This is a genomic window from Ruminococcus sp. AF17-22AC, assembly GCF_003460065.1.
In the GTDB taxonomy this organism is placed as follows: Bacteria; Bacillota; Clostridia; order Lachnospirales; family Lachnospiraceae; genus Blautia_A.
The window spans coordinates 1-55,851 of the sequence record NZ_QRXT01000001.1; the positions used below are offsets into that span (position 1 = coordinate 1).

The 55,851-nt window shown below is 43.8% G+C and carries 67 protein-coding genes, 1 other RNA gene and 2 riboswitches (1 of these 70 only partly in view); of the genes, 54 read left to right on the top strand and 14 right to left on the bottom strand.

The genetic code is table 11. The annotated features are described in order from the left end of the window. The 3 genes from DWW86_RS00005 to DWW86_RS00015 form a co-directional block, all read left to right on the top strand. Positions 1-315 (top strand): response regulator (locus DWW86_RS00005; RefSeq protein WP_147338103.1); only part of this gene is annotated, 315 nt, incomplete at its 5' end. Positions 316-430: 115 nt separating this feature from the next. After that, a complete protein-coding gene (locus tag DWW86_RS00010; protein WP_117941893.1) occupies positions 431-907 on the top strand; it encodes a DNA-deoxyinosine glycosylase in 477 nt (158 codons plus the stop codon). 46 nt (positions 908-953) lie between these two features. Next, a complete protein-coding gene (locus tag DWW86_RS00015; protein WP_117941894.1) occupies positions 954-2,366 on the top strand; it encodes a DNA/RNA helicase domain-containing protein in 1,413 nt (470 codons plus the stop codon). A gap of 111 nt (positions 2,367-2,477) precedes the next feature. On the opposite strand, the gene DWW86_RS00020 is transcribed toward DWW86_RS00015, so the two are convergent. From DWW86_RS00020 to DWW86_RS00030, 3 genes are all read right to left on the bottom strand, one after another. Then, positions 2,478-3,782 (bottom strand): HlyC/CorC family transporter, encoded by a 1,305-nt coding sequence (locus DWW86_RS00020; protein WP_117941895.1) that lies wholly within the window; start codon positions 3,780-3,782, stop codon positions 2,478-2,480. Between the two features lie 27 nt (positions 3,783-3,809). Then, positions 3,810-4,682, bottom strand: coding sequence for a phosphoribosylaminoimidazolesuccinocarboxamide synthase (locus DWW86_RS00025; RefSeq protein WP_117941896.1), 873 nt, complete (start codon positions 4,680-4,682; stop codon positions 3,810-3,812). Positions 4,683-4,749: 67 nt separating this feature from the next. After that, on the bottom strand, positions 4,750-6,468 hold the full coding sequence (locus DWW86_RS00030) for a putative bifunctional diguanylate cyclase/phosphodiesterase (protein WP_117941897.1): 1,719 nt from the start codon (positions 6,466-6,468) through the stop codon (positions 4,750-4,752). Positions 6,469-6,620: 152 nt separating this feature from the next. On the opposite strand from DWW86_RS00030, the gene DWW86_RS00035 reads away from it, so the two are divergent. Continuing rightward, positions 6,621-7,046 (top strand): C-GCAxxG-C-C family protein, encoded by a 426-nt coding sequence (locus DWW86_RS00035; RefSeq protein WP_072521390.1) that lies wholly within the window; start codon positions 6,621-6,623, stop codon positions 7,044-7,046. 102 nt (positions 7,047-7,148) lie between these two features. Here DWW86_RS00035 and DWW86_RS00040 read toward each other — a convergent pair whose 3' ends face one another. Both DWW86_RS00040 and DWW86_RS00045 read right to left on the bottom strand, forming a co-directional pair. Next, entirely contained in the window at positions 7,149-8,912 is a 1,764-nt protein-coding gene (locus DWW86_RS00040; RefSeq protein WP_117941898.1) for an ABC transporter ATP-binding protein, read from the bottom strand. Continuing rightward, positions 8,909-10,690 carry an ABC transporter ATP-binding protein gene (locus DWW86_RS00045; RefSeq protein WP_117941899.1) on the bottom strand — a complete coding sequence of 594 codons (1,782 nt, stop codon included), beginning with the start codon at positions 10,688-10,690 and terminating at the stop codon, positions 8,909-8,911. Before DWW86_RS00045 ends, DWW86_RS00040 begins: the two co-directional genes overlap by 4 nt. Before the next feature lie 106 nt (positions 10,691-10,796). Between DWW86_RS00045 and DWW86_RS00050 the strand changes: the two genes are divergently transcribed. Continuing rightward, on the top strand, positions 10,797-11,468 hold the full coding sequence (locus DWW86_RS00050) for a YkgJ family cysteine cluster protein (RefSeq protein WP_117941900.1): 672 nt from the start codon (positions 10,797-10,799) through the stop codon (positions 11,466-11,468). Between the two features lie 25 nt (positions 11,469-11,493). Here the strand turns inward: DWW86_RS00050 and folK are convergent, their stop codons facing one another. From folK to folE, 4 genes are read right to left on the bottom strand one after another with little or no spacing between them, the layout of a single operon-like run. Beyond that, entirely contained in the window at positions 11,494-12,318 is an 825-nt protein-coding gene (gene folK / locus DWW86_RS00055; RefSeq protein ID WP_117941901.1) for a 2-amino-4-hydroxy-6-hydroxymethyldihydropteridine diphosphokinase, read from the bottom strand. A 27-nt stretch (positions 12,319-12,345) separates the two neighbouring features. Beyond that, positions 12,346-13,161, bottom strand: coding sequence for a dihydropteroate synthase (gene folP / locus DWW86_RS00060; RefSeq protein ID WP_015542432.1), 816 nt, complete (start codon positions 13,159-13,161; stop codon positions 12,346-12,348). A 16-nt stretch (positions 13,162-13,177) separates the two neighbouring features. Beyond that, positions 13,178-13,657: an HD domain-containing protein gene (locus tag DWW86_RS00065; RefSeq protein ID WP_286187624.1), complete on the bottom strand. Its 480-nt coding sequence runs from the start codon at positions 13,655-13,657 to the stop codon at positions 13,178-13,180. An 11-nt stretch (positions 13,658-13,668) separates the two neighbouring features. Next, positions 13,669-14,226, bottom strand: coding sequence for a GTP cyclohydrolase I FolE (folE, locus tag DWW86_RS00070; RefSeq protein WP_117941903.1), 558 nt, complete (start codon positions 14,224-14,226; stop codon positions 13,669-13,671). Positions 14,227-14,388: 162 nt separating this feature from the next. Then, a riboswitch (THF riboswitch) is annotated at positions 14,389-14,485 on the bottom strand. A gap of 265 nt (positions 14,486-14,750) precedes the next feature. Here folE and DWW86_RS00075 point away from each other — a divergent pair. The 7 genes from DWW86_RS00075 to pap all read left to right on the top strand — a co-directional run bounded on the left by DWW86_RS00075 (position 14,751) and on the right by pap (position 23,415). After that, positions 14,751-15,329 (top strand): anthranilate synthase component II, encoded by a 579-nt coding sequence (locus tag DWW86_RS00075; RefSeq protein ID WP_117941904.1) that lies wholly within the window; start codon positions 14,751-14,753, stop codon positions 15,327-15,329. Between the two features lie 77 nt (positions 15,330-15,406). Further along, complete coding sequence (pabB, locus tag DWW86_RS00080) at positions 15,407-16,771, top strand: aminodeoxychorismate synthase component I (protein WP_117942244.1); 1,365 nt, start codon at positions 15,407-15,409, stop codon at positions 16,769-16,771. A gap of 18 nt (positions 16,772-16,789) precedes the next feature. Next, positions 16,790-17,536 carry an aminotransferase class IV gene (locus DWW86_RS00085; RefSeq protein WP_117941905.1) on the top strand — a complete coding sequence of 249 codons (747 nt, stop codon included), beginning with the start codon at positions 16,790-16,792 and terminating at the stop codon, positions 17,534-17,536. A gap of 140 nt (positions 17,537-17,676) precedes the next feature. Continuing rightward, positions 17,677-18,189, top strand: coding sequence for a MarR family winged helix-turn-helix transcriptional regulator (locus DWW86_RS00090; protein WP_072521383.1), 513 nt, complete (start codon positions 17,677-17,679; stop codon positions 18,187-18,189). Next, entirely contained in the window at positions 18,170-19,903 is a 1,734-nt protein-coding gene (locus DWW86_RS00095; protein ID WP_117941906.1) for an ABC transporter ATP-binding protein, read from the top strand. Before DWW86_RS00090 ends, DWW86_RS00095 begins: the two co-directional genes overlap by 20 nt. Beyond that, the gene (locus tag DWW86_RS00100; protein ID WP_117941907.1) at positions 19,896-21,785 is read left to right on the top strand and encodes an ABC transporter ATP-binding protein; all 1,890 of its coding nucleotides are present in this window, start codon (positions 19,896-19,898) and stop codon (positions 21,783-21,785) included. Before DWW86_RS00095 ends, DWW86_RS00100 begins: the two co-directional genes overlap by 8 nt. Positions 21,786-21,942: 157 nt before the next feature. Next, positions 21,943-23,415, top strand: coding sequence for a polyphosphate:AMP phosphotransferase (pap, locus tag DWW86_RS00105; RefSeq protein WP_117941908.1), 1,473 nt, complete (start codon positions 21,943-21,945; stop codon positions 23,413-23,415). Between the two features lie 84 nt (positions 23,416-23,499). Here pap and sigG read toward each other — a convergent pair whose 3' ends face one another. Both sigG and DWW86_RS00115 read right to left on the bottom strand, forming a co-directional pair. Further along, a complete protein-coding gene (gene sigG / locus DWW86_RS00110) occupies positions 23,500-24,279 on the bottom strand; it encodes an RNA polymerase sporulation sigma factor SigG (RefSeq protein WP_072521379.1) in 780 nt (259 codons plus the stop codon). A gap of 104 nt (positions 24,280-24,383) precedes the next feature. Further along, positions 24,384-24,695 carry a YlmC/YmxH family sporulation protein gene (locus DWW86_RS00115; protein ID WP_353652659.1) on the bottom strand — a complete coding sequence of 104 codons (312 nt, stop codon included), beginning with the start codon at positions 24,693-24,695 and terminating at the stop codon, positions 24,384-24,386. Positions 24,696-24,766: 71 nt separating this feature from the next. Between DWW86_RS00115 and nrdR the strand changes: the two genes are divergently transcribed. Next, on the top strand, positions 24,767-25,219 hold the full coding sequence (nrdR, locus tag DWW86_RS00120; protein ID WP_117941909.1) for a transcriptional regulator NrdR: 453 nt from the start codon (positions 24,767-24,769) through the stop codon (positions 25,217-25,219). Between the two features lie 108 nt (positions 25,220-25,327). Here nrdR and gdhA read toward each other — a convergent pair whose 3' ends face one another. Beyond that, positions 25,328-26,662, bottom strand: coding sequence for an NADP-specific glutamate dehydrogenase (gene gdhA, locus DWW86_RS00125; protein ID WP_117941910.1), 1,335 nt, complete (start codon positions 26,660-26,662; stop codon positions 25,328-25,330). A gap of 233 nt (positions 26,663-26,895) precedes the next feature. Between gdhA and DWW86_RS00130 the strand changes: the two genes are divergently transcribed. The 9 genes from DWW86_RS00130 to DWW86_RS00170 all read left to right on the top strand — a co-directional run bounded on the left by DWW86_RS00130 (position 26,896) and on the right by DWW86_RS00170 (position 34,309). After that, positions 26,896-28,116 (top strand): aminotransferase class I/II-fold pyridoxal phosphate-dependent enzyme, encoded by a 1,221-nt coding sequence (locus DWW86_RS00130; RefSeq protein WP_117941911.1) that lies wholly within the window; start codon positions 26,896-26,898, stop codon positions 28,114-28,116. Between the two features lie 96 nt (positions 28,117-28,212). Next, positions 28,213-29,574, top strand: a complete 1,362-nt coding sequence (locus DWW86_RS00135) for a citrate/2-methylcitrate synthase (protein ID WP_117941912.1) — start codon at positions 28,213-28,215, stop codon at positions 29,572-29,574. A gap of 22 nt (positions 29,575-29,596) precedes the next feature. Next, complete coding sequence (locus DWW86_RS00140; protein WP_117941913.1) at positions 29,597-30,100, top strand: YqeG family HAD IIIA-type phosphatase; 504 nt, start codon at positions 29,597-29,599, stop codon at positions 30,098-30,100. Next, positions 30,097-30,621, top strand: a complete 525-nt coding sequence (locus DWW86_RS00145; RefSeq protein ID WP_072521373.1) for a shikimate kinase — start codon at positions 30,097-30,099, stop codon at positions 30,619-30,621. The genes DWW86_RS00140 and DWW86_RS00145 overlap by 4 nt, the downstream gene beginning before the upstream one ends. A 63-nt stretch (positions 30,622-30,684) precedes the next feature. Further along, complete coding sequence (gene efp, locus DWW86_RS00150; protein WP_005427567.1) at positions 30,685-31,242, top strand: elongation factor P; 558 nt, start codon at positions 30,685-30,687, stop codon at positions 31,240-31,242. A 90-nt stretch (positions 31,243-31,332) separates the two neighbouring features. Beyond that, complete coding sequence (locus DWW86_RS00155; RefSeq protein WP_117941914.1) at positions 31,333-32,340, top strand: aldo/keto reductase; 1,008 nt, start codon at positions 31,333-31,335, stop codon at positions 32,338-32,340. A 1-nt stretch (position 32,341) separates the two neighbouring features. Further along, positions 32,342-32,923, top strand: coding sequence for a nitroreductase family protein (locus DWW86_RS00160; protein ID WP_072521371.1), 582 nt, complete (start codon positions 32,342-32,344; stop codon positions 32,921-32,923). Positions 32,924-33,258: 335 nt separating this feature from the next. After that, on the top strand, positions 33,259-33,615 hold the full coding sequence (locus DWW86_RS00165) for a CidA/LrgA family protein (RefSeq protein ID WP_117941915.1): 357 nt from the start codon (positions 33,259-33,261) through the stop codon (positions 33,613-33,615). A 1-nt stretch (position 33,616) separates the two neighbouring features. Then, entirely contained in the window at positions 33,617-34,309 is a 693-nt protein-coding gene (locus DWW86_RS00170; protein ID WP_072521369.1) for an LrgB family protein, read from the top strand. A 95-nt stretch (positions 34,310-34,404) separates the two neighbouring features. On the opposite strand, the gene putP is transcribed toward DWW86_RS00170, so the two are convergent. Continuing rightward, complete coding sequence (gene putP / locus DWW86_RS00175) at positions 34,405-35,946, bottom strand: sodium/proline symporter PutP (RefSeq protein WP_117941916.1); 1,542 nt, start codon at positions 35,944-35,946, stop codon at positions 34,405-34,407. 308 nt (positions 35,947-36,254) lie between these two features. Here putP and DWW86_RS00185 point away from each other — a divergent pair, with 308 nt between their 5' ends. Continuing rightward, the gene (locus DWW86_RS00185) at positions 36,255-36,572 is read left to right on the top strand and encodes a hypothetical protein (protein ID WP_083585467.1); all 318 of its coding nucleotides are present in this window, start codon (positions 36,255-36,257) and stop codon (positions 36,570-36,572) included. A 69-nt stretch (positions 36,573-36,641) separates the two neighbouring features. Continuing rightward, a riboswitch (cyclic di-GMP riboswitch) is annotated at positions 36,642-36,722 on the top strand. A 151-nt stretch (positions 36,723-36,873) separates the two neighbouring features. On the opposite strand, the gene ssrA is transcribed toward DWW86_RS00185, so the two are convergent. After that, positions 36,874-37,222, bottom strand: a transfer-messenger RNA (tmRNA) gene (ssrA, locus tag DWW86_RS00190). 293 nt (positions 37,223-37,515) lie between these two features. Here ssrA and DWW86_RS00195 point away from each other — a divergent pair. From DWW86_RS00195 to DWW86_RS00340, 31 genes are all read left to right on the top strand, one after another. Then, positions 37,516-37,710 carry a helix-turn-helix domain-containing protein gene (locus DWW86_RS00195; protein WP_117684733.1) on the top strand — a complete coding sequence of 65 codons (195 nt, stop codon included), beginning with the start codon at positions 37,516-37,518 and terminating at the stop codon, positions 37,708-37,710. A gap of 26 nt (positions 37,711-37,736) precedes the next feature. Continuing rightward, positions 37,737-38,015, top strand: a complete 279-nt coding sequence (locus tag DWW86_RS00200; RefSeq protein ID WP_117941918.1) for a hypothetical protein — start codon at positions 37,737-37,739, stop codon at positions 38,013-38,015. 398 nt (positions 38,016-38,413) lie between these two features. After that, a complete protein-coding gene (locus tag DWW86_RS16990) occupies positions 38,414-38,563 on the top strand; it encodes a hypothetical protein (RefSeq protein WP_173692373.1) in 150 nt (49 codons plus the stop codon). A 162-nt stretch (positions 38,564-38,725) separates the two neighbouring features. Continuing rightward, the gene (locus DWW86_RS00205; RefSeq protein WP_117941919.1) at positions 38,726-39,487 is read left to right on the top strand and encodes a rolling circle replication-associated protein; all 762 of its coding nucleotides are present in this window, start codon (positions 38,726-38,728) and stop codon (positions 39,485-39,487) included. Between the two features lies 1 nt (position 39,488). Beyond that, entirely contained in the window at positions 39,489-39,974 is a 486-nt protein-coding gene (locus tag DWW86_RS00210; protein WP_117941920.1) for an RNase H family protein, read from the top strand. Next, the gene (locus tag DWW86_RS00215; RefSeq protein ID WP_181985271.1) at positions 39,919-40,209 is read left to right on the top strand and encodes a hypothetical protein; all 291 of its coding nucleotides are present in this window, start codon (positions 39,919-39,921) and stop codon (positions 40,207-40,209) included. Before DWW86_RS00210 ends, DWW86_RS00215 begins: the two co-directional genes overlap by 56 nt. Positions 40,210-40,211: 2 nt before the next feature. After that, a complete protein-coding gene (locus tag DWW86_RS00220; protein WP_117941922.1) occupies positions 40,212-40,697 on the top strand; it encodes a hypothetical protein in 486 nt (161 codons plus the stop codon). A gap of 9 nt (positions 40,698-40,706) precedes the next feature. Further along, positions 40,707-42,836, top strand: coding sequence for a PcfJ domain-containing protein (locus tag DWW86_RS00225; protein WP_117941923.1), 2,130 nt, complete (start codon positions 40,707-40,709; stop codon positions 42,834-42,836). Between the two features lie 10 nt (positions 42,837-42,846). Continuing rightward, positions 42,847-44,199, top strand: coding sequence for an ICP22 family protein (locus DWW86_RS00230; protein WP_117941924.1), 1,353 nt, complete (start codon positions 42,847-42,849; stop codon positions 44,197-44,199). Continuing rightward, the gene (locus DWW86_RS00235; protein ID WP_117941925.1) at positions 44,196-44,579 is read left to right on the top strand and encodes a hypothetical protein; all 384 of its coding nucleotides are present in this window, start codon (positions 44,196-44,198) and stop codon (positions 44,577-44,579) included. The genes DWW86_RS00230 and DWW86_RS00235 overlap by 4 nt, the downstream gene beginning before the upstream one ends. Then, complete coding sequence (locus DWW86_RS00240) at positions 44,548-44,895, top strand: hypothetical protein (protein WP_117941926.1); 348 nt, start codon at positions 44,548-44,550, stop codon at positions 44,893-44,895. Before DWW86_RS00235 ends, DWW86_RS00240 begins: the two co-directional genes overlap by 32 nt. Next, the gene (locus tag DWW86_RS00245; protein WP_117941927.1) at positions 44,874-45,119 is read left to right on the top strand and encodes a hypothetical protein; all 246 of its coding nucleotides are present in this window, start codon (positions 44,874-44,876) and stop codon (positions 45,117-45,119) included. Before DWW86_RS00240 ends, DWW86_RS00245 begins: the two co-directional genes overlap by 22 nt. 12 nt (positions 45,120-45,131) lie before the next feature. Then, the gene (locus tag DWW86_RS00250; protein WP_117684575.1) at positions 45,132-45,389 is read left to right on the top strand and encodes a LexA family protein; all 258 of its coding nucleotides are present in this window, start codon (positions 45,132-45,134) and stop codon (positions 45,387-45,389) included. Next, entirely contained in the window at positions 45,382-45,795 is a 414-nt protein-coding gene (locus tag DWW86_RS00255) for a single-stranded DNA-binding protein (RefSeq protein WP_117941928.1), read from the top strand. Before DWW86_RS00250 ends, DWW86_RS00255 begins: the two co-directional genes overlap by 8 nt. 9 nt (positions 45,796-45,804) lie before the next feature. Next, the gene (locus tag DWW86_RS00260; protein ID WP_117941929.1) at positions 45,805-46,143 is read left to right on the top strand and encodes an ASCH domain-containing protein; all 339 of its coding nucleotides are present in this window, start codon (positions 45,805-45,807) and stop codon (positions 46,141-46,143) included. Next, on the top strand, positions 46,140-46,508 hold the full coding sequence (locus tag DWW86_RS00265; RefSeq protein ID WP_117941930.1) for a hypothetical protein: 369 nt from the start codon (positions 46,140-46,142) through the stop codon (positions 46,506-46,508). The genes DWW86_RS00260 and DWW86_RS00265 overlap by 4 nt, the downstream gene beginning before the upstream one ends. 2 nt (positions 46,509-46,510) lie before the next feature. Then, a complete protein-coding gene (locus DWW86_RS00270; RefSeq protein ID WP_117941931.1) occupies positions 46,511-47,110 on the top strand; it encodes a hypothetical protein in 600 nt (199 codons plus the stop codon). Continuing rightward, the gene (locus DWW86_RS00275; RefSeq protein ID WP_173692384.1) at positions 47,107-47,604 is read left to right on the top strand and encodes a hypothetical protein; all 498 of its coding nucleotides are present in this window, start codon (positions 47,107-47,109) and stop codon (positions 47,602-47,604) included. Before DWW86_RS00270 ends, DWW86_RS00275 begins: the two co-directional genes overlap by 4 nt. 72 nt (positions 47,605-47,676) lie before the next feature. Further along, the gene (locus DWW86_RS00280; protein ID WP_117941932.1) at positions 47,677-48,069 is read left to right on the top strand and encodes a hypothetical protein; all 393 of its coding nucleotides are present in this window, start codon (positions 47,677-47,679) and stop codon (positions 48,067-48,069) included. Continuing rightward, entirely contained in the window at positions 48,027-48,371 is a 345-nt protein-coding gene (locus DWW86_RS00285) for a hypothetical protein (RefSeq protein WP_117941933.1), read from the top strand. The genes DWW86_RS00280 and DWW86_RS00285 overlap by 43 nt, the downstream gene beginning before the upstream one ends. A gap of 12 nt (positions 48,372-48,383) precedes the next feature. Continuing rightward, positions 48,384-48,797, top strand: a complete 414-nt coding sequence (locus tag DWW86_RS00290) for a hypothetical protein (protein ID WP_117941934.1) — start codon at positions 48,384-48,386, stop codon at positions 48,795-48,797. A gap of 128 nt (positions 48,798-48,925) precedes the next feature. Beyond that, positions 48,926-49,267: an HNH endonuclease gene (locus tag DWW86_RS00295; RefSeq protein WP_117941935.1), complete on the top strand. Its 342-nt coding sequence runs from the start codon at positions 48,926-48,928 to the stop codon at positions 49,265-49,267. A gap of 1 nt (position 49,268) precedes the next feature. Beyond that, positions 49,269-49,559 (top strand): hypothetical protein, encoded by a 291-nt coding sequence (locus DWW86_RS00300; protein ID WP_117941936.1) that lies wholly within the window; start codon positions 49,269-49,271, stop codon positions 49,557-49,559. Position 49,560: 1 nt separating this feature from the next. Then, entirely contained in the window at positions 49,561-49,773 is a 213-nt protein-coding gene (locus DWW86_RS00305) for a hypothetical protein (RefSeq protein WP_117684563.1), read from the top strand. Between the two features lie 95 nt (positions 49,774-49,868). Continuing rightward, a complete protein-coding gene (locus DWW86_RS00310) occupies positions 49,869-50,186 on the top strand; it encodes a P27 family phage terminase small subunit (RefSeq protein WP_059085968.1) in 318 nt (105 codons plus the stop codon). After that, complete coding sequence (locus DWW86_RS00315; RefSeq protein WP_243116286.1) at positions 50,164-51,861, top strand: terminase TerL endonuclease subunit; 1,698 nt, start codon at positions 50,164-50,166, stop codon at positions 51,859-51,861. The genes DWW86_RS00310 and DWW86_RS00315 overlap by 23 nt, the downstream gene beginning before the upstream one ends. Before the next feature lie 21 nt (positions 51,862-51,882). Continuing rightward, the gene (locus DWW86_RS00320) at positions 51,883-53,082 is read left to right on the top strand and encodes a phage portal protein (protein ID WP_117684558.1); all 1,200 of its coding nucleotides are present in this window, start codon (positions 51,883-51,885) and stop codon (positions 53,080-53,082) included. Continuing rightward, complete coding sequence (locus DWW86_RS00325; protein ID WP_059085966.1) at positions 53,066-53,854, top strand: head maturation protease, ClpP-related; 789 nt, start codon at positions 53,066-53,068, stop codon at positions 53,852-53,854. The genes DWW86_RS00320 and DWW86_RS00325 overlap by 17 nt, the downstream gene beginning before the upstream one ends. A 12-nt stretch (positions 53,855-53,866) precedes the next feature. Further along, entirely contained in the window at positions 53,867-55,327 is a 1,461-nt protein-coding gene (locus tag DWW86_RS00330; RefSeq protein ID WP_117941937.1) for a phage major capsid protein, read from the top strand. Positions 55,328-55,334: 7 nt separating this feature from the next. Continuing rightward, on the top strand, positions 55,335-55,637 hold the full coding sequence (locus tag DWW86_RS00335) for a hypothetical protein (protein WP_117684553.1): 303 nt from the start codon (positions 55,335-55,337) through the stop codon (positions 55,635-55,637). After that, positions 55,618-55,851: the 5' portion of a hypothetical protein gene (locus DWW86_RS00340; RefSeq protein ID WP_117684551.1), read on the top strand. The gene runs 195 nt beyond the window's last position; the window shows 234 of its 429 coding nt (coding positions 1-234); it begins with the start codon at positions 55,618-55,620; its stop codon lies off the right edge, out of view. The genes DWW86_RS00335 and DWW86_RS00340 overlap by 20 nt, the downstream gene beginning before the upstream one ends.

Sequence of the window (55,851 nt, forward strand, 5' to 3'; positions counted from 1 at the left end):
ATTTTGCAGATGACAGGTGCAAAAGTGGAAACGGCAGAAAATGGGAAAATGGCAGTTGAAAAAGTGGAAGGTTCTCCGAAAGGCTTGTATGATCTTGTTTTTATGGATATCCAAATGCCTGTCATGAATGGTTATGAGGCAACCGCAGCAATTAGAAGCCTTCCGGGTGAACAGGGAAAACTGCCGATTGTTGCCATGACTGCCAATGCTTTTGCAGAAGATGTACAGCTGGCCAAAAATACGGGCATGAATGGACACATTGCGAAACCGCTGGATATGAATAAGCTGAATGATGTTCTGGAAAACTGGCTGTAATCGCTTCACAGGTGAATGGGAAAATCGTTTAATTACTAAATTTTTAGGAATTTTATAAAATAAAATGTTATTATATTAGTGACATAGGTTAGTTGAAGAAAATAGGAGCAAAGACATGATAAAACACACAATTCCACCGGTCTATGATGCAAACTCCCGTATTCTGGTCCTGGGAAGCTTTCCATCTGTAAAATCCAGAGAACAACAGTTTTTTTACGGACATAAACAGAACCGTTTCTGGAAGGTACTTGCCGGGATTCTGGAATGTGAAGTCCCACAGACGATAGAAGAAAAGAAAGCAATGCTGCTTGCAAATCACATTGCAGTCTGGGATGTGATCAGAAGCTGTGAAATCGAAGGATCGTCTGATGCAAGCATCCGAGATGTTGTACCGAATGATCTGTCGGAAATTCTTAAGATCGCAGATATTCAGACTATTTATACTAACGGTGGCAAGGCATATGAGCTATACTGTAAATACATTTATCCGGCAAACGGAATCAAAGCACATAAACTGCCGTCTACAAGCCCTGCCAATGCGGGCTATTCACTGGATCGTCTGAAAGAAGCATGGGCAGAGATTAAAGAGTAAGCATAGATTAAGAGAGAAAATGAGATATCGGAGCAGGTGAAAGGACATGAAATCCATTTCAATTTATACGATCACAAGAAATCAGAATATTGAGTGCCTGCAGAAGCTGGAGCGGCAGTTATCGGGAAGAACATATTTCCTGAAAATACGGGAATGGGAACTGGATAGTATGAAAGCACTTGTGCGGCAGTTGGAGATGCGTCTTCCGGATGTGTATGCTCTGCGCTTTTTCTATTCGTTTCAGATTCCCAGACTTGGTAAGGAATTTGATCTTCTTCAGATAAAAGATGATCAGATTGTAAACGTTGAATTAAAGAGCGGAATAGTATCAGATGAGGCAGTACGTAAACAGCTATTACAGAATCGATATTATCTGTCTGTACAGGGAAAAACAATTCAGTCTTATACATACATCAGCAGCCAGAACCGCCTCGTACGTCTGAGTAATCACGATCATATTGTGGAAGCGGACTGGGAACAGCTGTGTACTGTCCTGCAGAGACAGAGCAAAGATTATGAAGGTGATATTGAAGATCTTTTTCAGGCAGAAATGTATCTGTTTTCACCATTGACAGAGCCGGAAAGGTTTTTGAATAAAGAATATTTTCTGACTTCGCAACAGAAAGATATTAAGAGGAGAATACTGGATAAAATACGAAAAGTCGGGTCCGGTTACTTCTGGTTCAGTGGTCTGCCGGGGACAGGTAAGACGTTGCTGCTTTATGACATTGCCATGAGGCTCTCTGCACATCAGAAAGTGTGTATAATCCACTGTGGAGAAGCGGGAAAAGAATGGAAAGTCTTGCATGACCGATTATTACGGATTGCATTTTTTACAGACAGTCAGCTTGAAGAGCAATCGGATCTGAATGAATACAGTGCAATTCTGGTAGATGAGGCGCATTTGCTTACGGAGGAGAAGCTACACGTGATACTGGAATTGAGCGAGAAGCATCCGGTAATCTTTTCCAGCGACGATGAAGATATGATTTCGGATGAAGAAATGGACAGGACTATGATCCATGAGATCGAACATCTGCCGGATATTCAGAGCTTCCATCTGACAAATCGCATCCGTACAAATGCAGAACTTTCATCTTTCATTCAAAATATGATGCATTTACCTGAAAAGAGAGCGGTACGCTATTACCCTCATATTCAGGTGGTGTATGCAAATGATGAGGAAGAAGCAGAGCTTCTTTTGAAAGGCTACCAGAATCAACTTGTTTTTATAATAGATGAACGTTACTATTACGATGAAAAAGGCTATCTGCGTGAACAGAGGCAGAAGCAGCAGAAACCGACTGCGGTGCGTGCGCTTTTTCACCGTCTGAATGAGGCAAGAGAGGAATTTGCAATCATTGTAAAAGGGAATGAAGCAGTCTATGAAGTCCTGTTGGATCTGTTACAGTTCAGCAAAAAGGAAACCGTGAAGCAATGGAAGATTTCATTCATGTAAATACTTGTATCAGATTCGGTATGATCGAAGGTGGAAGACATAAGTTATGAAGTAATAAAAAGTGCTGTTTCTGAAAGAAAAATCTGACAGAAACAGCACTTTTTGGATTGTTTAAGATTCTGTAGATACATCAGAATCGTTTGCTTCGGGTTTATCGGGTTCCTTTTCGGGAAGAAATACACGTACATTTTCGATACGGTTTTTATCAAGTTTGTCAACGACAAGGCGGATACCGTCAGAGGTGATTACCTGATCTCCTGCGACGGGCAGACGATCCAGATGTTCAATCACAAGACCGCCAAGTGAATCATAGTCTTCTGATTCAAGATGTGTTCCAAGATGGTCATTAACATCATCAAGACTCATAGATCCTTCAATGACATATTCATGATCAGAAAGTTTTTTAATCAGTTCATTTTCATTTTCATCGTATTCATCATGTATCTCACCGACAATCTCCTCCAGAATATCTTCCAGAGTAATGAGTCCTGTCATTTCACCGTACTCGTCAAGAACAATGGCAATATTGAAAGTGGATTCACGCATCTCTACAAGAAGTTCGGAAATGTCTTTGTACTCATATGTGAAATGAGGTTTGCGGAGAAAACTGCGGATATCAAATCGTTCATCGGGATCATAGAGAAGGAGATCCTTCATATTAATGATTCCGACGATATTGTCCTGTGTGTCTTCGTATACAGGCAGACGGGTAAAACGGTCTTCGCGGAAAATATCAATCAGTTCTTCATAAGTCGAATTTACATCGGCAAATGTGACGTTGACACGTGGAACCATGATGTCTTTTGCATCGGCATCCCCGAGATCAAACACATTGTAGATCATTTTTTTCTCATCAGATTCGATGACACCGTCCTCATGACTGACATCAACAATCGTACGAAGCTCTTCTTCGGTCATGGCTTTATTGGCTGCATCCGAATCCACTCGCAGAAGCTTCATAAAGATTCTTGAAAACAAATCGATGATGAAGATGAACGGAGTCATAATCGTCATGAAAAAGCTGAGAACCGGAATATAACGTAATGTAATTTTTTCTGCGTTTAATGTAGCGTAATTCTTTGGTGTAATTTCACCGAAAATAAGGATTGCCACCGTTAATGCAGCTGTGGCGATACTTATCATGTAGCCGCCAAAGCTGTATGCCAGTGAGGTGGCAAGAGAGGAAGCGGTGATATTAACAAGGTTATTTCCGATCAGTATGGCACTGAGCATTTTGGAAGTATGGTTCTCGACAATGTCCAGAACTTTGGCTGCCCGTTTATTGCCTTCATCGGCGAGCGTACGAAGACGGATTTTATTGACTGCCATAAGTGCAGTCTCGTTTGATGAAAAAAATGCAGATAATGCCAGTAGTATGATCAGAATAATCAACTGGTAAGTGTCACTTGCGTCCACTCGTATAATTCACTCCTTTAATGTATATTAGTCAAGATCTTTGCCGGTAAGCATTTTGTATGCCTGCAGGTATTTTTCGATGGTTTTGTCCACGATTTCCTGTGGAAGTGTCCAGTCATTTCCCGGATTAGAGGTCAGCCAGTCACGTGCAAACTGTTTGTCGAAGGACGGCTGTCCATGTCCTGGTTCGTAACCGTCTGCAGGCCAGAAACGGGAGCTGTCCGGTGTCAGCATTTCATCACCGATTACCATATTTCCGTCTTCATCCAGACCGAACTCGAATTTGGTGTCGGCAATGATGATACCTTTGCTCAGTGCGTATTCTGCACATTTTTTATAAAGAGCAATTGTATTGTCACGAAGTTTTTCTGCGAGTTCCTGACCTCTGCCCGGAAAATATTTCTCAAGATGATCTATACTCTGCTCGAAAGAGATGTTTTCATCGTGGTCACCGATCTCGGCTTTTGTTGACGGGGTGTAAATTGGCTCCGGAAGCTTGTCGGATTCTTTTAAACCTTCAGGAAGTGTGATGCCGCATACGGTACCGTTTTCCTGATAGCTTTTCCAGCCGCTGCCTGTGATATAGCCACGAACGATGCACTCGATCGGAAGCATGTTCAGCTTGCGGCACATCATGGATTTTCCATCATATTTTTCCTGCTGGAAAAATTCCGGCATGTCTTTTACATCAACAGAAATCATGTGATTAGGCAGAATGTCTTCGGTCAGGTCGAACCAGAACTTGGACATCTGTGTCAGTACTGTTCCTTTCTTGGTCACTTCATTGTTCAGGATAACATCGAAACAACTGATACGATCAGTAGCTACCATGATCAGACTGTCTCCGTTATCATAGATCTCACGTACTTTACCTTCTTTAATTGGTTTTAATTCCTGCATGTCTTTGCACCTCGTCATATGATTTTTAAAATTTTACAGTAAAAATAGCACTTTTCACTGCGCACTGTCAAGATATTTCTCGAATAAGTACAACAATCCATGGATTTTGTACATCACACCGGTTGCCTGCAAAAAATTCCATAACAGTGGGAATATATTTATTATTCAACTGACGGCAAAATTGATAGCTGAGTTGTTTTTTGCCGTCAAAAAAGAAATTATGCAATGAGGACAATGTGATTCTGGCGCGATACCGCTCTTCATCATCCGGATGTATCAGCTTTTCATCTAATATACGACGGTTGTATGATTCAAAATCATGTTCCAATTCAAGTCCACGTCCATGGAGCCGGTAATCTCTTTTTAAAATTTCGTATTCACCGTTATTCAGATTTAATCTGGCGAGAACAAGTGAATTTTCGGCAAGAATCTTGAAAATAGAATGCGTAACTGATGTTTCATGAAACGCATCCGCGGTATTTCGAGAATCAGCCGGATCCTGTTTGCATACGTGATGGTACTTCTCGTGAGGAACTGTGGTCAGAAGATCCTCTGCATCGCTGATCGGCATTGGTTTGTAGAAATAATATCCCTGCGCATAGATACAATTCATAGAACGCAGCATTTTAATCTGTTCAGGGCTTTCTACACCTTCTGCAATAATCGGCAGGTTGAGTTTATGTGCCATATTGACAATAGAATCGATGATTTGAATTCCTTTTTGGCAGTTTTCCGGATTCATTTCGATGAACTTCATATCAAGTTTCAAAATATCAACATTTGTGTCTTTTAACATGTTAAGAGAAGAGTAGCCACTTCCGAAATCATCCATCAGAACGCAGAAACCGTGTTGATGAAGCTGATCGATGGTTTCTCTTACAATGATATTGTTTTCTGAAAAGGCCGTCTCTGTGATTTCAACAAGCAGCATCTCAGGAGAAAGGTCGTATTTTGTGATGAGATCCTGCAGGTATTCAGGAACATTGATCGTTTCGATATCAGTAACAGATACATTGATCGAAATAGGAACAACATAAAGGTGATCATGTTTCCAGTAGGAAAGCGTCTGGCACACGGCATCCCAGATATATGTATCAAGTGAAGTGATCATGCCGTTATTTTCAAGAAACGGGATGAACTCACCGGGGGCAACAAAACCACGAACCGGACTGATCCAGCGAGAGAGTGCCTCCATACTGACGATAGCACCTGTTTCGCTGTTGCATTTTGGTTGGAGATAAAAGGTGAATTCTTTATTTTCCAGACCGACTGTTACATCGTGGATCATCTGCTGTTCCTTTTCGAGCTGATTTATGATTTCATCAGTGAAATAAGAAATACGCTTGTTAAAATTGCCTTTTATATCAGAACCTGCGAGCTGTGCATTGTTGCACATCGTTGCAACATCCGGATGATCATCAGGGATAGAATAGATGCCAATGATAGGCAGAAATCCCTCGTTCTGGCTGTGGATGCCGATATAGCTCCGGATCGTTTTATAAATCAGGTTGATAAGCTGGTCATCGTCCGGAATACACATGAAGAAATGATCTCCCCCAAAATAACCGGCGAGATAGCCTTTCATCTGCTGAATACGAAGCAGATACTGACTGATATTGGTAAGCAGGATATCTCCGGCTTCCTGACCGTACCAGTTATTAAATAATTTGAATCGTTCAATATCAATAGATATGATACACCAGTCAGACAGTGCATGACTTTCAAGGAAATCGTTTACGTTCTCGAGAAACTTTGAGCGGCTGTACAGCACATTTGTTATACTCATAAAAATACGCCCTTTTACTCTAATATTGAGAATAATTATACCATTATATGAGAGTATATTCAACAGAATGGTGGATAAATTGTAATAATTCTGATATAGTAATATCGAATAAATCAGAAAGAAAACGAAAACGATAGAAAGAAGGAATCAAAATGAGTACAAAAGCAGAACAGGCAATCACATTTCATGACAAAGGATACAATTGTGCACAGGCAGTTGCATGTTCATTCTGTAAAGAATTCGGAGTGGACGAGGAAGAGATGTTCCGTATTGCAGAAGGATTCGGACTCGGCATGGGAATGATGGAGGTGTGCGGCGCACTTTCCGGAATGATGATGATCATTGGTCTGCAGAACAGTGTGGGCAATCCGGAAAAAGGAAAAATGACGAAAGGCGATACCTACAAAAAAGTCAGAGAGTATGCTGCAAAATTTAAAGAGCAGAACGGCTCATATCTCTGTAAAGAATTAAAAGGCGTAGAGACAGGTAAAGTCCTCAGAAGTTGTCCGGACTGTATCCGTGATGCAGTAGCACTCACAGAAGAATATCTGGCTGCACAGAAAAATAAAGAAGAATGACGACAGTAGTCCTTCAGTCAAATAAAGAAAACCCAAAAAGAAAACCCGTCGGGGCGGATGGCATAAAGCCAACTGCTCTAACGGGTTTTGCAATATATAAAATTATTCAGATACTTTTACGAACTGACTGTTGTACAGATTCTGGTAGAATCCGCCTTTTGCCATAAGGTTGTCATGAGAACCCTGTTCGATGATACTTCCGTCTTTCATAACAAGAATTTCATCGGCATTGCGGATTGTGGAGAGACGATGTGCAACGATAAAACTGGTACGTCCTTCCATAAGACGGTCAAATGCCTCCTGGACCATAAGCTCTGTTCTGGTATCGATGCTTGAGGTCGCTTCGTCCAGGATCAGCATAGGCGGCAGACACAGCATGACACGTGTGATACAGAGAAGCTGTTTTTCGCCCTGGCTTAAGCTGTCCTCTTTTAACTGAGAATCCAGCCCATTTGGAAGTCGGCGGATAAATTCCCAACTATGGGAACGTTTTGCTGCTTCAATGATCTCTCCATCGGTAGCATCAGGTTTTCCAATATTAATATTGTCACGGACAGTTCCGTTCTTGATCCATGTATCCTGAAGTACCATACCGAAACTGCTCCTCAGGGAGTGGCGGGAAATTTCATTGATCGGGTGTCCGTCAATGGAAATGGTGCCACCGGTCACATCGTAGAAACGCATCAGCAGGTTGATAAAGGTGGTCTTTCCACAGCCGGTCGGACCGACGATTGCGATACGTTTGCCCGGTTCTGCATGGAGATTGAAGTTTTCTATCAGCTTTTTATCAGTAACATAGCGGAAGCTGACATGATCAATCTTGACCTCGCCTTTTGCATCAGTAAGGGCTTCTGTCGGATCTGCACTTTCCGGAGATTCTTCAAGAAGTGCAAAGATTCTGGTCGCACATGCAAGTGCGTTCTGAAGTTCTGTGATAACAGAACTGATGTCGTTGAATGGTTTCATGTACTGGTTTGCGTAGGAAAGCAATACAGAGAGACCGCCGACGGTAAGTGCACCGCCCGGAATCATAAATGCACCGACAAGTGCAACACCTGCGTAAATAACATTGTTTACGAAACGGGTGGACGGATTGGTCAGACTGCTGTAGAAGACGGCTTTTTGGCTGCATTCTTTCAACTCATTGTTAATTTCTGCAAAACGTGCTGAAGATTTATCTTCATATCCAAAAGCCTGTACGATCTTCTGGTTACCGATCATTTCTTCAATAAGGGCTGTCTGACGGCCACGTGCATCGCTCTGTTTCCGGAACATATGGAAAGAGCGGGAAGAAATGAATCTTGCTACAAAAAAACTGACCGGGGTGAGGATAATGACCATCAGGGTGATCCGGATGTTTTTGGAAAACATAAAGATCAGAGTTCCGATGATGGTTACAATTCCGGAAAACAACTGTGTAAATCCGAGAAGAAGACCATCGGAAAGGATATCGGTATCGGCGATGATACGGCTGATGATGTCACCGGTGCTGTGGCTGTCCAGATAGGAGAGCGGCAGTACCTGAATCTGACGGATCGCTTTTGCGCGGATATCCTGTACCGTACGGAAAGTCATGCGGTTGTTGATGATGTTCATGATCCAGGTAGCGACACTGGAGATGATGACCATGACAAGAATTCTTGTCAGATAGTACCACATCATACTGAAGTTTACGTCGTGTTCGGCAACGACCTGATCGATCGCATTACCAAAAAGTACCGGCACGTATAATTGAAGAATAACGGATACAGCTGCCAGAATAATGCTTAAGATCAGGAGAAAACGGTATTTTCCGATGAAACGGAGTATTTTCCAGAGAGTCTCCATACTGCTTGCATTTGCTGTATCATTTGTTGTTTTGTTCATGATACCACCTCCATAGTTCCACCGGATACGGCAGTATTTGATGAAGTATATTTCACCCGTTCTTCCGGAAACTGGGAGAAATAGATCTCACGGTAAATGTCACAGGTACAGATCAGGTCATCATGGATGCCCTTGCCGACAAGCTCACCGTCATTCAGAACAAGGATCAGATCGGCCTGACGGATACTTGCTGCACGCTGTGAGACGAGGAAAGTGGTAATATTTCCGCTTAACTGATGAAGAGATTTACGAAGTGCGGCATCTGTGGCAAAGTCAAGTGCGCTTGCACTGTCATCAAGAATCAGAAATTCAGGTTTCTTAACGACAGCACGGGCAATTGTCAGTCGCTGACGCTGACCGCCGGAAAGATTTCGTCCATTCTGTTCCAGTTTGAAACTAAGCTGACCGTCTTTTCCCTCAACGATTTCACGTGCCTGGGCAGTGGTCAGTGCATCCCAGATTTCTTCATCGGTTGCATCTTCGCGTCCCCATTTCATATTTTCGCGGATCGTCCCCTTAAAAAGTGCTGCACGCTGCGGTACAACACCGATTTTTTCACGAAGATCATGCTGGCTGTAGGTTCGGATATCTTGCCCATTTATCATAATCGTTCCCTTTGTGGCATCGTAAAAACGTGCGATCAGGTTGACGAGAGTGGATTTACCACTGCCGGTACCACCGATGATTCCGACAGTCTGGCCTTTCTTTACAGAAAAGCAGATATCAGAAAGACTTGGTGCGCCTGTGCCTGCATAGGCAAAGGTAACATCCTGAAATTCTACGGCATTTTCAGCGGCTGCGGAAACAGAAGCGGTGTCATCCGGATAATCCATGGAAGTTTTTACTTTAAGGATGTCGGCAACACGGTTTGCACATGCGGCAGATTTGTTCAGAGTAATGATCAGAGATGCAAGTTTGATGAGTTCAATGATCATTTGTGCCATGTAATTGTAAAGCGCAACAACTTCACCCTGCTGCATGTTACCTAAGTTCACCTGAAGTCCTGCATTATTGATCAGAATAACGGTAGCAATGTTGATGAGCACATAGGTGACTGGATTGAGGAGAGCGGAAAGCTTTCCGACAAATTCATTTAATTTTGTAAGTGCGGCATTGCTCTCGTCAAATTCACGGACTGCTTCTTCTTCACGGCAGAAAGCACGAATGACACGTACACCGGTCAGGTTTTCTCTGGTGAGACCGGTAACTGTATCAAGGCGTCCCTGTACCTTACCAAAAAGTGGGATGCTGAGATACATGATAACAAATACTACAAGGAAAAGTACCGGAATGGCAACAGCAAAAATCAGGGCACAGCGAGTATTGATCGTGAATGCCATGACCATGGAACCAAGCACAATAAAAGGACTTCGAAGAAGAAGGCGAAGTCCCATGTTTACGCCATTCTGTACCTGGTTGATATCGTCGGTGAGACGGGTGATCAGTGTATCGGTTCCCAGAGTATCAAGTTCTGTATAGGAAAGCTTCTGAATATGGTCATAAACAGCCTGCCTCAGTTCTGTGGCAAATCCTACACTGGCTTTCGCTGCAAAAAACTGGGCAGTGATACTGACTGTAAGTCCGGCGGCAGCCATAAGCACAAGGATGAAAAATCGTTCAATGATGTATAAACGGTCATTTCCTGTGATACCCACATCAATGATCTGGGCAATTACTACCGGAACAAGCAGATCGAACACAACTTCCAGAAATTTGAAGAAAGGTGCAAGAATGCCTTCTTTCTTATAGTTTTTTAGATAGATTGCGAGAGATCGCATTTTCTGTTCCTCCGTTTTTCTTGATGATTGACAAGCACTATTATAGTCCTGTATCATAAGTCATGCAAGTAATATAGGAACAGTATAGGAAGAAAGAGGAAAATCTATGCGACGTGAAGTAACGCTGGAAGAAATTTCAGATGGAAAATTATATGATGCAAATGATATGGTAAAAGCGGACTGTCAGGACTGTAAAGGCTGCTGCGACTGCTGTAAGGGGATGGGGGATTCTGTGCTTCTGGACCCCTATGATGTCTGTCGATTAAGCCGGGGACTTCAGAGAACTCCCGAAGATCTGATTGGTAATGTGCTGGAACTTGGAATTTCGGATGGAAATATTCTTCCGCATCTTGCAATGAAAGGAGCAGAAGAACGCTGCGTATTTCTAAACGGAGAAGGAAGATGCGTGGTCCATGCAATTCGTCCGGGATTCTGCCGTTTGTTCCCACTCGGAAGATATTATTCGGAAGATGGGTTTAAATATATTTTGCAGATCCATGAATGTACGAAGAAAAACCGTTCAAAGATCAAAGTAAAAAAATGGCTAGATACACCGAATTTGAAACAATATGAAAAATTTATATGGGAGTGGCATCAGTTTCTTCTTGATGTGCAGGAGGTTTTTTATCAGACAGAAGATGCAGATCTTATTAAGAATCTGAATATGTATGTACTCAGTCGCTTCTATTATAAAGAGTACGATGAGAAAAAAGATTTCTACGAACAGTTTTATGAACGTCTTGAAGAAGCAAAAAAACTTCTGAGTCTTGGTGTATGACCGGGACCCAGAAGTTTTGACATTTTTAATTGCTTTTTGAAAGAAGCTCATTAAGAAGCTGATGGATGGTTTTGTTCAGAACCGGATGGCGGTAATACGGAGCAATCTCATCCAGCGGTTTCAGCACAAAATCGCGGTTTTCCATATCAATATGAGGAATATGGAGATTCGGGGTATCAATGATTTCATTGTCATAAAACAGAATGTCCAGATCAAGGGTACGAGGCCCCCAGTGGATGATGCGTTCTCTGTTTGCGGCAGCCTCCAGTTCGTGAAGACGGTCAAGCAGTTCTTCTGGAGTCAGAAGCGTGCGGAGACGGAGCGCACCATTGAGAAATTCATCCTGTTCTACACCTCCATAGGGTTCTGTGACAAGATATTCTGATACGGCCTCGACTTCACAGTCGGGAGTGTTCCTAAGGCCCTGAATGCCATCATCGATATATTTCTTTTTATCTCCGAGGTTAGAACCAAAAGCAACATAAGCGGTGTGCCATCCACGCGTGATTTCTACTGCAACTGTATCCAGTGGAAGTCCGACCGGCGCCCACGGTTTTTCGATACGCAGAGTAATTGTATTCATAAGTGGAAATTCATGCAAAAGCATCTGACAGAGGCTTTCGGCAAGTGTTTCCAAAAGCTTGTAGGTATGCTCTTTGGTAAACTTTGTGATCATCTGGCTGACTTCTCCATAGTGAATCGAAGCAGTCAGCTCATCTGTCAGACCGGCTTTACGCGTGCTTGTATAAAGCTTTGCAGATACGACGAATTTCTGTCCGAGGACATTTTCTTCTGGAAAAACTCCGTGGTTGGCAAATATTTCAAGGTTTTTGATCTCAATAATATCCATTTATTTTTATTCCTTTTAATTATCCCTTTATTTGATGTTTCTGCCGAGAATTGCTTCGGTCATCAGTACGGCACGCCTGTTTTCTTTTACGTCATGAACACGTACAAAAGCACAGCCCTTCATAACACCGATTACGGATGTGGCAATCGTTCCTTCGACACGCTGGTCAACCGGAAGGTCGAGTGTAAGACCGATCATCGATTTACGGGAAGTGCCGAGAAGTACCGGGAATCCGAGATGCTGAAAAAGCTCCAGATGGTTCATGGTTTCAAGGTTCATTTCATATGTTTTTCCAAATCCGACACCCGGGTCAAGAATAATACGTTCATCTTTGATGCCTGCCTTGCGCGCGATGTTTACGCATTCCTGCGTTTCGGTAAGCATGTCGGTGAGAAAATTGTTGTATTCTGTGTTGGCCTTGTTGTGCATCAGACAGCAGGCTACATCGTGTTTGGCTATTACACCTGCCATTTTCGGATCATATTTCAGTCCCCATACATCATTGACAAGATCAGCGCCTGCCTGTACGGCAACGTCAGCAACACTTCCTTTATATGTATCTACAGAAATCGGAACATCAAAATGTTTGCGAAGCGCCTCAATGATCGGAACGACACGGGCCGCCTCTTCTTCGGCGCTTACCGGAGTATGTCCCGGTCGGGTGGATTCTCCGCCGACATCCAGAATATCAGCACCCTCGGCAATCATTGTCTCAGCATGCTTCAGAGCATGATCCATAGAGTCCCATTTACCGCCATCAGAGAAAGAATCCGGTGTGACATTCAGGATTCCCATAATATAGGTTCTGTTTTTTACGTCAAATTCACGATTTCCAATTTTCATTTTAAAGATTCTCCTTTTAATATTGAATCGTCATATTTTTTTTCTCAGGAGCCCAGTAACATTCTTTTTCGGCAGAACATAAAAAACAATTGCGGGATTTTTTGTCTGCTTCATAAATAATCTGGCTGAGTATCGGAAGATTTTCGTTAGAGGAACGATGTTCTCCAATGGCATTCAGGATCTGGCTTTTTTCCTCTTCTGTAAAGTTCAGATCAGATAAAATCTGTCCTGCTATAGAGACACCTGCCTCATCGTGCGGAATACCATTTGTGTACTGCTCGGCACGGCCAATGTCATGGAGAAGGGCAGTGCAGTAGATCAGCTCACGGGAACAGTCAAGATTTCGCTCCAGCGCAAAAATGTAAGTCAGTCTTGCCACATCAAGAAAATGCTCCGGGGTGTGGCGACAGAAAATGCGGTCAGCCTCCAGCCGGGTAAGCGCAGTCAGGTGTTTTTGATAAAGCGGATGCTGCCAGATGGCCTGAACTCTTGTCATATCAGCAGACATCAGTCTTTTACCATAGAGAGAAACTGTTTCTGAAGTTCACGGTCTGTCTTAAAGTCCCCTCGTGTTACTGTGGTGATGGTCTTGCTGCCCGGTTTTTTGATGCCACGCATCGTCATACAGGTATGTTCTGCTTCAAGCATGACCATAACGCCCCTGGGATTCAGCGCACGCTCGAGTGCATCGGCAATCTGTACAGTCAGACGCTCCTGAATCTGCGGCCTTCTTGCATAAACATCTACGGTACGGGCAAGTTTGCTGAGCCCGGTAACTCTGCCGTTGGGTATGTAAGCAATGTGGGCCTTGCCGTAAAATGGCATCAGATGATGCTCGCACATGGAATAGAATGTGATGTCTTTTTCCAGGACCATTTCGTTATTTTCTACTTTAAATTGTTTGGCGAGATGGTGATCAGCTTCTTCATCCAGACCGCCATAGATTTCCATACACATACGTGCAATACGGTCAGGAGTGTCTTTGAGCCCCTCCCGCTCTGTATCTTCGCCGATTCCTTCAAGGAGAAGGCGGATTGCCTGTTCTACTTTTTGTTTGTCTACCATAAAAAAACAACCTCCTATTATAATGATATTGTGTATCGTGGAGATTGTCTGCTTTTTGTCAATGTATTTGTAAAATAAAACAAAAAAAGATATCTCCAATTGTGATAGAACGTATGTCGAAAAACGTATCCCTACACAATATGAGATAGCCTCTTATATTGTCGCAACGGGTGCGGATCCTATACCGTAAGACGGACTTTTCGTTTCGGCGACAACTCCCCATTCGCTGAACACTTGACGCATAAGATCCTATTTTGCATATCATTCATTTCCCGTACAGTATAGCATAGATGTATTTGATAGAAAAGGGGTAATTTGTTGAAAAAAATATTCAGGTTGAATAATTATTGACGTGAAATGAGAGATATGATAGCATAAAGCTATCTATAGAAGAAAAGCAAAGAAACAGATAAAAATTTCACAGATTACGGACCAATCAGGGATAACGACTGTGTGCATGAAAATACGCACACTCGTTGTCTCTTTTTTTATTTTATCCGCGATTTGATGACAGGGAGGACGCTATGTATTTAATGATCGACAACTATGATTCATTTGTCTATAACCTGAAGGCTTACTTTGAGGAGCTTGGAAGGGAGATTGTTGTAAAAAGAAGTGATCAGATCACCGTGGATGAAATAGAAAAAATGCAGCCACAGGGAATCATTCTGTCCCCCGGACCGAAACGTCCGTGGGATGCAGAAGTCTGTGTACAGACTGTGGAACGTTTGCGGGGAAAAATCCCGATTCTTGGCGTCTGTCTCGGACATCAGGTACTTGGATACTGTTGTGGCGCAACGGTAAAAAAAGGTGAGCGGCCGATGCATGGAAAGGTGACGGATATCACAAATATGGGAACCGGTGTTTTTGAAGGACTTCCGAAAAAGTTCAAAGTAACGCGTTATCATTCGCTGATTGTAAAAGAGAACAGCATTCCGGCGGATTACCATATCGACGCTGTGTCAGAGGATGGTGCGGTGATGGGGCTTTCACATAAGAACTTTCCGTTGTATGGAGTTCAGTTTCATCCAGAGGCAGTGCTGACAGAGTATGGTCATGAATTGCTTGAAAATTTCTGCCGAATTGCGGAATGTACACATTAACTAAAACGATATAGTACAAACCGTACGAAAAAAAGATAAAGGAAATGTCCGTCATAATGGACAGAGGAAAGAAAACGATGTATAATAAAACCCGTATTATAAAAGAAATGAAGCCTGCCAGAAATGCAGCAGAGCTTTATAGATATTTTGCAGGAGAGGAAGACAGTGCATTCCTGGATTCTTCTCTGGTTAACCGGCTTGGACGTTATTCAATCATAGGTGCTGTGCCATATCTGAAACTGGTGAAGGATGAGAATAGCTTCTATATTAATGGAGAGAAAGAAACAACATATTCTTTTGAAGAATACCTGAAAAAGTATCTGGCAGAACACAAAGACAAAAATAATACAGAGCTTCCGATAATTTCCGGTGCAATAGGATATTTTTCCTATGAATATGGAAGAAAATTGATGGAAGTGGATTCTGCGAAAGAGAATCTTGTCTCGATTCCGGATGCGGTACTTGTCTTTTATGATTTCTTTATTATAGAGGACAGGCAGGAACAGCGTACATATTTGATTGCGAATGGCAACACGAGGGAAGCTGCGAAACTGCTGGATGAGATGGAGACCCGGATAAACGGGAAACCGGTGTATATGCAGAAAGAGTCAGATACAGAATATCCGATCGAAGTGCGGCCGAATTTTGCGAAGGACGAATACAAGCAGGCAGTAGATCGTATGATCCGTTATATTATAGAGGGAGATATCTACATTGCCAATATGACACAGCAGCTCACTGTGAAAAGTGATAAAGCACCGTTGGATGTGTTTTATGATCTTCGGAAAAATAATCCGTCTACGTTTGGCGGCTATTTTGATTATGGGGATTTTCAGATCGTGTGTGCGTCACCGGAACGTTTTCTTAAAATGCAGAAGGGGCATGTAAATACACGACCGATCAAAGGCACACGTAAGCGCGGGGAGACACCGGAAGAAGATCTGCTCATGCGGACAGAACTTGAAAATTCCGAGAAGGACAAAAGTGAACTGCTGATGATCGTGGATCTCGAACGTAATGATCTGAACAGAGTATGCCGTCCGGGAAGCGTTAAGGTGACTGAGCTTTTTACAGTAGAAGAATATGCAACGGTATTCCATCTGGTTTCGGATATTGAGGGAAATCTGGAAGAAGGAAAAACGGTCATGGATCTTCTTGAGGCAGCTTTTCCTGGAGGGTCGATTACGGGAGCACCGAAGTATCGTGCAATGGAAATCATTGATGAACTGGAGAATAATAAGCGGAATCTATATACCGGTTCGATTGGATATCTGACGTTGGACGGGGACTGCGATTTTAATATCGTGATCAGGACTGCGTTACACAAAAATGGAATGTATTATCTGGGTGTGGGCGGCGGTATTACCGCAGAGTCCGATCTGGAATTTGAATATGAAGAAACACTTCAGAAAGCGAAGGCGGTTCTTCAGGCTATGAAATAAGTAATTGGAGAGCAAAGTATGGATATCAGGTTAGATGAAGGTTTTCTGTTCGGGATGGGTGCGTTTGAAACGATTGCTGTCGAAAAGGGAAAGCCAATACTGCTTGAAAAACATCTGGAAAGACTGGAACAGGCAGCAGATTTTTTTAAACTTGGCTCGTGCAGTGAACGTGGACTTTCAAGGGAAAGGGTGTTGTCGTATCTTGCAGGTCAGGGTTCTAAGTTCACAGATCATGGTGTATTAAAAATTGTCTGTTCAGCCGAAAATTTATTTTTCCAGATGAGAACAAATACATATTCTGAAGAGGATTATGCAAAAGGATTTGTGGCAGACATCAGTAAAGTGCGCAGAAATGAGACTTCACCGCTGGTCTATCACAAGACTTTGAATTATGGTGACTGTATCCTTGAAAAAAGAGCTGCAGCGGCAGCCGGTATCAACGAGAAGGTTTTTATCAATACAAAGGGCCAGATCAGCGAGGGAACAGTCAGCAATATTTTCTTTGTGCGTAAAAATATGATCTATACACCGCAACTGTCCTGTGGATTATTGCCGGGAATCCTGCGGGAATACGTAATGTCAAAATTCAGCGTGGTAGAGACGATTATTTATCCGGATGAACTGATGTATTATGAAGAATGCTTTGTTACGAATTCTCTGATGGGAGTCATGCCGGTAAGACAGCTTGGAAATATCTGCTTTCCGCATCGAACCAGAGCGGAGGAAGTCAGAACAATATACGAAAGCGAAAAAATGTCCTTATAATGGGACATTTTTTTTACTTTATAGGAAAGATGGTTGTAAATTGTGTCCAAAAAGACACAAAAAAGCTGTTGACTTTCCGCATGATGATTTGTATAATGTCAAAAGTTAGGACGCGAACTAAAATTGAGAAAGGAGAGAAAATGTGCGAATTTGATGAAAAACTGGAAAATGCTCACATGGGAAGACTGATTCATATGTTGTCGCATCAGATGAAGCGGAATTCAAATGGTATGGAGTCTGTAATTGAAAATGATGAACTGACGGTCATGCAAAAACATGTGTTGAAATTTGTTCTTCTGGAATCTCTCCACAGGGATCTTTATCAAAAAGATATTGAAGAAGAATTTCAGATTCGTAAATCTACTGTAACCGGAATCCTGAAGCTGATGGAGAAGCATGGGTATATATACCGAGAAAGTGTAGAAAAAGATGCCCGTCTGAAAAAAATAGTGCCAACTCCAAAAGCGGAAGAACTGAGACCGATTCTTCTGAAGCATATTGCGTTTACGGAGAATTATCTTACAAAAGGAATTTCGGAGGAAGATGTTATAACCTGTAAAAAAGTATTGTGTCAGATGTATCACAATCTTTCGGAAATGAATAAAAAGACAGATAAGGAGGCTGACAGAAAAAATGAACAAGAAACTGTTTAAATCAATCAGGGAATACAAAAAAGAGTCTATACTGGCTCCGATACTGGTAATTCTGGAGGTATTGATGGAAGTGCTCATTCCGCTGGAAATGGCAAAGATCATTGATGTGGGTATTGCAAATGGTGATCTGGGATATATTGTACAGCGTGGAGTGATTCTTGTGATTATGGCGATGCTTGCTCTGTTTTTTGGTGTGCAGGCAGGAAATATGGCGGCTGTGGCAGCTGCCGGATATGCAAAAAATCTTCGTCATGATATTTTCTACAAGGTACAGGATTTTTCCTTCAAAAATATTGACCATTTCTCCACATCGGGACTGGTCACACGAATGACAACAGATATTACAAATGTCCAGATGGCATATATGATGAGTATCCGCCTTCTGGCAAGGGCACCGATCATGATACTTCTTTCCTGGATCATGACCCTGATGATCAATGTAAAGGTTGCCCTGCTTTTCCTGGTTGTTATCCCGCTTCTTGGCGGAACACTGCTGTTTATTGCAAAAAAGGCACATCCGCATTTTATAAAGGTATTTGATGAGTATGATGAACTGAATAATTCTGTTCAGGAAAATGTCAATGCAGCTCGTGTTGTCAAGGCCTTTGTAAGAGAGGACTATGAAGTAAATAAATTCCATGGTGTATCTGATTATGTATATACGCTGTTCACAAAAGCAGAAAAAATCGTGGCATGGAACTCTCCGGTTCTGCAGTTTATGATGTACGCGGTTGTGATTCTGATCGCACTGATCGGCGGACGCAGTATTGTGTTCGGAACTATGGAGACAGGTGAACTGACAAGCGTGATCGTATATGCACTGCAGATTCTGATGTCACTGAATATGGTAACATTTGTATTTGTTATGATCATGATCGCAGAGGCATCTACAGACCGTATCACAGAAGTACTTGATGAAGTCCCGGAGATGCAGGATAAGACTGATGCGGTAAAAGAAGTCAAAAACGGTGAAATTGTTTTCGACCATGTAGATTTCAGCTATGCAGGTGAGGGTGGAAATCTTTCCCTGAAGGATGTAAATCTTCATGTCAAATCAGGCCAGACAGTCGGAATCATTGGTGGTACAGGAAGTGCAAAATCCACTCTTGTGCAGATGATCCCGCGTCTTTATGATGTTACTTCCGGAGCTGTTAAGGTAGCCGGAGTTGACGTACGTGACTACAATCTGGAAGTTCTGAGAGATCAGGTATCCATGGTTTTGCAGAAAAACGTATTATTTTCCGGTACGATCTATGAGAATATTCGCTGGGGCGACGAACATGCCAGTGACGAAGAGGTCAAAAGAGTATGTCGTTTGGCACAGGCGGACGGATTTGTCAGTGAATTTCCAAACGGCTATGACACGATGATCGTGCAGGGTGGAAATAACGTATCTGGTGGACAGAAACAGCGTCTCTGTATTGCACGTGCGCTGCTCAAGAAACCGAAGATCCTGATCCTGGATGATTCCACCAGTGCGGTTGATACCAAAACAGATGCGCTGATCCGTAAAGCATTCCGTGAAGAGATTCCGGATACGACAAAGATCATTATCGCGCAGAGAGTTTCTTCTATTGAAGATGCGGACCAGATCATTGTACTGGATGATGGTAAGATTGCAGGTGTGGGAACCTCTGAGGAGCTTTTGAAGACAAATGCTATTTACAGAGAAGTGTACGAATCTCAGGTGAAAGGAGGAGAAGAGGATGAATAAAAATAAGAAACCGAGAATGACCAAAAAAGACATGGAAACTGCGAAACGTCTTTTGAAATATGTGACAGAAAAATATAAGCTTCAGTTTATCCTTGTATTTTTCTGTATTCTTATCAGTGCAGTTGCGACAACTGCGGTATCCCTTTCTCTTCGTTACCTTCTGGATGATTTTATCCTTCCGTTGATCGGGCAGAAAACCCCGGATTTTGAAGGCCTTTATAAAGCACTGGCAGTTCTTGGATGCATTTTCTTTGCAGGTGTTGTTGCCACATTTATCTATACAAGAATGATGGTTTATATCGGACAGGGTGTGCTCAAAAGAGTACGTGACGATATGTTTGAACATATGCAGACACTTCCGATCCGTTATTTTGATCAGAACACAAATGGATCTGTCATGAGTCTTTATACCAATGATACGGACACTTTGCGTCAGATGATCAGCCAGGCAATTCCACAGGCATTGATGGCATTGTTCACGATTGTTGTAACATTTATTTCGATGCTGGTGTTAAGCCCGCTTCTGACAATTCTTGCAGTGCTGATCATTTTTGTGATGATGACTGTCACAGGAAAGATTGGCGGAAAGAGTGGAAAATATTTTGTACGCCAGCAGATGTCACTTGCTGATGTAACAGGATTCGTAGAAGAACGAATGAACGGTCAGCGTGTTGTAAAGGTGTTCAACCATGAGAAAAAATCGGAAGAAGAGTTTGACAGACTGAATGAAGCACTTTTTGAGAGCGCAGCGCAGGCAAACAAGTACGGGAATATGATGGGACCGGTGATCGGAAATATCGGTAACCTACAGTTTGTACTGACAGCGGTTCTCGGAGGTGTGCTTTCCGTTGCCGGAGTCGGCGGAATCACGCTCGGTGTCATGGCTTCTTATCTTCAGTTTACGAAGAGCTTTACACAGCCGTTTATGCAGGTGGCACAGCAGTTCAATTCCATCGTTATGGCACTTGCCGGAGCGGAGCGTATCTTCAATCTGATCGATGAAAAGCCGGAAGAGGATGAGGGCTATGTCACTCTTGTCAATGCAAGAAAAGATGCAGACGGCAACATCGTGGAATGCAAAGAGAGAACCGGTATGTGGGCATGGAAGCATCCACATTCTGCAGACGGTTCCGTATCTTATACAGAGTTAAAGGGTGATGTACGATTTGAAGATGTAACCTTTGGATATAATGAGGACAAGACAATCCTTCATGATATCAGCCTGTATGCAAAACCGGGACAGAAGCTTGCATTTGTAGGTTCTACCGGTGCAGGAAAGACAACGATCACCAACCTGATCAATCGTTTCTACGATATTCAGAAAGGTAAGATCCGCTACGATGGAATCAACATTACAAAGATCAAAAAAGATGATCTGCGCCATTCACTGGGAATCGTTCTGCAGGATACACACCTCTTTACCGGAACGATCCGTGACAATATCCGATATGGTAAACTGGATGCAACGGATGAAGAAATTTATGCAGCTGCAAAACTTGCACATGCAGACCAGTTTATCCAGATGCTCCCGAAGGGATATGATACTATGCTGAGCGGAGACGGTGAGGAACTGTCACAGGGACAGAGACAGCTTCTTTCTATCGCGCGTGCAGCAGTTGCAGATCCTCCGGTACTGATTCTGGATGAGGCAACTTCCAGTATTGATACCCGTACAGAGAGCATTGTACAAAAAGGTATGGATAACCTGATGAAGGGACGTACTGTATTTGTTATTGCCCATCGTCTTTCCACAATCCGAAACAGTGATGCGATCATTGTACTTGAATATGGAAAGATCATCGAGAGAGGTGATCATAAAGATCTGATCAGACAGAAGGGTACCTATTACCAGTTATATACCGGAAAACTGGAACTTTCCTGATCTTGTTTATAAAATAAAAGACAGAATCGTCCGAAAACAGATGGTTCTGTTTTTTTATGTGCTTTTTCACATAAATAGTAAAAAATGCACAAAAATAATTTATATTCTATGATTAAGTATGATATACTATGTACAAAAAAAGAAATGGGGAATCTATATGTTAAAATCATGGACGCCGGGCGAAATGCCGGACAGGGAAGAAATGAAAATACAGCTTGAAAAAACGAAAAGCAGTCTGTATGATCTCCAGATGAAGATCAAGGAGCATAAGCTGCCGGTGCTGGTTCTTTTTGAAGGATGGAGCGCGGCAGGTAAAGGCAGTATGATCGGCAAAGTGATCAAAAATATTGATCCTCGTTTTTTCAAAGTTGCAACGATGTCTTCACCGACAGAAGAAGAACTGCGCAGACCGTTTTTGTATCGTTATATGAAACAGATCCCGGAAGAAGGCAAATTTACATTCCTCGATTCTGGCTGGATGGAGCAGAGTGTCATGGATGTTCTCACCGGTGATCTGGAAGGTGATTTGTATGAAAAAAGAATTGAAAGTATCCGCCGATTTGAACGCCAGCTGACCGATAATGGATATCTTGTACTGAAATTTTTCATGCAGATCGATAAAGATGAGCAAGGAAAGCGCATGGAGAAGCTTCTGGGCAAAGAAGATACGAAGTGGCGTGTGACCGGTGCTGATAAATGGCAGCACAAGCATTACAAAAAATGCGAAAATGTGATCGACCGTTATATGAAAGATACCAACATGTCAACTTCCCCATGGTATATCATAGATGCGGCGGATAAAAAGTGGGCAGAACTGCAGGTTATGGATATACTGGTAAGCAGTATAGAGGTTGCATTGCAGAATCAGAGTCATTCCGTACCGATTCTCCAGAATGTATTTCCACTTGTGAAAATGCCGAAACTGAAAGATGTTGAGCTGGAAGGCAAGACAATAGATGAAGAGGAATATCAGAAAGAATTAAAGAAATTACAGAGCAGGCTCGGAGAATTGCATAACCGCCTGTATCGTAAACGTGTGCCGGTAATTATTACCTATGAAGGATGGGATGCTGCCGGAAAGGGCGGAAACATCAAGAGAGTCACCGGTGCGCTGGATCCGCGCGGATATGAGGTGCAGCCGATCGCAAGTCCGGAGCCGCATGAAAAAGCACGACATTATCTCTGGAGATTTTGGACAAGGCTTCCGAAGGACGGACATATCGCGATTTTTGACCGCACATGGTATGGACGTGTCATGGTAGAACGTCTTGAGGGATTTTGCAGTGAAAATGACTGGAAGCGTGCCTATAATGAGATGAATGAATTCGAAAAAGAACTGCACGACTGGGGGGCTGTGATCATCAAATTCTGGGTACAGATTGATAAGGATACACAGCTTGAACGTTTTACCGAGCGTCAGAATAATCCGGAAAAACAGTGGAAGATCACAGATGAAGACTGGCGCAACCGTGAAAAATGGGATCAGTATGAAGAAGCTGTTAATGAAATGCTCAAAAAGACAAGTACTACATTTGCACCATGGCATATCCTTGAATCTGTAGATAAAAAATATGCACGTATCAAAGCATTAAAGATCATTATTAATGAACTGGAAAAAGCCCTGAAATGATATATGAGTCCCCTTAAGCAGATATGGTAAATAACCCCAATCTTCTTAAGGGGACGTTTTATTTGGAAAGCTTATAATATCGGATCAGGGACGGAGATAATTCCGCATGGTTTTGAGAGCATTTTTTTCGAGGCGGCTGACCTGCGCCTGTGAGATTCCAATTTCATCTGCGACTTCCATCTGTGTTTTTCCTTCATAAAAACGCATTTCAATGATGTGGCGTTCGCGATTGCCGAGCCGTTTCATGGCTTCTTTGAGAGACAGCCTTTCCAGCCAGTGTTCTTCTTTGTTTTTGCGGTCACTGATCTGATCCATAACGTAGAGGGTATCACCGCCTTCGGAATAGACAGGCTCGTAGAGACTGACAGGATTCTGTATAGCATCAAGTGCATAGACAATCATTTCTTTTTCAATGCCGATTTCTTCTGCAATTTCTTCCATGGCAGGTTCTTTCAGATTCTGGCGGATGTAATTTTCTTTTGCATAAATAGCTTTGTAGGCAATGTCACGCAGGGAGCGGCTGACACGGATGCTGTTATAATCTCGCAGATAACGGCGGATCTCACCGATGATCATCGGAACTGCATAAGTAGAAAATTTGACCATCAGGGTATCGTCAAAATTATCAACCGCCTTCATAAGGCCGATGCAGCCAATCTGAAACAGGTCATCAGGATTTTCGTTGCTGTTCTGGAAACGTCGGATAACACTTAACACAAGACGCAGATTTCCTTTAATATACTGTTCCCTGGCTTCGGTGTCGCCCTGTTTGATACGTCGGAACAGTTCATCTTTTTCTTCCTGCTTTAAGACCGGAAGACTGGAAGTGTTGACCCCGCAGATTTCTACTTTATTAAGTGCCATCGAAATATCCTCCTTATTTCATTTGGTATTACAAATGATTCACAGGGAGGATGAGAAATATTCTTTTTTGAAAAAAATATAAAAAATAATAGACCTTGACAGGATCAGAGAAGGTGTTCTTTATGAAAACATTTTTCCTCCTGGATTTCTACGAGGATAATGTCATCACCAATCTGGCGAATACAGTTCCATGGAATGACATATTCATTGTCGTGACCGAAGAAACAGCAAAATTTAGCGGGACCCGGGACGATCAGCGCATTTATGCGTCCTGTGGTACAGTCAAATTCCAGATCGACGGGACAGCCGAGGCTTTTGCAGGTGCAGGTATTAATGATTTCTTTCTGTCGAAGCTCACAAAGTCTCATAAAAACACCGTTTTTTTTAATATATGAATATTTTTTACAGATATACATGACCTTTTGTTGACACTGTCAGAAAAAATAAATATAATTATTTTATTAAAGGGGAAAGAGGGGTAAATACTGTGAGATGCCCATTTTGTAATCAGGATAACAGTAAAGTTGTAGACTCAAGACCGGTAGAAGACACCAATTCCATCCGCAGAAGAAGAATGTGCGAATCCTGCGGCAAACGTTTTACTACATACGAAAAGGTAGAGACGATTCCACTGAGTGTGATCAAGAAAGACCAGACACGTGAACAGTATGACCGTGCAAAGATTCAGGATGGAATCTTACGCGCTTGCTACAAGCGTCCGATACCGATAGAAAAGATTGAAATGACGATGGATTCCATAGAAGGGGACATCTTTGACAGTGCGGACAGGGAGATTGCAAGTACCCGTATTGGCGAGATCGTGATGGAACATCTGAAAGACCTGGATGCAGTTGCTTATGTTCGTTTTGCATCTGTATATCGTGAATTCAAAGATGTCAGCACATTTATGGATGAACTGAAGAAATTTATGGAGCCATAAGAAGAATAAAGTATTAAGAGAGAAGTATTAAGCTGGATTATACAATAAAAAGGCGCTCCGGTCAGAACCGGAACGCCTTAAAAATTATGCTTTTATACAGTCAGAGAATTAAACAATACCCTGAGCGATCATAGCATCTACAACTTTTTCGAAACCTGCAATGTTTGCGCCGGCAACATAGTTGTCTGTCAGGTCATAACGTTTTGCGGCATCGCTGATCTTAGCGTAGATGTCAACCATGATCTGATGAAGTTTTGCATCAACTTCGTCGGATGTCCAGGAAAGTCTCTGGGAGTTCTGGCTCATTTCCAGTGCGGAGGTAGCAACACCACCAGCGTTTGCAGCTTTTCCCGGAAGGAAGAGAATACCGTTATCCATAGCGTACTCTGTTGCTTCTCTTGTAGTAGGCATATTAGCACCTTCTACAATATATTTGCATCCGTTTGCAACGAGGGCCTTTACGCCGTCAACATCAAGTTCATTCTGAGTTGCACATGGAAGATATACATCACATTTGATGTTCCAGATGCCAACACCTTCTGTATAGGTAGCGCCTTCTACGCGGTCAACATATTCTTTGATACGTCCACGTTTTACTTCTTTGATATCTTTCACTACATCAAGGTTGATACCGTTCGGATCATAGATGTATCCGTTGGAGTCGCACATAGCAACAACTTTTGCACCAAGCTGAGTAGCTTTCTGTACTGCGTAAATAGCAACGTTACCGGAACCTGTAACAACAACAGTCTTTCCGTCGAGAGAATCGTTGTGATCTTTCATCAGTTCGTTAAGGATATATACAACACCGTATCCTGTTGCTTCTGTACGGATCAGAGAACCGCCATAGGTAAGCCCTTTACCTGTCAGGACACCTTCATAGAGATCGCGAACACGTTTGTACTGTCCGAAAAGATAACCGATCTCACGTCCGCCAACACCGATGTCACCAGCCGGTACATCTGTGTCTGCGCCGATATATTTGCAGAGCTCTGTCATAAAGCTCTGGCAGAATGCCATAACTTCTCTGTCGGATTTACCCTTAGGATTGAAGTTGGAACCACCTTTACCACCGCCGATCGGAAGACCTGTCAGAGAATTTTTGAATACCTGTTCGAAACCAAGGAATTTCAGAATGCTCTGGTTTACTGTAGGATGGAAACGAAGACCACCTTTGTAAGGTCCGATTGCGCTGTTGAACTGTACACGATATCCTTTGTTAACCTGTACGGTTCCGTTGTCATCTACCCACGGAACACGGAAAGAAATAATTCTTTCTGGTTCTACCAGACGTTCCAGAATAGAAAGACTGCGGTATTTTTCTTCATTACGGTCGATAACAACTTTAAGAGAATCCAGAACTTCTTTTACTGCCTGATGGAATTCTGGCTCGCCAGGATTCTGTGCAACGACTCTTTCATAAACTTCTTCTGTGTAAGACATGTTGATTTCCTCCTCATTCGCTTATTGAATCATGTCTATCTGTGTAAGACATTTGTCCATGGACTATTATACACGAAAGTGGTAAAGTTGCAAAGAAAATTGTAAAAAAAATAAAAAAAAATATATTTCGGGGCGCAAACAAAATTTTGTATGGAATTTTACCTTGCGAAAAGTGTCTGAATATGAGATTATATTACAATACGAATAGAAAACTCATGGAGAGGAGTGAAAAAATGAGAACATTTGACAAATCAACGAAACTCGATAATGTACTGTATGATGTGAGAGGCCCGGTGGTTGACGAGGCGGCGAGAATGGAAGATGAAGGAAAGGAAATCATGAAACTGAATATCGGAAATCCATATCCGTTCGGTTTTTCCGCTCCTCAGGAAGTCATTCTGGACATGCTCAGCAACATTCGTACATCTCAGGGATATTCTGATTCGAAAGGGATTTTTTCAGCACGTAAGGCAATTATGCAGTATGCGCAGCTTCGAAATATTCCAAATGTTTCAATGAATGATATTTATACAGGAAATGGTGTCAGTGAGCTGATCAATCTCTGCATGCAGGCACTTCTTGATAATGGTGATGAGATCCTGATTCCGGCACCGGATTATCCGCTTTGGACAGCGACAGCAACACTGGCCGGTGGTAATGTGGTACATTATATTTGTGATGAACAGTCCGACTGGTATCCGGATATTGACGATATCCGAAGCAAGATTACAGACAAAACAAAGGCAATCGTTATCATCAACCCAAACAACCCAACCGGAGCAGTTTATCCGAAGGAAATTCTGGAGCAGATCGCACAGATCGCAAGAGAGAAAGAACTGATTATCTTTTCGGATGAGATTTATGACCGTCTGGTTATGGATGAATATGAACATACTTCCATCGCATCTCTGGCACCGGATGTTTTCTGTGTGACATTTTCCGGACTTTCGAAGTCACATATGATTGCAGGTTTTCGTATTGGCTGGATGATCTTAAGCGGTGCGAAGGACAAAGCTAAAGGTTACATAGAAGGAATCAAGATGCTGTCTTCCATGCGTCTGTGTTCTAATGTTCCGGCTCAGTCCATTGTGCAGACTGCACTGGGCGGATATCAGAGTGTTACCGAATATATCAAACCGGGCGGAAGAGTTTATGAGCAGAGAGAATGCATCTACAATGCACTGAGAGATATTCCGGGAATTTCTGTTGTCAAACCACATGCGGCATTTTATATTTTCCCGAAGATCGATACAGAAAAATTCAACATCACGGATGATGAGCAGTTTGCACTGGATTTTCTTCATGAGAAGCAGGTGCTTCTTGTTCCGGGTAAGGGATTTAACTGGATGCAGCCGGATCACTTCAGAGTGGTTTATCTGCCGAACGTCAGACAGCTTGAGCGCGCATCGGAAAAGCTGCGTGAGTTCTTAAGTACTTATCGTCAGCATAAGTAAAGAGTTACATTATTATAAGGTTTTATTTTGAGGAGGAAAAGCGGAGAAAAAGAAGCGGAGAAAAAGAATCTGAATTTCTGAAAGGAGCAATATTACATGGCAGGATTTAACACAAAGGTAACACCGGAAATCGAACGACTGACACAGGAATGCAAAGATCATTCCAGTATAGATCTGTCTCTTTATGGAAAATATGATGTAAAGAGGGGCCTTCGTGATATCAATGGTAAAGGTGTCCTTGCCGGACTCACACAGGTTTCCAATGTACAGGCAGTAAAAGTCGTAGATGGTAAGGAAGTTCCCTGTGCGGGAAGTCTTTATTACCGTGGGTATAATATCAAGGATCTGACAGCTGGATTTGTAAGAGATAACCGTTTCGGATTTGAAGAGACGACATATCTTCTCCTTTATGGTAAGCTGCCAGACAGAAAAGAACTGGAAGATTTTCAGAAATTACTTGCAAATCAACGTTCATTACCGACAAATTTCGTAAGAGATGTTATAATGAAAGCACCGGGACGTGATATTATGAATGCACTTTCCAGAAGTGTGCTGACACTGTATTCTTATGATAATAATCCGGATGATATTTCACTTCCGAATGTTATGCGTCAGTGTCTGAACCTGATCAGTGTATTTCCGCTTCTTTCCGTTTACGGATATCAGGCATATAATCATTATGTAAGAGGAAAGAGTCTTTATATACACAATCCGAAGAAAGAACTTTCCACAGCGGAAAATATCCTGCGTATGTTGAGACCGGACAAGAAATACACAGATCTGGAAGCAAAGATTCTTGATCTTGCGCTGATCCTTCATATGGAGCACGGCGGTGGTAACAACTCTACCTTTACGACACATGTAGTTTCTTCATCCGGAACGGATACATATTCTGCTGTAGCGGCTGCACTTGGCTCCCTGAAAGGACCAAAACACGGTGGTGCCAACATTAAGGTCGTTCAGATGTTCCAGGACATGAAGAAAGAAGTGCATAACTGGGAGGATGAAGACGAAGTAAGAAATTATCTGAAACGCCTTCTGCATAAAGAAGCATTTGACAAGAGAGGTCTTATCTATGGTATGGGACATGCAATCTATTCGGTATCGGATCCGAGAGCAGAAGTCCTGAAAGGCTTCGTAGAAAGCCTTGCCAAAGAAAAAGGCCGCATGAAAGATTATCGCCTGTATTCCATGGTAGAGTGGATGGCTCCGGAAGTAATCGCAGAAGAGAGACGAATCTACAAAGGTGTCAGTGCCAATGTAGATTTTTACAGTGGATTTGTATATAGTATGCTGGATCTTCCGCTTGAACTCTATACACCGATGTTTGCGGTAGCTCGTATCGTAGGCTGGAGTGCACATCGTATGGAGGAGCTGATCAATACAGACAAGATCATTCGTCCGGCATACAAGAACGTTCTTCCGGAAGCGGCATACGTTCCGCTTGATGAACGATAAAAGTTACAGACAGGAGAAAAGGATGTTTCGTTGTTTTTTTCCGGATGAATATCTGGATTCAGCATATGAGATCGACTACGAGAAGCTTTACGAAGAAGGGTATCGTGGACTGATCTATGACATTGATAATACGCTGGTGCCTCACGGGGCACCGGCAGATGACAGGGCGATAGCTCTTTTTGAACGGCTTCGCGGAATCGGCTTTGGTTACTGCCTTCTGTCAAACAATCAAATTGAGCGGGTGGCGCCATTTGCAAATGCGATTCAGGCCAGATATATTGAAAATGCCCATAAACCGTCTGTGAGAAATTACCGGAAGGCAATGGAACTGCTGGGAACGGATACCGGCAATACGATTTTTATAGGGGATCAGCTTTTTACAGATGTATACGGAGCCAAAAGGACCGGCATCCGCAATATTCTCGTAAAGCCGATCCATCCAAAAGAAGAAATCCAGATCGTTCTGAAACGATATCTGGAAAAAATAGTACTACATTTTTACAAAAAGGAGGAGGGGATTTCATGAACCACGTGGTTATCATTGGGTTTATGGGTTCAGGTAAAACAAGAGTAGGAAAGCAGCTTTCTAAAGATCTGGGGCTGCAGTTTGTCGATCTTGACAAACTTATCACCAAAAAAATGAATCTTTCAGCGCGGGAAATTTTTGAGAAATTTGGAGAACCATATTATCGTGCATTGGAAACAGTTGCCTTGAAGCAACTGATTCAGGACCCGGAGCGAAAAGTAATCTCACTGGGTGCAGGAGTTCCGCTTCAGGAACAAAACGAAAAATATCTTAAAGAACTGGGAACGGTCGTATATCTGAAAGGATCACTGACCACGCTGAAAAAGCGTCTGGCAGATTCCAAGAAAGATCCGATGCTTGACGGAGAAGACCGGGATGACAAGATCAAGAAGCTTTTGAAACAGAGAGATCCGGTATATCAGAAGTTTGCAGACATTCAGGTCGTTACCGGAGAAGTGCCATTTGAGGAACTTATTAAAGAAATTGAAGAGAAATTGTCTACATATGAAAAAAATAGTTGAAAAAACTTTCTGTATATTATAAAATAGTTGGTAGCGAACACACAAAGAAGGAGGATAATTAAAATGATTTCTGCAGGTGATTTCAGAAACGGTGTCACAATTGAAATTGAAGGAAATGTATGTCAGATCGTTGAGTTCCAGCATGTAAAACCTGGAAAGGGCGCTGCATTCGTAAGAACAAAATATAAAAATATTATCACAGGAGCTGTACTGGAAAAATCTTTCCGTCCTACAGAGAAGTTCCCGCAGGCACGTATTGACCGTGTTGATATGAGCTATCTGTACAATGATGGAGACCTTTACAACTTCATGAATACAGAAACTTATGATCAGGTAGCACTTACAAAAGAGCAGGTAGGTGACTCCCTCAAATTCGTTAAAGAAAACGAAGTTGTTAAAGTTTGCTCCTGGAATGGCAATGTATATGCTATTGAGCCGCCTCTGTTCGTAGAGCTTGAAGTTATCGAGACAGAGCCAGGATTCGCCGGAAATACTGCACAGGGTGCAACCAAACCGGCAACTGTTGAGACAGGCGCACAGGTAATGGTTCCTCTGTTTGTAAACCAGGGAGACAAACTGAAAATCGATACAAGAACAGGTGAATATCTGTCTCGTGTATAATTGATTAGAAGTGATGATACCACCGGAGAGATTCGGTGGTATTTTTTTATACAGAGAAATATTTTTTAACAGAATAGGGAGAATGATATCATGGAATACAGAACACTTGGAAAGACAGGATTAAAGATTTCACGTATGGGATTTGGAGGCATTCCAATCCAGAAAATTAACGAGGAAGGGACAAAAAAGCTTCTTCATGCAATGACGGAAAAGGAAATTAACTACATTGATTCTGCGAGAGGATATACAGTCAGTGAGCAGTATATCGGATATGGACTGGAAGGAATTCGTGATAAATTCGTGCTTGCAACGAAGTCCATGGCAAGAACAAAGGAAGCAATGGCTGCTGATATTGAAACCAGTCTGAAAAATTTCCGTACAGATTATATTGATCTTTATCAGGTTCATAACCCGAGTATGGAACAGCTTGATCAGGTAATCGGTGAGGGTGGTGCTCTGGAGGCGCTTATGGAAGCAAAATCAGTGGGCAAGATTGGTCATATCGGTCTTACTGCGCATTCTACTGCTGTATTTGAGCGTGCGCTTGATCTGGACTGGGTAGAAACGATCATGTTCCCATATAACATTGTAGAACAGCAGGGAGCAGAGCTGCTCCACAGATGTGCAGAGAAAAATATTGGATTTATTGATATGAAACCACTGGCAGGCGGAGCAATCGAAGATGCTACGCTGGCACTGCGCTATGTCTGTTCCAACCCAGATGTGACAGTTGTCATCCCGGGAATGGCAGAAGTTCATGAGTTGGATGAAAATATCAAAGCATGTTCTAATACAGAACCACTTACCGAAGAGGAACTGGCTAAGATGGACAAGATTCGTGAACAGCTTGGTAACGATTTCTGCCGTCGCTGCAATTATTGTGCACCTTGTACAGTCGGTATTAATATTCCGAGCGTCTTCCTTTTTGCAGGATATTTGCAGAGATATGATCTGGCAGACTGGGCAAAAGACCGATACCGCACATTGCCGGTAAAGGCATCCGCATGTATCGAATGCGGCAAATGTGAGCCGAGATGTCCGTACCATCTGCCAATCAGAGAAAAGCTAAAACAGTGCGCAAAAGATATGGGAGAATGATATGTTTAAAGATATAGTAAAAGCAAGCAGAAGCTATAGAGGATATGACGAGTCATATCATTTTATCAAAGAAGAGCTGGAGGATTTTGTAGATTGTGCGCGTTATGCACCGTCCAGCGTGAATGCACAGCCGTTCCGTTATTATCTGGCATGGGAAAAAGAAGAAGTTTCACGCATCCAGAAACTGACAAACTGGGCGAGAGCACTGCCGCAGATGAAGCTTCCGCACCCGGGGATGTGCCCGACAGGATTTATCATCATCTGTCAGGACTTAAATCTGGGAGCATCTATTCCGAGATATCAGAAAGATGTCGGAATTGTAGCACAGACCATGCTCCTTGCAGCAGCTGAGAAAGGACTTGGCGGTTGCATGATTGGAAATTACAATGCAGATTCTGTCAAAAAAGAACTGAATCTGGCTGAGAACCTTGCACCGGTACTGATCGTGGCATTCGGCAAACCAGCCGAGAAAATCATCATCAAAGAAATTGAAGAAGGCGAAAATATCGCCTACTACCGCGATGAAAACGACGTACACTACGTACCGAAGCGCAAACTTTCCGACATCCTAATAAAGAAATGAATGAAGAATTTTCCACAAATTTTACATAAACCACCCTTGTATTTGATTTTGAAGCAATACAGTATTATGGACAATGTAAGAAAAGTAGAGGATACGCCGCTGAATTCGCAGGAGTTCTTTTATGAAGCTACATATAGCAGATGTGAGTAATGCATGAAAGACCAAAAATTGACATTAACAAAATATTTTAATAAAAAATCGCCTGAAATATGGCGATTTTTTGTACTTTATTTGACTTGTTACGACAAAAGACGGTGTGCTATAATAAATGACGATTCGTTGTTCGTAAAGATTATACGGATAATGACCAGATTTTAATTCGGGAGGCGAATATAGTGAAATACCTTAGACAATTTGGAATCATTCTTGCTGTGACATGTGTGGGTGAGATCGTGAAATATTTTATCCCGCTTCCGATACCGGGCAGTATTTACGGACTGATTCTGATGTTTGTACTTCTTCTGGCAAAGGTGATCAAAGTAGAACATGTGAAAGAGACCGGAGAGTTTCTGATCGAGATCATGCCGCTTATGTTTATACCGGCAGGGGTTGGGCTGATCACTTCATGGAGTCAGCTGCAGCCTTTTTTGGTGCCGCTGCTTGTGATCACAGTGGTATCTACGTTTGTAGTCATGATTGTAACCGGAAAAGTAACAGATTTTTTAATTTCAAAAAAAGAGGGGAAAAAGTAATATGGATAATCTGATCTTAAGTTCTGCAACGATAGGAATTGTGATCAGCCTGCTTGCATATGAGATTGGTCTTGCAGCACAGCGTAAATGGAAACTGGCGATTTTAAATCCGCTTCTGATCTCCATAGCACTTGTGATTGTATTTCTTGTTGTTTTTCATGTAGATTATGACAGTTATAATATGAGTGCAAAATACCTGAGCTATCTTTTGACTCCTGCAACAGTCTGTCTGGCAATTCCATTGTATCTGCAGCTGGATCTTCTGAAAAAGAATATCGTGGCAATTATGACGGGTGTTCTTTCAGGAGTGCTTGCAAGTCTGGGTTCCGTACTGGCAATGTCAATGGTGTTCGGGTTGAACCATAAAGAATATGTCACCATGCTTCCGAAATCAATCACAACCGCAATCGGAATGGGTGTTTCGGAGGAACTTGGCGGCTATGTGACGATTTCCGTTGCAGTTATTATTATTACCGGTGTACTCGGAAATATGTCGGCAGAATTTATCTGCAAAATGTTCCGTATCCGTAATACTATCTCAAAAGGTCTTGCAATCGGTACAGCATCTCATGCAGTTGGTACGGCAAGAGCAATGGAGATGGGAGAAGTAGAAGGAGCTATGAGTAGTCTTGCAATCGTTGTATGCGGACTCTGTACAGTTATAGGAGCTTCGATATTCTCTTATATATGGTAGATTATAATTTTATACAGGACAGAAAAAGAACCGTGGAACAGAAAAGATTCTGTTTTCACGGTTCTTTTGCATACGGTTGAAATAAAAAGTATGTTTTACTCTGCCATTTTTTTCTGTACCAGATCAAATTCATCGGTGATTTCTTTGGATGGTGCTTTTGTAGCAAGGCTCACCAGAATGATCATGATACTGGAAATCAGAAATGCAGGGAGCAGTTCATAGAAATTCAGGAAAGATACATTTGGACGGACAAGGTATTTCCATACGAATACCATAACACCGCCGGAAACCATTCCTGCGAGAGCTCCCTGCCAGTTGGTACGACGCCAGAATAAGGCAAACAGTACAACCGGGCCGAATACAGCACCGAAACCTGCCCATGCAAAGGAAACGATGTTGAATACGGAACTGTCCGGGTTACGGGCAATGATAACAGCAATTACTGCAATCAGAAGCAGTGTAACACGGTCAGCAACCATGCTTTCTTTCTTGTCTGCTTTTTTCCTAAGGATGCTTCCGAGAAGGTCGGAAGAAACCGCGGAAGAAGCAGCCAGCAGCTGCGAATCAGCTGTTGACATGGTGGAAGCAAGGATACCGGCAAGAATCGTACCACCGAGCAGCGCCGGAATTATACCATATGTACTTAAAAGATCTGCAATCTTAACAATAATCGTTTCGGAAGCAGAGCCCTGAAGCATTTCGAGTTTGCCGGCTTCTGTCATACCAAGACCGATCACACCGATCAGTACGGCAACAGCAAGTGAAATTACAACCCATGTGGTTGCAACTTTTCTGGATAAAGAAAGTTTCTTTTCATCTTCGATTGCCATGAAACGAAGAAGAATATGCGGCATTCCGAAATATCCAAGTCCCCATGCAAGCATGGATATGATATTAATGAGCGGGTAGGCAGCTTCTGTGCCACTTACCGGATCGTAAGTAGTCATCATAGTGAGATATCCCGGAAGGGATCTTGCATGATCAATAACTGCGGAAGGACCGCCTGCTACAGAAACACCGAAGCCAAATACAATGATCAGTGCGATGGACATGATGATGCTTTGGATAAAGTCTGTCGTAGATGCTGCAAGGAAACCACCCAGAGTGGTATATCCGACAATGACAAGTGCACTGATGATCATTGCTGTCAGATAGCTTACTCCAAAAAGACTGGAGAAAAGCTTGCCGCATGCAGCAAATCCGGAAGCTGTATATGGAATAAAGAAAATAACAATAAAAATAGCTCCGATTGACTGCAGGATTTTTCGATTATCGCGGAAACGGTTGCTGAAAAAGGATGGCAGTGTGATAGAATTGCCGGACACATGTGTGTAGAGGCGAATTCTTTTTGCTACGATCTTCCAGTTGAGATAGGTTCCGATCGCCAGGCCGATAGCAGTCCATCCGGCATCTGCGATTCCGGAAAGATAGGCTAGTCCGGGAAGTCCCATCAGAAGCCAGCTGCTCATATCGGATGCCTCAGCGCTCATTGCAGTAACAAGTGGTCCAAGTTTTCGGCCGCCCAGATAGAAATCAGAGGTGTCGTTGTTTTTCTTGGAACACAGGTATCCAACATAGAGCATTGCACCCAGATAGACGATGATCGCTATCATAATACAGATGTGTGATGTTGTCATAAGTTCCTCTCCCTTCTGTTGAATGCATATTTATTCATCTGCGGATATGCACATACCTACAATATTATTCGAAAACATGAAAAAAGTAAAGAAAATTCTTGTAAAAATGATGGACGAGCTGCGGAAAAAACAAATCACACAAAAAATACCGAGAAAGCGCATAAAATCAGGAAAAAACGACTGACCCCAAAGACCGCATTTGTCGAAAAAGCTATGTAATTGTATGACGAATTGAGTTGACGTAAAGACGAGTCGGAATATAGAATGATGATGAAACCTATAGTTATTGCACAAACGGAGGAAGAAAATTGGAAAATAAAACTGAAATCGTAATCGCAAATTACATTGAAACAATGATGAAAGAAAGGAGGCAGAGAATATTTGCTTCTGATGAATATATTCAGCAGGACAACGGAGATCTTGTTTATCTGGAAGAACGGTACAACAGCCTGAATATTCCCCATACGATCAGAAGAGTAATTGATGACTATATAGCATGCCTGGAATCAAGAGATGAAAGATATGCAGACATGTCTTATGTAGCAGGAATGGGAGATGCAATAAAAATGCTCATGAATATGGGGGTATTAAATAATCAGGGTCAGTGCCTTGCACATGCGGAATAGTATCACAGAAACAAAAATCTGTAAAAATGGAACTTATTAACGTTTATGCAATAAAAGACTATATTTATTTTAATAAAAAGGCATAGCCGGGGAAATCTGGTGACGCAAAACTATAGGGTCTAAGCAAATGTATGACAGCCAGTTGCAGGAGAGATATATATAATTCTTTTAGAACAGTAACTTTTTAATTAAAATCAAATAATTTGATTTCATTGAAAAAAAGCTGACGTCCATCCCGTGGTTTCAGGATGAACGTCAGTTTTTTTGTTGTTATGATCTCACAGATCTATGAGATATTCCAAAATGGACCTGGCGGGAATTGAACCCGCGTCCGAAAGCCTATCCCTTGCGGTATCTCCCATCACAGTCGCTGATTTGACATTCCCTCGGCAGCACGCCCACCGACAGGCTTACTGCTTCAGTAGCTTCATGATACATCTACCGGGGCAAAGCTTACCCGGCAAGGTTTCTCACATAGTCGACGCCAGATTCCCAAAGTGTGAGTGCTCTAGGGCTGACGAGCAGCGCTTAGGCTGCTAACGCGTACTGTTCGTCTGCGTTTATATTTAGTTTCCCGGTTGGTACGCAGTCCAGGAGTCTGCGGATGGCTGCCTCAACTTCAAAGCCCCCGTCGAAACCAGTACAAGCCCTGAAAAGGTACGAAAGACAGATAAAAAAGCTTCCGTTATTACTGGTGAACAGACGATGCTTTTGTTCTGATTGTTTTTTATTATATGAAAGAACACAGCAGCTTGTCAAGTATCGTTGTGTTGTTTTTGATGGAATTTTTTAAAAATGATAAATTGTAGAATGAAATTCGACAAGAGATAGAAAAATCTCTTGCCGGATTTCTTTTTTATTTACGGCGAGAAAAAGAAAGCGTGCAAGAGTGAAAAACAAGCTCTTGCACGCTTATTTTATTTTCGGAAAGGATGTGAACATAGTGGCAAGAAAAAAAACAAAGAGACTCCGGTATGAGGACAGAGTAATTATTGAGAGAATGAGCAAGGCTGGAAAAAAAGTGGCTGATATAGCCAATGAGATCGGCGTTCATAGAGATACGATCTATAAAGAATTTACACGATGCGGAGCCACTAAAGAAACGTATAGTGCAGAAAAAGCACAGAGAGAAATCTAATTGCGCGGGCGCAAAAAGGAGAAAAGATGAACAGAAAACAGAGACGAAAGATGCGGAGAATCGCGGGAAAAATCAGAGGATGGATTTTGACGGCCATGGCAATCATGGCGGCATACTTGGTATTGTGCGGAGTCGGGATCGCAGAGATGCCAGAATGGGGACCGGACTGGTATCCGGTGCAGATCTGCATGGTTGTGATCGGCGGGGGGTGGCTGATAATGTTCATGGCCGCAAACGGAGCTTTCGATGAGATGGATTTATATTATGATGACGAAGATGAGGAGGATGAGCCATGGGAGGAGTAGGGATTTTCCTGAGTGGAATGGCAGCAGGAGCTTTTCTGGGTGCACTAACAGTGGTAGTGATCGCACTGGTAATGGCAAAACGGAAATAATGAGGAAAAGAAAGAGTGCTCTCTGCATGGGCAGTCCATAGGCCGGTCCGATTCCGGCAGAGCGCAATCCGCGGAAAGGCATCCGCGAATATGCACAGCAAGCCAACAGCTGGCGCATAGGTACCGTGAAAAAATGGCGGTGGTCACTCCAAACCAGAGAGAGTGTGGATGTTCAACAGGTTTTCGTCCTTTTTAATGTGAAAAGGCAAACACGGTATACAAGAGCCGAACAAAGGAGAGCGGTCAACATGATAAGAGCACCGCCGAAAGGATAAATCAATGAGTAGACATGTAATGGGAGAGAATCCTGTGAAGATTATCAGATGGAGCGGACCTGTGACATTTCCATCCGGAGAGGTTGGATATATGATCTGCAGATCCGGAAGTCTGGAAGAATGCCGGGAATATGCCGAACAGGTAGCGAAAGAGTTCGGAGTAACCGTAGAGGCAGTAATTTGAGCAATAAAAAAGCTGACGTTTCGGAGACGCCAGCCGGTTCACAATAAACGTGAATAACCTAGAATCATAGTACCATTGTGGGCCGAAAAAGTCAAGAAAAACGGGGCATGAGCTGACCCCGTTCGGACTTGATAAAGATATTAAAGATAGGACACAGAGACTATGGTTAAGAGAAAGAGATACAGGTTCAGACAGGGAGATGTCATTGATGTAGAGGAGTTCCATGATGGTAGGTATGGAGGTCCTGGAACAGGGAGGGCAAAGAGAGCCAAACCGACAGAGGAACAGATGAGGGCGGTCAATGCTCAGAACAAAGCCAAGAGGTGCAGACAGAGAATGCTGGAGTATTTCCGTGAGGGAGACATCTTTGCGACATGGACCTATGAAGTGAGAAACAGGCCACCAGATATGCAGGCGGCATTGAAAGATTTTCAGAAAGCCATGAGATACGTGAGACGTGAGTTCAAAAAGCGAGGATATGAGGTTTTCTGGATAAGAAACATAGAGAGAGGCAAAAAGGGAGCCTGGCACATTCATCTGGTCATCAATGAGATTGGAGACACAGCCAGTATCATCACAAAGGCATGGACAAAGGGAGGAACCTGGTCCATTGAAATCAAGAATAGCAAATACTATGACGAGGATTTCACAAAGCTAGCCAACTACATGACCAAGGATGAGCATACCACTGAGGAGAAGAAAGACGGGAAACCGGGAAAACCGAGACTCAGCGAGGCAAATTATAACACAAGTCGCAATATGCCATTGCCGGAGCCAAAGGTTGACAAGCTCCGAAGATGGAAAGAAGAACCAAAACCCAAAAAAGGATATTACATTGCCAAGATCCACGAGGGTATCAATCCGGTAACAGGATACAAGTACCGGAGATACACCATGATCCGGTTGAAAAGGAGGCGGGAATAAAATGCAGCAGGTAAAAATCTACATAGAGACAGACAGCTCCTCTCCGAAAGCAACAGAGAAACACTATGGATATGTGCTGGAGGTAATGGTCTCCGGCCAGGCAGTAACCCGTGAGGGTTTTGGAAAGATAACAGGGACATATCATCAGACCGTACTGACAGCACTGGCAAAAGCCCTGGACAGGTTCAACCAGTCCTGTGAGGTCTGCATCTGCACAGAGGATGATTTCGTTCTCAATATGCTGGAGCGCAACCTGGCCGTATGGGCTGGGAATGAGTTTCTGACCAGTAAGCGGAAACCAGTGGCCAATCAGCAGGAGTGGATGGAGATATGGAGACTGTCAAACAGGCATCTCATACTGACAGAGCCGGGAAAGCATGAATACACCGGCTGGCTGCAGGGAGAAATAGAAAAGCGAAAGAGGGATGATGATGGAACACAAGATCACAATCATGAAATATCAGCTGATGTTTCCAAGAATGACTAAAAAGCTGTTCGATGAGAAAGAGAGAATATACCAGATCGCAGCCATCTGCATCAGACTGGACGAACTCCAGACAAAAGGCGCGGTGCTACAGAAAATGGGAAAACCGACAAAGAACGGCACCAAAATGACGTTTGCACCGGTGCGGCGTCCTGGAGAGTGTGAGGCGGAGATGCAGAGAATCCTGGAAGATGGGAAAAAGCTGGGCATGAAATTTAAAGACAAAGAGGAGGAATAGCAATGTTTGAGAAGTTTGGAGAACTCAATTCTTTTGGAGAAATCAATGAGCTTGCGGAGAATCTGTTCAATGAGGGAGACACAGAGTCACTGAGAGCCATGGCAAAGGAGAACGGAATCCAGAGTGATTTCGTGGATATGTATCTGCAGGGAGAAATTCCGGTACTGTGCGATCAGCTGACAGCGGCACTGGGAAAGATTGATGTTGAGGTGGCAGAACTGAAACCGAAAGAAATCATGGAGGACTGGGTGGAGTACCTGAGAGGCCAGTGCATGGAAAATGAGTTGCTGGCATTCAATGTCCGGAAGAAAGGAAAGTCACTGAAAGGCTGCATAGCAGCGCTCCTGATGTGGTCATTCAAGAATCAGCAGACCGTGGACAAGGATATCATCAAGGCAGCAGGCGTATCTGCAGGAAAGGTCACGCTGGGGATCCCGGGCATGGCCAGAGCAAAGCAGATTATCACGGACTACTACATGGGAAAGTAGGTGGGACGGATGAAAAAGAAAGCGATAGAAAAAATCCCATATTTTGGATTAAAGGAAACCAGCAGAAAGAAAGCTGTGAAATACATCGGTGTCACAGCGGTCAAGATAGTAGGACATGAAAGGCACTTATTTCTGGAGATATACAGGAACAAAAAGAAATTGAAAGACACTCCAGTAGTGCGGATCGTGACCACAAAGAAAGATTTCGGAACATATTATCCAGAAAAAGACACATGGACCAGAGAAAAGATAGAAGCAGAGAGAGGATGGGGCAGACTCATCTGGCAGCAGAATGGAGATGCATCCGGATGGCAGCAAATAGAAAAAGAGAGTCTCCTGCAGAGCGCGGAAGATCTGGAAAGGTTAAAAAAATTCTGTAAGGGAAATGTATGGAATGAGAACAGATGGTGGGAATACATATACAACCTGCAGGATGACATTGTAACAACGGCAAGACGGAACAGAGAACACAAGGTGTATATGCGCCGCCAGGAGGCACTGGCAGATAGAATGGCGCACACCAAAGAACTGCCGGAGAAAGAGATCCTGGACAGAGCTGACAGATTGCATTTTCACAATCAGCATTATCTGTATTACAAAAAGCATGGTTGCTGGGCACATATAGCCTGCAGCAAGTGCGGAGGAGTTACAGATGCGAGATGGAAAAGCGGAATTTCCTACGAAAGCCAGTTCCAGAGATGGACGGAAGAACCGAGAGAGGGGCACTATGGCACCTGTCCAATGTGCGGAGCGCGTGGAGAGTACAAGTGCCAGGGAAAAGTGAAAGGCACTTGTGACAAATATATCTATCTATTCCTGGGACAGAAGTACAAAGAAAACGGAATGGTCATGCGTTATGTGGAAGTTGGGAAAAAGTGGACGCTAGGATTCATTTGTGGGGATAAAGGTCCGGAGATGTACAACGCAAGTGAAGAACTCTCCGGAGTGGAGATTGCGAGAGCATATTTTGAGCCAGGAAAAAAAGTCCAGATAGACTATCACAAACATGATCCGTACATGGGGAAAGATTTCTGGGATGACTGCAATTTGTATGGAATGGCAAATATCCCTATCAGCGCCGGTCTGATCATGTCAGAGACATACGAAGAAATGAAAGGGACAATATTCCAGTACAGTGCATTACAGGAATACGCAAAGAGCGTGAGAGAGGTCAATCCGATTGACTACCTGGAGCGTTACAGTCAGACGCCACAGATTGAGGTTCTGGTAAAAATGGGACTGACCGATGTGGTAGAAAAACTGGTCAAATGCTACTACGGCATTATTGCTGATGAGAATGCAAGACGGCCGGATCAGTTCCTGGGAATCCGAAAGGAAAGAGTAAAGCAGCTCATCAGAAAGAAAGGAGACACACACCTGCTGGGAGTCATGCAGATGGAGAAACGCCAGGGACAGAACTGGACGGATGAACAGGTGGAGCACCTGGCAGAAACAAATCTGAGTGGAACACAGGTGGAAACGGCCACCAGATACATGACCTTGCAAAAATTACTCAATCGCATAGAGAAATACTCCGGTTGTGAGTATGGGACAGAGTGCAGCAGTGCCTCAGCCCGGATCAGACACACGGCCACAACCTATGCAGACTATCTGAGCATGAGAATAAACCTGGGATACGACCTCAACAACACGGTATATCAACAGCCGCAGGACTTAGAGGCGGAACATAACAAAATGGTCATGGAAACCAACAAAGAAGAAATGGACAAACACCTCAAAGAGGTGGCAGAGCGTTATCCGGAGATTCGGCACGTTTACAGAGGACTCAGAAATAAATATCTCTACGAAGATGATAAATATATCATCAGACCGGCCAGATCGGCAGAGGAAATTGTCATGGAGGGGCGTTTGCTCCATCATTGCGTGGGAGGAAACACATATCTGGCCAAGCACAACACTGGAAAGACGTACATACTGATGCTGAGATTCAAAGAAGAGCCTGACGTTCCGTACATCACGGTTGAGATAGATGCAAAAAATCCAAGGATATTGCAGTGGTACGGGGACAAGGACAAAAAACCAGATGAAAAGAATATGCAGTTATGGCTGAACACCTGGCTGATGAAACTGAAAACAGGAACGCTGACAGAAACAATCCAGACGGCGGCAATAGCGTAAGGAGGTAAACATGGAATATGTGCAGATGACCCTGGATGACTGGGTACAGATGAAACAGAAATTGAAACAGGAACTCCTGGGAGTGAAACAGAGTTTTGTCCGGATCGGATACGCTCTGAGACAGATTGACGATCAGAAGCTCTACGAACAGGACGGATACAAAAGCATAGCGGAATTTGCTCAGGCCGAGTATGGCCTGGGACCGTCTATCACAAGCAGGTTTATGAGCATCAACCGGGAGTATTCTATTGACGGATATTCCGAACAGCTCCGGCCGGAATATGCAGAACTGGGCAGGAGCCAGTTGGAGGAGATGCTGAAACTGCCAGACGCTGACAGACAGATGATTCAACCGGAAACGTCCAGAGAGGATATCAGAGAGCTGAAAAGGTTTAACAAAACCGAACCGGCAGCAGGCGTGGCTGATGATATCAGTCAGCTGGTCGAAAAGTTCTATCAGGACAATGAACTCATACTCAATGCAGTATATGGGGAGGAGTTTGATGAGCAGACAATCAACAGATTCATTGAAATAGTAAATCCGGCCGGAAACCGTTCGTACAAAAAAGGACTGTATTTCATGATGATGTATGAAAACCGTGTCACATTTAAGAAATTCGGAGATACGCCAAAGGATATGACCTGGTGGGAGTTCTATCAGCTGACAAGGGAGATTTTCGATGATACGGCAGCAGGGGCTAAGACCTGGCAGAACCATTTTGGAGGAGCGGATGATGAAGAAAGCACAGTACAGGATACGGCCAATGAGCCAGGAAGAGAAGAAAATGCAACAAAAGCTCCTAAGCCAGAGGATGACGGTGGAGCAGTTGGAGAAACTGGCGCTGATGATGTCCAGGAGATTGAGAAAGGAGGCATGGAAGATCATGGAGCAGCTGATGAAGCAGGAACAGGACAAGAGGAAGATGACACCGATGGAGAAGAAAGCGGCCAAGCAGATTGTGAAGAACCTGCAGAGAGGACCGATGAACAGACAGGAGCGCAGAGCCAGAGAGAGGAAATTGCGCCCGCGCAAAAATCCACGGAAACACTAGAAAAAGAGGAGGTTGAGGATGATGAAACCGGAGAAAATGAAAGCTCAGACGCAGAAAATCAAACAGCAGAATCTGAACCGGAAACGGCCGAGAGAGAGCAGACAGAAGAAACAGAAGTCATAGAGGCGGTATATGGTACCAGAAAAGAGTACATGGACAGGCTGTCAGAGCAGGGAATGGCGGAATATATGGCTGATGAATACAAGAGCCACCGGTTGCTAGTGACAGATCTGGCAAATACATGGAATTTGCGCAAATGGCTCAGTGAAAAGGTTGACCGGTTTGGAAAACCGATGGAGGACGCAAGATGATAAAGATGACAAGAGTTTACGGAGATATGTATGTGCCAAGAGAGTATTGCACGTTTACAAATCCGGTAACGAGTGGAGGAACTGAGGAAGTTGACTATGTAGATATGCCATGTGAGAACGGATGTGAAAAAGAGTGTGAGAATTGTACATTGCAGAAAATCATGAATGAGTATGCGAGGCTAACAAGGCAGGATATAGACGAGAAGAAACGACATTGTGAAGAATGTGAAAACTATAAAGAGATCAGAAAAGGGCCGAGAGGAGGGAAGAAAGGAATATGCAGGATGCTCAGACCATCGGAAGTGAGAAACGGACGAGCGAGAGCCTGCAAAAGATTCCGAGAACAAAATGAACAAACGACAGGCAAAGAAACAGTATAAAAAGATCCACGGTCACAATCCCCCAAAAACAGCGGTAACGAAGTATACACCGGAAGAAATGGAGGCAATGAAAGTATACAATCTCACACCGGAGGATATTGAAAGAATCGGAAACGGCCTGAGAGACGCATTTGCAGAGATGTTCAAAGCACTCCAAAGAGTTGCGGAGAGCATGGCCAGAGTGTTTGAAGATATGGGAAAGAAATACAGCAGACCAGTCATAGAGACAGAGGAGCCGCCGGTGGTAGCGGCCAGAACCCTGTCAGAAAGGAGAAAGAAGTGCAGGAGAAAAGGGTGGAGAGTATCAGAGAGGTAGATTTCTCTGGTCTGAAAGTCCCATTTGTAGCGGTATACGGTCATCCAGACGATTTCCCGGACAAATACGTGGCCAGAATCTACGAGCTGGACAAAGCAACAGACACAATCATGGTCAAAGAGACACTGGAAGAAATAACAGCAGACATCAAAGAGCACACGGCCATGACATTCATTCCAAGAGGGGCGGCAGATGTGCCGTCTCTAGTGGGCGTCTGGATGTAGGAGGACAGCAGTATGAGAAGTGCAAAGGAATACAAAGCAATCCGGGAAGAAATCTATAGATTTATCGGCGCATACATAACAAAACACGTATACGCGCCAAGTAACAAAGAGATAGCAGAGGCTGTAGGAATATCCGGAACAACAGTGCACAGACACCTCATTGACATGATTGATGAGGGCATTCTGGAGACTGATGCAGAACCAGGAACACAGAGAGCAATCCGGATCAGAAACACACAGGTAGTGAAAAGGAGAAAAAAGAGTGAATAAGGTCATTTTGATGGGACGTCTCACACGAGATCCAGAGGTGCGATACTCAGCAGGAGACAATTCCACAGCAGTTGCCAGGTACACACTGGCAGTCAATAGGAGATTCAAGAGAGATAATGAACCGACAGCGGATTTTGTTCCGTGTGTGGCGTTCGGTAAGGCGGCGGAGTTTGCAGAGAAATGGTTTCGCCAGGGAATGCAGGTGGCAATTTCTGGAAGAATCCAGACAGGGAGCTACACCAACAGAGAGGGCAGAAAAATCTATACCACTGAGGTAGTCCTGGAGGAGCAGGAGTTCGCAGAAAGCAAAAGAGACGGAAATGCACCGGTTCCACAGCCTGCAGATGCTGGAGATGGATTCATGAACATTCCGGACGGCATTGAGGACAACATTCCATTTAACTAGGAGGACAAGATGCTGATATTACCAATAAAACGAAAATGGTTTGATATGATCCTCTCCGGAGAGAAAAAAGAGGAGTACAGAGATATCAAGCCATATTATGACACAAGGCTCATGGATGCATTCGGAATGATCTGGGTGGGAGATGAACTGATCCGCGCTCCAATGCCGGAACTGCAGAAAAACAGAGTGCAACTGGTGGCATTCCGGAACGGATACGGGAAAGATGTACCGACAATATGGGCAGAGTGCTCACTATCGGCCGGATATGGCCGGGAAGAATGGGGAGCAGAACCAGGAAAGAAATATTATATTTTAACGATTGAGAACATAGGAGGCATGAAGCTATGAGAAACATAATCAACATGATAATCAAAATTGCAATCATCTGGGGAGCAGCATGGATGTTCCCGGAGTATGTAAAGATACAGGATACAAGGACAATGGTTCTGGTAGTGGCAACGCTCCTGATAGCGTCAATCGTTCTGACAGTGATAATGATGGGAGTCTTGATTCTGGCGGCACTGCCAGGAAACGGGGCGGGAATAGGAATAGCCATGCTGATAACGATCATCATGGCATTAGCATCCGGAATAATACAGCTGATGGCAGCAGTGCATTTTGTTCCTGGATTTGAGATACACGGAAAACTCACATACATCATTCTGGCGTTACTGATGGCCGTATTTTCGATTGAGGAGAAAAAGGAGGCATAACAATGTTTTTATCAACGAGCGTATTAAACAATTTGATGAAAAAGGCATACAAGACCGGCCTGGTGGTAGCCAGGACGCAAGATGCACAAGGAAATGATTGGCTGTATCTGGCCGGATCATACTGGGAGGTAAGTGTCAACAAGGATTTCATTCCGAAAAAAACACTGGGAGACATCATCACACTGATCGGAGAGCTGCCAAGACCGGGAGAACGGTTTAAGGCAACAAAAGAGGGAAACCAGATCGAGATTGAGATGCCGATGGCAATAAACGAGGAGGGATTCGGAACGGATACTCTGACCATCACTGACGTGATCCTGATTGGAACACAGGGGACCGCTCAGAGGCTCCTGCAGGACGAACTGACCGGCCAGATCTATCCGATAAACAACGTATTCATTTCAATCATCAACAACGCCATGATTGAGAATGAGAGAGGAGAATATTCAGTCACAGAACCATTTTTCAATCCGTTCAGAGGAATCCTGTGGAAAAACAATGTCTGCAAGCTGAGAGCACATTTCCGGACAGATGACAAGAACATCAAGGTTTTGAAAAGCCTCAAAGGTGTAGATATCACGCCGGAGGTGCCAGAGGAATGATGTACCCAAAACCACAGCGAAAGAAAAAGAGAAAAAAACATAAAGCCAGTATCCTGCACTGCAAGGATGGCACTTGCTATCTCTGCATGAAGTTAAAAGGGGACTATCGGAGATATCCGGTAGTCCATGAACATCACATCTATGATGGCCCTAACCGCCAGAACTCTGAGGCGGAGGGCTTAAAGGTGTATTTATGTCTGGACCATCATATCATGGGGCCAGAGGCAGTACATAACAATCACAAGAATATGCGGATACTGCACAGAGACGGACAGAGAGCATATGAGAGAACGCACAGCAGAGCAGAGTTCATGAGTCTGATCGGCAGGAACTATCTGGACGAAGAAAAACAGGAAGAACCGAAAAAGGACACAAAAGACGGGTTCATGTTCCTGGAACCGGACTGTATTGGCTGTTTTGGTGCATCGGAGAATCAATGCGAGCGTTGCGAGGAGAAAAGACATGATAAAAAGACTGAGACACTGGCTGATTGAGGCCAGAAAGAAGAAATGCCACCATTGCTGCCTGTGGTGCGAATGGTGGTGCATATGCGAGGAGGACAAATGATGGAGGATATGATTGCAATAGAGCTGGCCGTTATTATAGTGGCCATGTTCGCGATCGCAGTCGGATTCGATTGCATAAAAGACGGAATGTGCGATATAGGAGCAGTGATTCATGACATCATCACGGCTCCTGTCCGACATTACAGACAGAAAAAGCTCATGGAACAGATGGAACGGGAATGGGAGAATTACCTGGAGAAGAACAGGGCAAAAATGGTCAGGAATTTAATGAAAGAGCAGCAGAGACATTTTTCCACGAGCATCGGAGAAAAGCACACTGTAGAGGAGTGGGGAAAGGCTCTGGAAGAATTTGCGGAGTATCAATGTCAGCAGGATAAGGAGGAAAGAACATGGCAGGATCATATCATGGACAGGTTCATGAGGAGAATCTGAAAAGACTGGAGGAGTTTCATCAGGTATCAAAGAAAAACAGATACAGAAAGTGTCTGGTCACTTGCTCTGAAAAGAATCCAAAGGGCAGGACGAGAAAAGTACAGAGAAAGGCACTGTTTCATAAATGGGATGAAATCAAACAGGTTATAGACGCGTCTCCGATGATCGGAGGACACCCAGGAGGCCAGATAGCGTACACATTGGGAATTGTGGAATTTATGGACGGAACCGTGGGACAGGTATCTCCGGGATATATAAAATTTCTGGATACTGAGGACTTTGCGGGAGATTGTAACGAGTAGGGAGGAATAAAGATGCCAAACGTGCGACCACTGAACAAAAAGAAATATGGGATAAGCAAACACGCATTCGGAACGGCATACTCATATTGTCTGCAATATCCGGAATGGAGAGAGGAGCTGGGCAGCAGGACATCAACCGTCAAGAGTCCTCAGATAACCGGAATGCCAGGGGCGCACAGTGGCAGTGATGCAACAGCCAACCTGGCAGAGCGCAGAGTAGAGTTGCGTGAGAAGATGTATAAAGTTGAGGATACAGTCAGGGATGCGGTAGGGGACAATAAGAGCCTATATGAGTATCTGCTGGAATATGTGACTACGGAGGGAGCAACGTTTCACTGGATGAAGCAGAAAGGGATACCATGCGAGAGGACATATTTCTATGAGGTCAGAAGATATTTCTATTACCTCATGGCAAAGCGGATCTGAAAGTGCGGTACTCACAGGACAACTTTTATGTTATATTGATAAGGTCCAAAAGATGAGAACCAAGATTCTCAGACATTATCCCTCACAAAGGCTCCGGAAAACCCGGAGCTTTTTTCGTTGGAGGAGACATGACACAAGAACAGATTGATTATGTGAAAAAGTGCATCAGAGAGGACATTCACAGATTCTACGTGTGGGGACCGTGGAAGAAAGTACGCAGAGAGGTTCTGCAGATGGATCATGGAGAGTGCCAGAGATGCAAGGCAAAGAAGATATACACGAAAGCTACGACAGTGCATCATGTGAACTATGTCAAGAAACATCCGGACATGGCTCTGGAGATATGGTATGAGTGGAATGGTGTACGAAAGAGGAACCTGGTCAGTCTGTGCCACGACTGCCATGAGGCAGTGCATGGATACAGGAAACCAGAGAAGAAAGAAACTCTGACAGAGGAAAGGTGGGATTGATATGGCAAGGACAAGCGATACAGCAGATTATATGGTTACGCAATGCCAGGCGTGCGGAATGCTGAATGTGATACCGAGAGAGTATCAAGACGGTCGAGTGTGTGCGGATTGTTCCGGAGGGCCATTGATGCCGATGGGATACGCAATACTGCAGGAGAGACCAACGAACAGAATCACGGTGCAGGTAGATGTGGAACGTGGCCAGTTAGACAGATTGATTGATGATGTGGCAGCAGTCAATGACACTGTGGACGGAATCATTCAGAAGATAGGAAAAATAAAAGAGGGATAACATGAAGCAGGAACAGATTATCAAATGCGGAGGACAAAAGATAAAGGTATTCAACTGTGATCCGGAAAAGAATACGCAATGTGACAAAGAGTTCTGTATGCATAATATAAATGCAATAGACGGGCTGTGCAATCACACAACGAATCCGGATTTTGCTCTGGAAATTGGACAGAAAGCACAGAAAAAAGCGTATACCCCCGGTCGAAAAAATTAGCGTTTTAATTTCGACCACGGAGACCGGTGGGTGGCCTCGACAACGCCGAGAAAGTTCGCACATGATAAAAAAATAAAAAATAGGGGGGTGGGAATATGGCGCAAAAAAAATCGGATATATTAGAAAGTTTAATTTCTCAGCTTGAGAAAAAACAGGCTGATATTTCATGTTTTTTGGACCTCATAGATGACTATATGGCCCTCTACGATATCAAGAAAAAGCTAAAAACAGACATAAAAAAGAGAGGAGTATCCTATGAGGCACAATCTGCATCCGGCAAGGCCACCATCATAAAACAAAATCAATCCGTCAAAGATCTGGTGGCCGTAAATAAGCAAATGCTTATGATATTGGACAAGCTGGGTCTGACCACGGAGAAAACCATAAGGGATGACGATGATGACAAACTGTGATCCACGAATAGAAGCCTACATGGAGGCAGTGGAGACAGGAAAAGTGGAGGCGTCCAAAGATGTCAAGGCACTGATGAAACATGTCAGAAAGTGTTTTGAGACGGAGGACATCTATGTGGACCAGCAGCAGCTGACGGACTACCTGGGACTGGCACGATATTTCCCGTATGATGAGGTTTTTCCGTGGCAGCAGTTCGTGATTGGACTGCATGACTGCACGTACTGGCGGGAGAATGGACGGCCAAGGTGGCCGGATCTGTTCTGCCTGATTGGACGAGGTGCGGGAAAAGACGGAACAATAGCGCTGGAATCAACGGCACTGGCATCCGAATACAACGGAATCAGAGAATATGACGTTGATATCTGTGCGAACAATGAGGACCAGGCTCTCCGGCCGGTACAGGATATCGTTGGAGCATTCGAGCAGCCTAAGTGGCTCAAAAAGCTCCAGCGATTTTTTAAGTGGACAAGGGAGAAAGTGGTCTGCAAGAGCACAAGGTCAACGATAAAGGGACATACAAACAATCCGGGCGGAAAAGATGGTCTCCGCTCCGGAATGGTAGTGCTCAATGAGATTCATCAGTATCAAGACTATAAGAATATCAATGTATTTACGACCGGCCTGGGAAAGAAGAAACACCCACGCCGGTCATATTACACTACCCAGGGAGATGTCAGGGAGGGACCACTGGATGATCTGCTGGAGACAGCAGAGGGAATCCTATTCGGAGGAGAACCGGACAACGGACTACTGCCGTTTATCTGCCGGCTGGACAGCAAGGCAGAGGTACACGATGAGAAGAACTGGGAAAAGGCAAACCCATCGTTGAGATACCTACCGGATCTCATGGAGGAGATCCGGAAAGAATACAGAGACTGGTTGAAACGGCCTGAGAAGTTCACGGCATTCATGACCAAGAGAATGAACCTCCCAGACGGTTCCAGCGAGATCAAAGTGTGTGCTTATGAAAGAATCAAAGCCACTAACAGACCTATACCGGTAGATGATCTGGTGGGAAGAATGTGCACCTGTGGCATCGACTTCTCAAAAGTCACTGATATGATTTCTGTCAATCTCCATTTCAGAGACGTGGATACCAGGTATGATCTAAACCATTCCTGGCTCTGCCTGCAGTCAAAAGACTTGCCAAGAATAAAGGCACCATGGAAAGAATGGGCGGATCAGGGACATATCACACTGGTTGATGATGTGGAAATCCACCCGGAGCTGATCGTGGACTATATTGCAACGCAGATGGAATACTATTCGATCAAGAAAATGGCAATAGATGATTTCCGCTATGCTCTGGTGGCCAAGTATCTGCAGAACATTGGTTTTGATGCAAAAGTGTACAAAAACCTAAAACTGGTAAGACCGTCAGACATCATGAAAGTTGCGCCGGTTATAGACAGCTGTTTTGCAAATGACTATTTCGTGTGGGGAGATAACCCAGTGTTGCGCTGGGCAACAAATAACACAAAGATGGTTAGATACGGCCGGAAACCGGGAAAGGAAGATGATGCCGATATTGGAAACTTTGTATATGCAAAGATTGAGGCAAAGTCAAGAAAGACAGACCCTTTCATGGCATTGGCTGCATCTATGACGGTAGAGGATGACCTGCCGTATGCTCAGAGCGTAAGCGCACCGGATCTGGGCGTATTCACATATTAGCGCAGAAAGGAGGAAACAGACATGGGATTGAGTCTCAGAAAGCTATTCAAGGCAAGAGAAAAACCGGAAGAAGATGTGCAAAGAGTATCATCTGTGGAAATTGCAGATCAACAGGTTCGTGATGCAGTAACAGAAATATGTCTGAGAGAGCTGGCGTTCTGGACTTGTGTAGGGAAGATTGCCAACGCTCTGACAAAATGTGAATTTCGCACGTTTTACGAGGGAGAGGAATTGTTCAAAGATGAATATTATCTATGGAACTACGAACCGAACCGCAACCAGAACAAAGCAGAATTTTTATCAAAGGCTATGGAGCAGTTGTTCCGGAACAATGAGCTTTTGATTGTAGAGAGCTATGACGGACAGCTCCTGGTGGCTGATGATTTTTCCGTGACGAAAAATGCACTGTATGGAGACACTTATACCAATGTGCAGGTGGATGATTACACATTTTCGCGGTCATTCCGAAGTTCAGACGTGCTTCACTGGACACTCAACAACAAGAATGTAAACCGGATCATGCAGCACCTGTATGACTCATACAGCAAGCTGATTGATTATTCTGCAAAATCGTATCTCAAAAGCAGAGGCAGCAGGGGAACCCTGAACATTTCGGCAATGGCTCAGAGTGACAAATTGTTCAATGAGAAACTGGAAAAGCTCATGAATGAGTATTTCAAGTCATTCTTTGAAAGCCCAAACGCTGTCCTGCCACTGTTTGAGGGATATTCATACACAGACATTGGCTCAAAGACTTACAGTGAGGGAACCAGTCGTGATATCAAGAGTCAGTATGATGACATCTTTGACTTTACAGCCAGAGGATTCTCCATGCCGCCTACACTGGCCAAGGGAGACGTGCAGGACACCGAGAAAGCAGTGGACGAGATGTTGACGTTTTGCCTGGACCCGCTTGCACAGATGTTCATGCAGGAAATCAACCGCAAGAGGATTGGAAAAAACGGGATACAGAAAGGAACAAAGCTACAGATCGACACCATGAGAGTCAAACATATTGACATGTTCGACATTGCAACATCAGCAGACAAGCTCATCAGCTCCGGAATCTATACAGTGAATATGATTCTGAGAGCACTGGGAGAGATTCCGATAGATGAGGATTGGGCAGACCAGCATTTCATCACGAAAAACTACTCAACTATCCAGGAAATCCTGGAAGAACAGCAGAAAGGAGGTGGGAAGAATGCCAAGACAGGATAAAGTATTTGTATGTTTTCAGAAAGCAGAGGACGATACTCACAAATTATACATCTATGACGATGTGACAGCATACGGCACATTTAACTGGAGCACATGGAGCTATGAGGAATCGGAGACATCTGCAAAGTATTTCCAGGAGCAGCTTGCAGCAATTCCTGATACAGCAACCATTGAGCTGCATATCAACTCAAACGGAGGATCTGTCAAAGAGGGCGTGGCGATCTATAGCCAGCTGAAACAGAAGAACTGCAAAAAGGTTGGATATGTGGATGGAGTTGCCTACAGCGTAGCGTTCCTGATCCTGCAGGCGTGTGATGAGCGCGTTATGGGACTGGGAACATCTGCATTGATTCACAATATGTGGATGAGTGTGGATGGAAATGCCAAAGAACTCAGAAAAGCAGCAGATGATCTGGATACGCTCATGGAGTCAAACAGACAGATTTTTCTGGAAAAATCAAACCTGGAAGAACAGCAGCTCATTGACATGATGGAGGCAGAAACATTCCTAACACCGGAGAAAGCTCTGGAATACGGCCTCATTGACCGGGTAGACAGCTACCAGGCTGATGATAAGGATGTACAGCAGAGACTGATGAGCCGCGTGCAGCAGCTGTCCGGTGTGATTGCACAGCAGAAATCATTTCGGGAACAGTTGGAGTCTATGCGGCAGCAGGGAGGAGAACCAAAACCTCCGGTACCGACTCCAAAACCAGAGCCGGAAGAAAAGAAACTCACAAACCAGTTAGCAAAATTATTCCAAAATATGTAAAGGAGAACTGATATGAAGAATAAAGACGTATTAGCGATGGAAAAGGCCAAGATCGTTGAAAAAATGAATCAGGCCATCAAAGATGACGATGCAAAAGCATTCAGTGAGGCGTTCACTGAGCTGTGCCAGAAGATTGAGGACAATGTTCTGGAGCAGGCCAAAGAGATGCTGGTGGAGCAGGATGCAACAATTCTGGCACAGAGAGGTGTACGCCAGCTGACATCCAAGGAAAAACAGTATTACGAGAAAATCATTGAGGCTATGAGATCCACAGATCCGAAACAGGCTCTCAATGACGTTGAGGTGGTTATGCCGGAAACAATCATTGATTCTGTCTTTGATGAACTCCAGACAAACCACCCGCTCCTGTCCAAGCTGAATGCAACCACAGTGACAGGTCTGACAAGAATGATGATGAATACAAACGGCGAGCAGAAAGCAGCATGGGGCAAGCTGACAGCCAAGATCATCGAGGAGCTGACATCTGGGTTCAAAGAGGTAGATGTAACACAGGAAAAACTGAGCGCATTCCTGCCGGTTTCCAAGGCTATGCTGGATTTAGGACCGACATGGCTGGATACATACGTGCGTCAGGTGCTCTATGAGGCACTGGCAAACGGGCTGGAGTACGGTATTGTACAGGGAACTGGAAAAGATGAGCCAATCGGTATGATGAAACAGGTCGGAGAGGGCGTTGTTGTGACAGGCGGAAAATATCCGGACAAAAACACTATCAAAATGACTGCACTGGACATGGCACAGATGGGAAATGTTACAGCAATCATGGCCAGAAACGACAAAGGACAGGCAAGAACTGTCACAAGCCTCATTTTGTTGGTTAATCCGGTAGATTATTTCCGCAGAGTGCTCCCGGCCACAAGGATGCTGACGCCGGATGGAATCTATGCATCTGTGCTCCCGGTGGACGCTGAAATCATTCAGAGTGCAGCTGTTCCGGAGGGAAAGGCAGTATATGGAATGGCAACCAAGTATTTCCTGGGCGTTGGAATGGCTAAAAATGGAAAAATTGAATATTCTGACGAATACAGATTCCTGGAAGATGAGAGAGTATATCTCATCAAGCTGTATGCTCATGGTTTCGCACTGGATAACAATGCTTTCCAGGTTCTGGATATCAAGGATCTCCAGCCGTTACGTTTTAAGGTTGTAAGCGAGACAGAAAAAGCAAAGACAGATGATGCAACACTGGCAGATTTGAAAGTTGGTGCACTGAAACTGTCTCCGACATTTGCAGCAGGAACCACAGAATACACAGCAACCACACAGAATGCGTCCAACACAATCACAGCGGTACCGGCAAGTTCCACAGCGGAAATTGAGATCACGGTGGGAGATGTGAAAGTGACAAATGGAGCAGCAGCAAACTGGTCCGAGGGTTCCAATACTGTGACTGTAAAAGTGACTGACGGAGCACAGACAAAGAGCTACAAAGTAACAGTGACAAAGGAGTAAATGAATTATGGCAGACGATAAAGACAACAAGCTCCTAAACGAGATCAAAAATTATCTGGAGATAACCTGGGATGATTCCCTGGGAGATGAGAAGATGAGGGGCATGGTCAAAAGAGGAATGGCTGCCATAAGCGGAAAAATAGGGGAGTGCAATTTCTATGAGGAAACTCAGGAAAAAGCGCTCCTTTTTGATTATGTCATGTATGCCAGAGCGGGGGAGATACCTCAATTCTGGCAGAATTACAGAGATGAGATCATTTCTCTGCAGATAGACAGAAAGGTGGACGGATATGCCGCGGATCAGCAGTAAGCATTTTGAAAATTTTGGAGATGGCCTGCTGACGATCTGTGAAGCAGACGAACGGAGTCTGACTAGAACAAAACTGGAGCATATACGTTTTGGAAACAGGACGGTAGGCGTGACCAGATACTGGCAGGCGCAAACGGCCGGAAACCAGGTGGATAAGCTCCTGGCAGTTCCACTGGAGATACTGGATGCGGAGCAGATCGAGGTCAACGATGTG

What these genes read in the sequence shown, in the direction of transcription:
- DWW86_RS00035 (WP_072521390.1), top strand. Translation starts at nt 6,621, where the DNA reads ATGAGTACAAAAGCAGAACAGGCAATCACATTTCATGACAAAGGATAC.
- DWW86_RS00225 (WP_117941923.1), top strand. Translation starts at nt 40,707, where the DNA reads ATGAAAAAGAAAGCGATAGAAAAAATCCCATATTTTGGATTAAAGGAA.
- DWW86_RS00270 (WP_117941931.1), top strand. Translation starts at nt 46,511, where the DNA reads ATGTTTTTATCAACGAGCGTATTAAACAATTTGATGAAAAAGGCATAC.
- DWW86_RS00215 (WP_181985271.1), top strand. Translation starts at nt 39,919, where the DNA reads ATGGAACACAAGATCACAATCATGAAATATCAGCTGATGTTTCCAAGA.
- DWW86_RS00075 (WP_117941904.1), top strand. Translation starts at nt 14,751, where the DNA reads ATGTATTTAATGATCGACAACTATGATTCATTTGTCTATAACCTGAAG.
- folE (WP_117941903.1), bottom strand. Translation starts at nt 14,226, where the DNA reads ATGGTAGACAAACAAAAAGTAGAACAGGCAATCCGCCTTCTCCTTGAA.
- DWW86_RS00240 (WP_117941926.1), top strand. Translation starts at nt 44,548, where the DNA reads ATGAACAAACGACAGGCAAAGAAACAGTATAAAAAGATCCACGGTCAC.
- DWW86_RS00275 (WP_173692384.1), top strand. Translation starts at nt 47,107, where the DNA reads ATGATGTACCCAAAACCACAGCGAAAGAAAAAGAGAAAAAAACATAAA.
- pabB (WP_117942244.1), top strand. Translation starts at nt 15,407, where the DNA reads ATGTATAATAAAACCCGTATTATAAAAGAAATGAAGCCTGCCAGAAAT.
- DWW86_RS00295 (WP_117941935.1), top strand. Translation starts at nt 48,926, where the DNA reads ATGACACAAGAACAGATTGATTATGTGAAAAAGTGCATCAGAGAGGAC.
- DWW86_RS00305 (WP_117684563.1), top strand. Translation starts at nt 49,561, where the DNA reads ATGAAGCAGGAACAGATTATCAAATGCGGAGGACAAAAGATAAAGGTA.
- DWW86_RS00045 (WP_117941899.1), bottom strand. Translation starts at nt 10,690, where the DNA reads ATGCGATCTCTCGCAATCTATCTAAAAAACTATAAGAAAGAAGGCATT.
- DWW86_RS00065 (WP_286187624.1), bottom strand. Translation starts at nt 13,657, where the DNA reads ATGACAAGAGTTCAGGCCATCTGGCAGCATCCGCTTTATCAAAAACAC.
- DWW86_RS00085 (WP_117941905.1), top strand. Translation starts at nt 16,790, where the DNA reads ATGGATATCAGGTTAGATGAAGGTTTTCTGTTCGGGATGGGTGCGTTT.
- DWW86_RS00260 (WP_117941929.1), top strand. Translation starts at nt 45,805, where the DNA reads ATGCTGATATTACCAATAAAACGAAAATGGTTTGATATGATCCTCTCC.
- DWW86_RS00010 (WP_117941893.1), top strand. Translation starts at nt 431, where the DNA reads ATGATAAAACACACAATTCCACCGGTCTATGATGCAAACTCCCGTATT.
- folP (WP_015542432.1), bottom strand. Translation starts at nt 13,161, where the DNA reads ATGAAAATTGGAAATCGTGAATTTGACGTAAAAAACAGAACCTATATT.
- DWW86_RS00200 (WP_117941918.1), top strand. Translation starts at nt 37,737, where the DNA reads ATGAACAGAAAACAGAGACGAAAGATGCGGAGAATCGCGGGAAAAATC.
- efp (WP_005427567.1), top strand. Translation starts at nt 30,685, where the DNA reads ATGATTTCTGCAGGTGATTTCAGAAACGGTGTCACAATTGAAATTGAA.
- DWW86_RS00145 (WP_072521373.1), top strand. Translation starts at nt 30,097, where the DNA reads ATGAACCACGTGGTTATCATTGGGTTTATGGGTTCAGGTAAAACAAGA.
- DWW86_RS00335 (WP_117684553.1), top strand. Translation starts at nt 55,335, where the DNA reads ATGGCAGACGATAAAGACAACAAGCTCCTAAACGAGATCAAAAATTAT.
- DWW86_RS00115 (WP_353652659.1), bottom strand. Translation starts at nt 24,695, where the DNA reads ATGTATATCTGTAAAAAATATTCATATATTAAAAAAAACGGTGTTTTT.
- DWW86_RS00170 (WP_072521369.1), top strand. Translation starts at nt 33,617, where the DNA reads ATGGATAATCTGATCTTAAGTTCTGCAACGATAGGAATTGTGATCAGC.
- DWW86_RS00205 (WP_117941919.1), top strand. Translation starts at nt 38,726, where the DNA reads ATGGTTAAGAGAAAGAGATACAGGTTCAGACAGGGAGATGTCATTGAT.
- gdhA (WP_117941910.1), bottom strand. Translation starts at nt 26,662, where the DNA reads ATGTCTTACACAGAAGAAGTTTATGAAAGAGTCGTTGCACAGAATCCT.
- DWW86_RS00155 (WP_117941914.1), top strand. Translation starts at nt 31,333, where the DNA reads ATGGAATACAGAACACTTGGAAAGACAGGATTAAAGATTTCACGTATG.
- DWW86_RS00130 (WP_117941911.1), top strand. Translation starts at nt 26,896, where the DNA reads ATGAGAACATTTGACAAATCAACGAAACTCGATAATGTACTGTATGAT.
- DWW86_RS00095 (WP_117941906.1), top strand. Translation starts at nt 18,170, where the DNA reads ATGAACAAGAAACTGTTTAAATCAATCAGGGAATACAAAAAAGAGTCT.
- DWW86_RS00285 (WP_117941933.1), top strand. Translation starts at nt 48,027, where the DNA reads ATGGCAGGATCATATCATGGACAGGTTCATGAGGAGAATCTGAAAAGA.
- DWW86_RS00135 (WP_117941912.1), top strand. Translation starts at nt 28,213, where the DNA reads ATGGCAGGATTTAACACAAAGGTAACACCGGAAATCGAACGACTGACA.
- DWW86_RS00015 (WP_117941894.1), top strand. Translation starts at nt 954, where the DNA reads ATGAAATCCATTTCAATTTATACGATCACAAGAAATCAGAATATTGAG.
- DWW86_RS00025 (WP_117941896.1), bottom strand. Translation starts at nt 4,682, where the DNA reads ATGCAGGAATTAAAACCAATTAAAGAAGGTAAAGTACGTGAGATCTAT.
- DWW86_RS00090 (WP_072521383.1), top strand. Translation starts at nt 17,677, where the DNA reads ATGTGCGAATTTGATGAAAAACTGGAAAATGCTCACATGGGAAGACTG.
- DWW86_RS00100 (WP_117941907.1), top strand. Translation starts at nt 19,896, where the DNA reads ATGAATAAAAATAAGAAACCGAGAATGACCAAAAAAGACATGGAAACT.
- folK (WP_117941901.1), bottom strand. Translation starts at nt 12,318, where the DNA reads ATGGATATTATTGAGATCAAAAACCTTGAAATATTTGCCAACCACGGA.
- sigG (WP_072521379.1), bottom strand. Translation starts at nt 24,279, where the DNA reads ATGGCACTTAATAAAGTAGAAATCTGCGGGGTCAACACTTCCAGTCTT.
- DWW86_RS00235 (WP_117941925.1), top strand. Translation starts at nt 44,196, where the DNA reads ATGATAAAGATGACAAGAGTTTACGGAGATATGTATGTGCCAAGAGAG.
- DWW86_RS00300 (WP_117941936.1), top strand. Translation starts at nt 49,269, where the DNA reads ATGGCAAGGACAAGCGATACAGCAGATTATATGGTTACGCAATGCCAG.
- DWW86_RS00325 (WP_059085966.1), top strand. Translation starts at nt 53,066, where the DNA reads ATGCCAAGACAGGATAAAGTATTTGTATGTTTTCAGAAAGCAGAGGAC.
- DWW86_RS00220 (WP_117941922.1), top strand. Translation starts at nt 40,212, where the DNA reads ATGTTTGAGAAGTTTGGAGAACTCAATTCTTTTGGAGAAATCAATGAG.
- DWW86_RS00310 (WP_059085968.1), top strand. Translation starts at nt 49,869, where the DNA reads ATGGCGCAAAAAAAATCGGATATATTAGAAAGTTTAATTTCTCAGCTT.
- DWW86_RS00320 (WP_117684558.1), top strand. Translation starts at nt 51,883, where the DNA reads ATGGGATTGAGTCTCAGAAAGCTATTCAAGGCAAGAGAAAAACCGGAA.
- DWW86_RS00290 (WP_117941934.1), top strand. Translation starts at nt 48,384, where the DNA reads ATGCCAAACGTGCGACCACTGAACAAAAAGAAATATGGGATAAGCAAA.
- DWW86_RS00230 (WP_117941924.1), top strand. Translation starts at nt 42,847, where the DNA reads ATGGAATATGTGCAGATGACCCTGGATGACTGGGTACAGATGAAACAG.
- DWW86_RS00330 (WP_117941937.1), top strand. Translation starts at nt 53,867, where the DNA reads ATGAAGAATAAAGACGTATTAGCGATGGAAAAGGCCAAGATCGTTGAA.
- DWW86_RS00280 (WP_117941932.1), top strand. Translation starts at nt 47,677, where the DNA reads ATGGAGGATATGATTGCAATAGAGCTGGCCGTTATTATAGTGGCCATG.
- DWW86_RS00160 (WP_072521371.1), top strand. Translation starts at nt 32,342, where the DNA reads ATGTTTAAAGATATAGTAAAAGCAAGCAGAAGCTATAGAGGATATGAC.
- pap (WP_117941908.1), top strand. Translation starts at nt 21,943, where the DNA reads ATGTTAAAATCATGGACGCCGGGCGAAATGCCGGACAGGGAAGAAATG.
- DWW86_RS00040 (WP_117941898.1), bottom strand. Translation starts at nt 8,912, where the DNA reads ATGAACAAAACAACAAATGATACAGCAAATGCAAGCAGTATGGAGACT.
- DWW86_RS00210 (WP_117941920.1), top strand. Translation starts at nt 39,489, where the DNA reads ATGCAGCAGGTAAAAATCTACATAGAGACAGACAGCTCCTCTCCGAAA.
- putP (WP_117941916.1), bottom strand. Translation starts at nt 35,946, where the DNA reads ATGACAACATCACACATCTGTATTATGATAGCGATCATCGTCTATCTG.
- DWW86_RS00030 (WP_117941897.1), bottom strand. Translation starts at nt 6,468, where the DNA reads ATGAGTATAACAAATGTGCTGTACAGCCGCTCAAAGTTTCTCGAGAAC.
- DWW86_RS00050 (WP_117941900.1), top strand. Translation starts at nt 10,797, where the DNA reads ATGCGACGTGAAGTAACGCTGGAAGAAATTTCAGATGGAAAATTATAT.
- DWW86_RS00265 (WP_117941930.1), top strand. Translation starts at nt 46,140, where the DNA reads ATGAGAAACATAATCAACATGATAATCAAAATTGCAATCATCTGGGGA.
- DWW86_RS00315 (WP_243116286.1), top strand. Translation starts at nt 50,164, where the DNA reads ATGACGATGATGACAAACTGTGATCCACGAATAGAAGCCTACATGGAG.
- DWW86_RS00140 (WP_117941913.1), top strand. Translation starts at nt 29,597, where the DNA reads ATGTTTCGTTGTTTTTTTCCGGATGAATATCTGGATTCAGCATATGAG.
- DWW86_RS00250 (WP_117684575.1), top strand. Translation starts at nt 45,132, where the DNA reads ATGAGAAGTGCAAAGGAATACAAAGCAATCCGGGAAGAAATCTATAGA.